We start from the raw sequence: 56454 nt of genomic DNA, 5'->3' as shown, positions 1-56454 counted from the left end.
ATGGTGAGGGGGAGGGAAATATGGCAGTTATCCACAAGTGGAAGATCCCAGCCATTTCGCAGCAAGTTCGAGGCATTTGTGAGCAAGGCATTCAGTGCCTGAGAGGCCTCAAAGTGTAAAGGGGAGAGATTTATGGTCGGTAAAGGGGAGAGATTTATGGCTGGACGTTGTTGGTGATCCCATCAGTTTCCGTACGGAAATTTCCCGATAATGATGGTTGTCCGACAGGTTAGCGTGGTCTCTGCCCTCCCCTGCCCCTGTGTTGGTATAGACTGGTCTGAGCGCCTGTCCGGTATTCATCAATTCATTCAATGCGGAATTTGTCTGTCGCGTGAGTTCAGAAACCAATAACCGCCCTGCCCTGAGCAAGCTACGAGTGCCCTTTGGTGAAAAGGATGGCCGCTTGTACCGTCCAGAGACTGTGGACCGGGGCAAGAAGTGCGGCTGCCATTGTCCTGAGTGCAAGGTTCCATTGATTGCCAAATGCAGTGTGGCTGGTCGCTTCTATTTTGCTCACCATCGCGGCGCCGAGTGCCCTGGTGGGTACGAAACCGCCCTGCACAAGATGGCCAAGCAGATCCTCTTGGATGCCGGTCGAGTGTGGTTGCCGGAGCGGGATGTGTTGCTCTCCTTTCCCCTGGTGTTCGGCGAAACACTATCGGAAACACTGCACTTCGACTCGCGTGAGGTCCATTTCGTATCGGCCGTCTCTGAGAAACGGTTGGACAATGGTCTGACGCCTGACGTGACTGCCCTTCTGAAGAACGATGCTGAGTTGCATATTGAGATCCTGGTTACGCATGCCGTCGAGGATAATAAGAGCCTGGCAATTGATAACGTCATGGAGATTGATCTGAGCTGGTTGTCAGAGGAAACCGTGCTGGATCCGGTCGCGCTTGAGGCTGAGGTACTGAAATCTGCGCCCCGTTGGTGGCATCGGTGCTCTTTGATTGACGAGCTACCGAAGGTTCATGCCGTACGGAAAGCGCTGGAGGCCAGGGTACCGATCGAGATCAAACGCCTCGAACGGCAACGCGAACGGGAGGAAGCGGCCAAACGTAAGAAGGAGCGTGCGACACAGCAGAAGGAGGAGCGCAGACAGGCCCTGATTCGTAAGAAAGCAGAAGCCCGAGAGCCGTTTGAGATTGCGTTAAGAAACCTGGAGCAAGTGGAATCCATGGGCTGGCTGACTCTGGGAGACCGGTTGGCAGAACGTGCAAAGCCCCGGCTGGAAGAGATTGCACGGCGCTTGAGATTCGAGCCAGAGAAGTGGCCGACGTTCATGGATGTCAGTGTTCAACGGGAGTGGGTGTTCAAAGAAGATCGGCGACTTTGGCAAAGCGCGGTGTTTGAGTCTCTGATTCTGGATAAGGAACCGGGCTATATTTTCTCGGTGGCCCATGCGCTGGCCTATGCCGAAAAAGCCGCCGGCGTTCGTGAATGGGCCTTGAAGCTGAGCCAACTCAAGCAGGCCCATCTGAAGCAGCCTTACAACCAACGCAAAGATTACGAGTTACGTGGGGTGTGGTTTTTGACCCCTGCCGAGAATAATGCCATCCGGTCGCCGTACGCGGTGGTTCTATCGTATCTCAAGGAACTGTGTAAGCGTGGCGTGCTTGCCGAAGAGCGTCCGGCCAAGACATTTCGGGTTTTGGCTTCCGGACCGGATATCTGGACGGCTCACGAAAAGGAGCAAAGACAGGTCAAGGCCAAGGCTGTCCGGGCGGAAAGAGGACGAGCGACTTTGCAGGCGTTGCTGGGAGATATATTCCCGGAAGATGAAAAGTATCAGAAGGTTGAGCAGGAATGGCGGGCGCGCAGGGAAGACGTCACTCAGCGGCTCGATTACTCCGTCAACGATGCCAATGCCATTGCCGCTGCCGGTCATGAGACTGCGTTGTTCTGTCTGAGCTGCAAACGGCACCAGTTGCCGACACCCATAAACGAGTGTCCTGTTTGTTACAGTCATCGAGTTCGGGTGGTCGAGCTTACGGAGGATTATCTTCGCACCTTGCTGCACCGCCTCAAGTGCATGCCCTGAAAAGCTCTGTCAGAAGTTGGGCTCGGGGTTGAACCTGGATGTTGCCTCCCGGTGTTTGAGAAGGTTGTGGATTTGGATATTCAGTGCGATCCCTACGGGCCGGGCTGCTCCGGGTTCGCTATTCGCTCATCCCGCCGTTGGCGGGACTGACGCCCTCCGTATCCCTATCGTTCTCGCCGTCCCGGCGACCAGGGCTGTGCTCTGAACCCTCTACCTGTTCGGCAACAGACTCTTCACCGCCGGTTGTCACCGGCACTTACGAGACTGTTTAACGCCTCTCTGTTCGCGGTCGTGAGCCTTCCAGGCCGTTGGCCCTCCAGGTTCACCACCGCAGTAGGATCCCCGCGCAGCGGGGCCCCGGGTGTGGTCAACAGACGCTGGCGCGACTGTTAAGACGACCACACGAAGGCCAAGTGGCGCAGCCACCTGGCCGGAGGGGGTTCAGCTCCCGCAGTTCGATCCCGACCTTCCTTCATCCGTTATGCACCCTCAGCCACCGGACCAGCCCTGGCAAGGTCTACTCGCTGCGCTGCGTTCCACCTTGCCAGGGCCGGCCCGGCGTCTGCTTCGACGGGTGCGGATGAAGGGCGGTCGGGATCTACCAGGCAGGCGGGGGTCTGGTCGCATCACCAATAAGGCGCGGGCCGTTGGCCCGGCTGGTGTTTATGCCGGGCGCTGCCCGGACCCGGCGGAATCCGGACATTCAGGATCAGGGGTGAGGAGTCAATAAAATTGGGAAATTTCCGTACGGAAACTTTTGCTCAAAATCGGGTACATCCCTTGATAATAACACCGTAACGGTGTTATTATATGTGGGTCGGTTAGGGAATCCACCACCACATTTTCCCGCCGATTTACCTTCGACTAGACAAGAGAGAGTAAGTTATGAGATCCGTTTCCCTTACTGACGCCCTGACCACCCGTGAAGCTTGGCTTCAGGCTTTCGAAGATCGCGAGGTCTATGTGAAGAATACCTTTGCCCATGTGCAGCGGTTCGGTATTCACGAGCACGATTTTAACCTGGCGATCACAGATCTCGGCTACGCCATGAAACGCGGCAAGGAGTGTCGGCGTTGGATTATCCATGGTCATAAATCCGCAGTGATCAGCATGCTGGCTATTGCCAACTGGAGTCTCCTGAAGCTTTTTGAAGTTCTGAGTGCGCTGGAGCTTGAAAGGGCAGAGTACCGGAAGCTACAGCCTCACCTGTCGGTTTCGGTGTATCACTTTCCGTCGAAGGAGATTTTCTCCCCAATGGCTTTGTCGGCCATGAATCCACTTGCAGGCTGGCCCCAAAAGTGGACTGTGCCTCACCTGGTTCGGTTGCTGGCTCGTGACCAGTCCTTGCGCGTTGTTTGCGAAGGTCAGACCACCGATGACTCGTTTCTGGACTCTGAGCGCAATTTCAACCGAGGCGAAGAGGTAGACCGGCTTGCGTTCATTCGTGACCTGGTCGAGGACGCCAAATCCTGGAGTGTCCGCCCAACAGCGGGAGGCCTGTCGGTCAGCCAGGGTTATCACGTGAGTTACTTTGTGGCGCTGTCCCATGTGACCGACGGGGCCTGTGCGTGAGGTTTTCTTGCCAGGCCCCGGGCTTGGCCGATTAATCCTGAAAATTTCCGTACGGAAATTCTCGCAGATACCGGTTCCAACAATGGAGAAAACGCCGGTTTGGCGTTGAGACAAACAAGTCGGCAAGGGATTCCACCACCACATTTTCCCTGCCGATTTGCCTTCGACTACAGGGAGATTTGCTATGTGTGTATCCAATCCAGTGATTGAGGTAACGGTTGTTGGTGATGATGAGCGCCTGGACACCTTGCCCACCTATTTTGGTGATCGGTTCCTTGAGGCTGAGAATGCGATTTTTGTGTACATGCGTCATCTTTGCGAAAACTACAGCGGCGGCTACTGGACGTTTTATGAAACCACGAACGGTGCCTTTTTCATGGCGCCGGATATTGAGGGCACGGTAAGGGTAAGTAATCCTGGCAATGGGGCGGAAGCTGAGGTGAGTTGGCAAGCGGCGGGGTTGATCGCCTGTGTTTTTGCCGTTAATCACTGTGTTTGGACCTATCGCACTGACCAATTTGGTGAGCAGTACGACCGGTTGATGGCGTACGTCTACGATCATCCGGAATCCTGGGACATCTTGCTGTTGATTGATTAACCTGGAACGAGCATCGGCGCTGAGGGGCCCGAATTTCCGTACGGAAATTTCAGGAACTGCGCTCTTGGCAGGTACAGTTTACGCGTTCAGAGATATCGTTATGGTTACGTTTCAGGGAATGTCGCTTGCGCTCTTGTTCCTGATCCGTGGGGGAGGGGAGAGGTGGCCCTGCAAGCCACCACGCTCAACAGGGCCGGTGTCCCTTCGACTAGAAAGAGAACGAAATCATTATGACGGTATCGCCCGGGAGGCACAAGTGAGTGAAAACGCGAAGAAACGGTGGGGACGGGGAGCCCCGGTGCACCCCACCGACGCCAACATTGTGTCGACGTGGCGGCGGCTGATGACTGACGGAGGAACTTTGCCATTGTCAGATGCTTTGAAAAGCTTGAACCAGGACCTTGGCACGAACTACAGACATGATCGGATCACCGCCTGGGAGCAAGCGCTTGGCGGCAGAAAGCCGAATGTCCAGGTATACGAGTACATGTTGTCTGTCGTGATACCGCTTTTGCTTGAGCAGTGGAAGCGCGGGGAAATCAATGAAGGGGATATAGTCGCAGCGGTGGCTTTGCCGCGCACTGATTCAGAGGTAGCGGGAGAATGATGGAAGCAATGGAGTTGCCGGATCTGTTCGATGTTTCAGAGGAACAACCTGAACGTTTAGCGCATATTGTTGAACACTACGCGGCGCTTCTGGATGTGGGCAACCGGGATGGCTACCAGGTGTGCGCCGAGTTTTTGAGGGCGGTCGAAAGGGTAGGGTATACCTTCTCTTACGGACTTGATGGTGTACCTTATGGCTTGAGATTGCTCTGATCCGGAAGGACAGAGGTTGTGCTTCCACCCAAAACAGGAGAGTCGACTATGGCAACAACAATGTTCTTTGAAGAAACCATTCGAGACCAGGGCGACAAGGAAACGATGGATGTTGAGCTGGGCCGTTCTTCCTTCTACGACGAAGACAGCATTTACCTGAAGGTCGATGGCAAGACGGTCATTATGGATCGAGCAACTGCAAAACGCTTTGTGGACGCCGTGGTGGGTGTTGGGCTTTACCATGGGTTCGTGGACTAAAGTTGGAAGAATCATAGACATCGAGCGACTGGGCCTGTGTTTAGTTACGGCTCTTTCTCGTTAAGGGGTGGTGTAGTGGGAAAAGTTTGCCTGAAGTGTGACTACGAGCGTAAGCCGGAGGACCGAGCGCCGGACTGGCAGTGTCCGAATTGTGAGGCGGTTTACAGCAAGATCGAGGAGGCGGTTAAGAAGGGGATTGATGTCAAGAAACCCCAGTTGACGCCCAAGCGGGAGCTCTCTGAAAGGTTGTCGACGATGATTGTCACGACCACGCCGACACTTCCAGGAGCCGAGGTAGACAAGGTGCTCGGAATTGTCGCAGGCGATAGCACCTATGCGTTCAGTTCAATTAATGAATTCTTTGGAAGCATTGGACGAGCGGTTGCCGGCTCCGGGCAGAGTTATGGCACCGAGTCTCACCTGGTTCGCTGTCGGGAAGAGGCTTTGAAACGACTGCGGTTTAATGCAGCAAATCTGGGCGCTGATGCCGTGATCGGTGTTTCAGTTAACGTTGTCGAGTTCAGTGGTGCTACGGATAACGGGGTTGTGGTGATATCCGCCACGGGCACGGCTGTTACGGTTGTAGGCTGAGCCAATCGTTTTTGATAGTTTCCGTACGGAAATTTCGATATCTGGTGTTCAAATTTGTGGGGTCAGACGATCCCTGCGGGCCGGGCTGCTCCGGGTTCGCTAATCGCTCATCCCGCCATTGGCGGGACTGACGCCCTACGTATCCCTATCGCTTCCGACCTCCGGCCGGGCAGGCCGCTGCGCGGCCCGCAGTAGGATCCCCGCGCAGCGGGGCCCCGGGTGTGGTCAACAGACGCTGGCGCGACTGTTAAGACGACCACACGAAAGCCAAGTGGCGCAGCCACCTGGCCGGAGGGGGTTCAGCTCCCGCAGTTCGATCCCGACCTTCCTTCATCCGTTATGCACCCTCAGCCACCGGACCAGCCCTGGCAAGGTCTACTCGCTGCGCTGCGTTCCACCTTGCCAGGGCCGGCCCGGCGTCTGCTTCGACGGGTGCGGATGAAGGGCGGTCGGGATCTACCAGGCAGGCGGGGGTCTGGTCGCATCACCAATAAGGCGCGGGCCGTTGGCCCGGCTGGTGTTTATGCCGGGCGCTGCCCGGACCCGGCGGAATCCGGACATTCAGGATCAGGGGTGGGAAATCAAGCCTTTGGTGTTTAAAAAAGAGCCTTATTTATTTTCTTAAATGTTTACCCAAATGTTTATTTATGCTATTATTTACAGGTGGTTAGCGGAAGTTGTTAGCCGCCACGCTCGCCGGTGATTCGAGGCGATTTAGGAGTAATAACAATGGAAAAATCCAAGCTGCAACTGATCGCAAAATATGCCAAGTGGATTGCTGGCATTTTGCTGTTTGCGATTGCTATGGGTGCCGATGTGGATTTTCGCTTTGCGTCCGCGGATTGGACGATAGAGCTTCACATTAAGTAACCCTGCCGGGGAGGTTCTGCCTCCCCGTTTTTCTTGGAACAAGGAGCGCAAAATGAAAGCAGGACTGATGTGGTTTTGCATGGTGTTATTCGGGGTTCTCGGCTTGTCAAAGCTGGATATTAGGGTGTCCCTTGGCGATCCCTCTAACTATTTTCACATGGAGTTTCCCCGTGCCCTGGAGCGGCCCTGGCTGGTCTTGGATATTGGGCAGAAACCAGGTGATGAGGTGGTCACAGAATGCGTTGAATTTCCCGTTTAAATGTATACCCAAATGTTTACATTATGACGGGATATTGATACTATAAACATGCGGTCAACGGAGGTTGGCCGTCACGTTCGCCGGTGCTTCGAGGCGAGTTAGAAGGACATTCAGATGGTAGATACCCTCTCTCCGGTCGTGACAGCGACCAAGCTCTCCGGCCACAGCCGTATGTGTGCCATTCCTCGTTATTTTTCTGCCTATATGGGAGCCGTAGAACCGGCCATTTACTCGGTCATGGGTGAATGGTGTGGCGATTACACCGGCGCTTACTGGCATTTCTTCAAGCTCTCCAATGGAGGCTTTTTCATGGCTCCAGACCTGCAAGAGCCCATCGAGCTTCAGAACGTTCAGAACTATGCCTCCGAGAAGGTAAGCCAAGAGGCAGCCGGAATTGCGCTGTGTCTGGTGGCATACAACCGTTTGGTCTGGAAGTACCGAGATCCTGTTTTCGATTCGGCGTTTCACAAGCTGCGGGAATACGCACTTGAGCACCGGGAAATGGAAAGCATTTTCAGGCTGATCGACTGACAGGCGCGACCGGCGGCGTTGCCGCCGGTTTCTCAGGACTCCAGAGGATACGGTTATGCAGATTCAGGGAAGCGAATACGAAATCCGGCATTTTCACTTTTGCTGTGGCTTGGGTGGCGGTGCCAAGGGCATGAACGAGGCGCGGCCCACGGTTGGTCGCTTGCAGGGGCGCTTTCGCTGCCTTGGGGGTATCGATATCGATGCAGGCGCTCTGAAGGACTTTGAGCGGCTGGCAGGGGCTAAAGGAACGCTGATGGATCTATTCAGCCGGGACCAGTACGAGGACTTTCACGGTCGCACTCCTCCTGCTGATTGGGATGAGGCGACACCGTTTGACATCCAGCGGGCAGCTGGAGGGGAGCGGCCGCATATCGTTTTTATTTCGGCACCGTGTAAGGGGCTGTCCGGCCTGTTGTCAGAGACATTAAGCAAAACAACGAAATATCAGGCCCTTAATCGGCTCACGCTTCGCTGTGTCTGGCTGATGGCGGAAGCCTGGTCTGACGATCCCCCCGAACTGATTATTTTCGAGAACGTGCCGCGGATTGCTTCCCGGGGTAGGGCGCTGCTCGATCAGATTGTTTCGCTGCTCCGATCCTATGGCTACGCCGTGGCGGAAACCGCGCATGACTGCGGTGAAATTGGCGGCTTGGCGCAGTCGCGCAAGCGCTTTTTATTGGTCGCTCGACATCAAGTTAAGGTGCCGCCGTTCCTGTACGAGCCGACCCGGAAACGGTTACGCGGTGTTGGCGAGGTTCTGAGTCAGATGCCTGCACCGGGTGATCCCGAAGCGGGGCCGATGCACCGGGTGCCTTCCCTTCAGTGGAAAACTTGGGTGCGGTTGGCCTTCGTTGAGGCTGGTAAGGATTGGCGCTCACTCAACCGACTGGCTGTAGAGGATGGATTTTTAAAGGATTTCGCCATTGAGCGGGTGGAAGGGGAGAGATTTATGGTCGCTTCTCCCGGCTTCAGTGGCGCCAATTACAGCCAATTTGGGGTAATTGACTGGCAGGAAACGGCGGGTGTGGTGACGGGCCAGCGGTCGCCGGGGCAGGGGCGGTTTTCTGTCGCGGACCCGAGACCGATGGAACACACACGTTGGAAAGGCGGCAAATACCGCGTAACCCGGTTTGATGAGCCTGCCGGGGCGGTGATCGCCGCCAGTACCACCGGCAATGGCGCGTTTGCAGTGGCTGACCCTCGCCCTGGTTTTCGGCGCAAGGCCGGAGACAGCTACCTGACCGCAGGGCATTACGGGGTGATTGATTGGACGGCGCCAACGGGTGCTGTGTCATCGTCCGCTGGACATGACAACGGTAAGTGGTCGGTAGCAGACCCGCGTTTACCGGCAGCCTCAGACCGTTTGGTGACCTGTATTGAAGCGGAGGACGGCACTTGGCATCGACCGTTCACCACGCTGGAGCTTGCCGCATTGCAAAGCCTGATCGACCCAGAAGAGGTTATTACTTTGTCTGGGGGGGCTGATTCAGATTGGCGGGAGCGTATCGGCAACGCGGTACCGGCGCAGGCCGCAAAGGCTATCGCCGAGGTAATGGGCGAAACGCTGTTGCTGGCTTGGTCTGGCGAAACGTTTGTTCTGGGGTCAACGCCGATCTGGGTTCGCCCGGTGGCGCTGGCGTTGTCGGTCGATCAGTCAGGGGTTCCAGCCTGATCCATCTGAGGGAACCAGGGCCCGGCTAACGCCGGGCCTGATCAAGGAGGCGTCATGGATACGTTGATATATCTGGATAGCATTGAGGGCTTGGCCGACTACGAGCGATTTTCAGTCGAGCGGGATTCGCCTGTGCCGTTCTGGGTGGTGGTGGGTTGGAAACGGAAGGAACGTACCAAGCTTGCCGAGTTTATTACTTGTCGTCATGCACTGTTGTTCCGAGCGCTGTGTGAATCAACCGCAGCGTTCCGTCAGATCGCCACAGACGCCCGGAAGGGGAGGGGGTCGTTGTGTGTCGCGTAATGATAGAAAATCGTGCCACAGCACTCGTGAGGGCGTTTGAGGGCGGTCAGGCTGTGTGCCTAGGTCGGTTGTCCACTCTGGAACTTCGGCTGACGCTTTTGGCAGCCAAAAGGATCGCAATTCGGCGCCGGTTGTTGCGACATGGGGATGGACTATGAGCAGGGACAATTTACCGGTTCGCCGGATGACAGTTGAACAGCAGATTGAACATCGGCGGCGCTGCCTGGTCCTGGTGGACCAGGCATTAACCGCATTGCGCGAGGCCGATGAGTTATTTCGGGTGGCCACGGGTAATGCACATGGCTTCTTGGTGTTGTGCTCCTCTGAGCATCGCAGGCTGAGTTTTCCTGAGCGGCATTCGTCATTTCTTGAGGCGGTGACGAAACGTTTTGATCGGGACGCGTGGCTGTATTTGATGGAGGCAACCGGGCTGCGTGCATTAATGGATCATGAGGCCGTGGAGAGCTTCCGGAAAGCCCTTGAAACGGATCCTCCGGCATTGGATGGGGATGCCGTTGGGGCAACGTTCAAGCAATTCTATGGGGATCGGGAGAAGACTTTTCGTCGTGGAATCGTGAACGTGTTTAAAGGATTGGTTCGGCCCAAGTATCGGTCTCACGATTCGTTCAAAATTGGCCGGCGCGTCATTCTGACGGGAGCGCTCTCGGAGGTTAGCCGGTATGTGAAAAGGCGTTCTGAGCTTGCCGATATTGAGCGGATTTTTTACGTGGTGGATCACCAGCCCCTGCCTGACCCTCAATACGATGCGGCCGCGAGGATTCACATGGCGCAGGCGAAACATGAAACACGCTGTCAGACGGACTATTTCGAGTTGCGGTGGTTTGATAATGGCAATGTTCATGTCTGGTTTACGAGACCGGATCTGGTAGACCGTGTGAACACGCTGATTGCAGACCATTATGGGGAGAGTTTGCCAGGTCAGCGGTGATCGAGATTGAAGTTCATTGGCGATCCCTGCGGGCCGGGCTGCTCCGGGTTCGCTATTCGCTCATCCCGCCGTTGGCGGGACTGACGCCCTCCGTATCCCTATCGCTTCCGACCTCCGGTCGGGCAGGCCGCTGTGCGGCCCGCAGTAGGATCCCCGCGCAGCGGGGCCCCGGGTGTGGTCAACAGACGCTGGCGCGACTGTTAAGACGACCACACGAAGGCCAAGTGGCGCAGCCACCTGGCCGGAGGGGGTTCAGCTCCCGCAGTTCGATCCCGACCTTCCTTCATCCGTTATGCACCCTCAGCCACCGGACCAGCCCTGGCAAGGTCTACTCGCTGCGCTGCGTTCCACCTTGCCAGGGCCGGCCCGGCGTCTGCTTCGACGGGTGCGGATGAAGGGCGGTCGGGATCTACCAGGCAGGCGGGGGTCTGGTCGCATCACCAATAAGGCGCGGGCCGTTGGCCCGGCTGGTGTTTATGCCGGGCGCTGCCCGGACCCGGCGGAATCCGGACATTCAGGATCAGGGGTGGGAAATCAAGCCTTTGGTGTTTAAAAAAAGAGCCTTATTTATTTGCTTAAATGTTTACCCAGATGTTTATTTTTGCTATTATTTACTCATGGTTTAGACGTTAGGTCAGCCATCACGTTCGCCGGTGTATCGAGGCGAGTTAGGAGACTCCCATCATGAAAAAAGATCTTTACGCAGAAATCACCTCTGAGTTTTTGGTTGCTCTGAAAGAAGGCGTTAAGCCTTGGGTTTGCCCGTGGGAAAAGCGCGGGATGCTGGCGCTTCCGGTCAACATGACTACAGGGAATCCCTACAGCGGAATCAATGTGCTGTTGTTGGCGATGCGAAGCTACCAGGCCGGGTTTACCAGTAACGAGTGGGTGACCTTCAAGCAGGCTAAAGCCAGTGGCGCAACGGTTCGAAAAGGGGAGAAGGGAACGCGTTGTGTGTTCTTCAAGCCAGTAGAGAAAAACGTGGTCAATGAAAACGGCGAGACGGAAACCGAAGCCTATACAGTGATTAATTCGTTTACGGTATTCAATCGGGATCAACTGGACGGTATCGAAAAGCCGGCTGTAGAACCTACCTGGGCGCCAATCGCAGACGCGGAAGCCCTATGCGAAGCATTTGACTGTGTGACTGTTCATGGAGGTGATAGCGCCCATTACATCCCGTCAGTGGATCGTATCCACATGCCAGAACGCGAGCAGTTCGCTAAGGGCGAGGATTATTACGCCACACGTCTGCATGAGATGGCGCACGCGACCGGGCATAAATCACGACTGAATCGGGAGCTGATCGGCAAGTTCGGATCAGACGCCTATGCCTTTGAAGAACTGGTAGCCGAGTTTACGTCCTGGATGGTTTGCAGCCGTATCGGTCTGGAAGGGGAGATGCAGCACAAAAGTTACCTGGCACATTGGATTCGGATTCTGGACTTCGACAAGAAAGCGCTGTTTAAAGCCGCGTCTCTGGCTCAAAAAGCCCATAACTATATGTTGGCTCGCCTGGAGGACGCACAGCAGGACCAAGCCGCATAGATCACAGGGCCCCGCCGGGGCCCTTTTTCATGTTCGCCGGTAAACCGTGGCGAGTTAAAGGGAGCAAAGATCATGAAACATTTTGAACTTGTCTCTAGAACCAACGATATTTTTCGTAAGACCCTGGCGCGCCGCCTGGGTGTGGTAGCCATAAGCCGTAGGGTGCGAGTTTTACCCGCAGACCGGAAGAGGGAGCTGTTTAACCTGGTACGAGGGGAGCACAGTTTTTCTGTGGCGGCTGCTGTGGATTATCACGATGTCGGCGTTGTTCACCTGGACCGGGAGCAATATGTTTTCAGGATTGAATACCGGGAGAAGGGCAGTGGGGAGAGGATCCCGGTGAACCAGGTGCATCCGGATCGATGCTTTCGCGTCCTAAAAATTCTGCATACCTATGAAGCTTGACGGGTTGACCGAGGGGAGGCCGACGGCCTCCCTGGTCAACTGATTAGGCTCTTTCCATTTCCCCTGTTGCTGGTTGCCCTGTTGATGGTTGGGTGTCGCCAGAGAATTTCGGCTGCGCCCGTTTCATTTTCGAAATTTCCTTTTCACCCTTCTGCACAGCTTCTTCGATTGCGTCTCGGATGATCAGACTCAAGTCAAAACTCAGTTCCTGGTCAATTTCCTGGATTTGATCCCGCAAGTGATCTGCCCGATTTTTCAGAGAGCGGGGAACCTTGGCCGAGACGGTTACAGAGTCTTCCCTGGTTTTTGCAAACACGGATCCTTTCAAAGCCATATCTAGCCTCTTTTGTTTACCAATGGTTTACCAGATAGCGCCCCGGTCCCGAAGGAAAACGGCCAGGCCGTAAAAGCCGGCGGTTGGGGGACTGCCTGGACCTCAGCGGCCTGCTGCCGCCCGGTTTTTCTCACACCCTACGCAGCTTACGCTGCAATGCTTCAGGCCTTGTGCCACAAGGCCTGAAGCGTATGCGCTATGCAGCGCATACGGTATACACACCTCTTGCCCTCACCAATTGGCGCAAGGCCTAGCGCGCATACGGAAAACATATTATTATATGAAAACAAATAAATCTATATGGAGCGGCAAGGATGAGGGCGGTATCCATTCGAGTGTCCGAGGACACCATTACCTTTGTTAAGCAGGAAGCTCGGCGTCGGGGTATCAGCACCGAGTCTGAAATGTGGCGAATCATCATTGAGCGTGGCATTGCCGCCACGGAAGGGGCCAACGGGAAATTGGATGCCCTTCTAAAGATAGGGGTTCAGACGCTGTGCCTCTCCCAGCGCGTTGCTGGTGTTCACGAAGAATCACTTATTAATGCGGCCCGGGAGGATTCGATAGCCATCCTGGAAAAGATGGGGGTGTTGTAGATGAGCATTTTCCGGGGTTCAGGAGTAGGTAATTTCACTCGTGGTGGTCAAACCACCATCCATTATTTCCGAATGATTTGGCAGGTAGTCGTTCAGTTCTCAAGAGCCTGTCTGGTTTTATTTATTGCAGCGGTTGCGATCACTTATTGGATCAAGACGGACCCGATTGAGAGATCCATAGCGATCGGATATGCCGAGGCCTACGTCAAACACGAAGGTCTGAAACTGGAGGATTCAACTGTTTCTATTACTTACCCGGATGGGCGCGATCGGGTTATCCCGGCGGCGGGGTATCTGAGGAATTCCGGGGTACAGGAGATTGTTGGTAGGAGCTATACCGCACTGCTGTTTGGCGTGGTGACTGGTTTGGTGTCACTGGTGATCTTTAGCGCGCTGGTTTTCCGATTTCTCAACTCGACCGGTAAAGGCTTCTCAGATGAGGAGTTTGTCCGGGGAGGCAAACTGGTTGATGCAAAGGAGCTTGGTAAGACCGTGAAACGCACCACGAAAACCGCAGGGCTGAAGATGGCGGGTATACCAATTCCGAAGGATTCAGAGCCTGCTCATTTCTTGGTAGTTGGGGCTCCAGGTACCGGCAAGTCAGAGACGTATAAAGAAATGCTGAGTGAGTTCAGACGGCGCGGTGAGCGGGCGGTTGTTTATGACCCGGCGGGGGATATGGTTTCCCACTTCTTTCGTGAAGGCCAGGATGTGATTCTGAGTCCTTTTGATGCGCGTGGTCGGTCCTGGGATCTGTGGGGCGAGTGCAAAGAAGAGTATGAATTCGATCAGCTGGCTGCATCCTTCATTCCCGAGCAAAAGTCCAACGACCCGTTCTGGACGCAGGCCGCAAGACTGGTATTTTCAGCAATGGCAAGGAAGCTTGCGGATCACCCACAACGCTCTAATCGACTGTTTGTGGACAAAATCCTCAATGCTTCTCTGGAAGAGATCATTGGGTATCTTAAGGGTACCGAAGGGGCGGCCATACTCGCGGAGGGCGCTGAAAAAATGGCCGCGTCGGTAAGGGCGGTTCTGGCAACGTATGTGCGATCTCTGAAGTACCTGCAAGACTCTGACGATCCCTTTTCGATCAAAGACTGGGTAAAGAATGACGGCGTCGACCAGTGGATCTTCATTACCAGGAAAGATGACCAAAAAGAGGTTGTTCGTCCCCTGATTACGGCATGGTTGGACACGGCGTCCTCGGCCATTTTGTCAATGAAACCCTGCCGAGACAGGCGTATCTGGCTGATGATCGATGAGTTGCCCAGTTTGAACCGGCTGCCCTCGCTGACCGATACCCTGGCGCAATCCAGGAAGTTTGGCGGCTGCGGTGTTCTAGGGGTGCAGTCGTACCCTCAATTGGTTGGTATTTATGGTCGGGACGATGCCGATGCCCTGGTGGGCATGTGCTCCACCTGGGCAGTATTTCGGTTCAATGAGGACCGTTCTGCAAAGTGGGCCAGTAACGGGCTGGGGGCCACGGAGCAGCTTGAAACGAATGAAGGCATATCCTATGGCGTAAACGATATCCGAGACGGTGTATCCCTTTCGCGCCAGCGGCAGCTAAGACCCATTGTGTTGCCGACGGAAATTTTATTCCTCCCTGACCTGCATGGCTATTTGAAGTTAGGGCGAAGTTTTCCTGTGGCTAAGTTTGTGCTCAAACGAAAAGAACTGAAGCGGCGGGTGGAGGGTTTTGTTGATCGGAAACTGAACGTGGAGGAAGTGATTGTCGATGAAGATCTTCACGGCGATGCCGACGTTTCCATTGATGGAAAAACCGAGGTGGAGCAAACCCCTGATCAAATGGCGTTGAAGTACCGGGATGGAGCCATTCTATGATCAGCATCAAAGCGATTGGTAGCGCAAAGGTGGCGAGCAGCTACTACAAGGATGCGGATTACTATAGCCGCGACGAAAACGGGGAGAAAGAGTCAATTCCGACCCAGTGGTTTGGAAATGGAGCGGCCTTGATGGGCCTGAGTGGTCCCGTTGACATGAAGGTATTTGAGAATGCACTAGAAGGCCGATTGCCTACAGGGGATACCCTGGGTAGGGCTAACGGCAAAGGCGGTATTGAGCATAAGAAGGGCTGGGACTTTACGCTTTCTGCTCCCAAGTCGGTATCAATCATGGCGTTGGCCGGTGGCGACGAGCGGCTGATTAAGGCTCATCAGGAATCAGTTAAAGCAGCGCTGGGTTACCTGGAGAAGAACCTGGTGGGCGGCCGGAAAAGTGAGAATGGCGTGACGCGGTTTGTTCGCACCGAAAACATGGCTGCGGCCATGTTTACCCATTCGACTTCACGGGCATTGGACCCTCAGTTGCACACTCATAGCGTCATTCTTAATGCGACCCTCCGGGACGACGCACAGTGGCGCTCTATCGAAAGCGGTCGCATGTACGATAACTCCATGCTTATTGGTCAGATTTACCGTTCAGAACTGGCGATGAAAGCGACCGAGTTAGGTTATACCGTGGTTCCAGGTAAAAAAGGCACGTTCGAGCTTAAAGAGGTTAGCCAGGAGCTCCGGGGCTTGTTCTCGAAGCGCCGAAAAGACATTGAAGCTGCCGCAAAGGAGCGCGGGTTGGAAGGCGCTAAGGCGATGGATCGAGCGTCGTTGATGACCCGCGATAGCAAGAAAACGGCGACAAAAGAGGTTCTCTTGGAGCGCTGGTCTAGGGAGTTGAAAGAGGCCGGATTAACGCTCCCGGCTATCCCGTTGAAGCGGATTGAGCGGGACAAAGAGCACGAGAATGCTGATTCCGGCAAGTCTCAGCCAGCTCAGCCCAAAGGCAAGGATTCAACGACACCTGGTCCAGATCGGGTAAAGATTGATCCGGAAGTTCAACCACGGAGCGACACGGCGCCTGGGGGGCCAGTCGATGAGAGGGAGACAGGGCCACAGGATCGAAACTCGCCTCAAGGGGAAGGTCGCGGCGAAAAGGTGTTTAAAGGCGAGTCCGCGAGAGATGATGTGATATTTGCCTACAGGAAACTCGCGGAGAGAGAGGCCGTGTTCTCTGAGAAAGAATTGCTGAAGACGACGATGAGTACAGCAGTTGGACGGCACAGCTTTCAAGCAGTAAATAGCGCTATTTCTGGCTTGAAAGAGGCCAAGATCTTACTGCCGGCGGTGGGGGTTAATGATAAGGAGGCTGATTATCTCACGACCCCTCAGGCCTTAAAAAAGGAACGTTACATCGTAGACCTGGTGAAGACCGGGCAGGGTGAGCTGAGGCCTATTGCTGGAAAGTCGGCGATCAAGGACTTCACCGGAAAGTTGGGCATGACGAAAGGCCAGCTTGACGGAGTTCAGACGATCGTTGGGACTAGAGATCGGGTGGTTGGGGTACAAGGCTACGCTGGTACCGGCAAAACCTACATGCTCCAGGCTGTGAAAGATATTGGTGAGCACCGGGGATATAAGGTGCGAGGTTTTGCGATGACTGGGGCGGCCGCCGAAGAACTGCAAAAGGGGGCAGGCATTGAGAGCCAGACCATTGCCAGTCACCTCTACGCCCTGGCAAATGGTGAAAAAGACTCCCAAGGCGGTATCGGCAAAAATAACAAAGAGATCTGGGTGATCGATGAGGCTTCATTGATAAATTCATCTCAAATGGCAGACCTTCTTACCTTCAGCAGGAAGACCGGTGCCAGAGTGGCCCTGGTTGGGGACAAGGCGCAAATCGGAGCCATTGAGTGGGGTAAGCCATTCAATCAGCTTCAGCGAGGCGGAATGAAAACCGCCGTCATGAACGAAATTCAGCGCCAGAAGGGGAACCCGATTTTGCTCAGCGCTGTGAAGGATAGTGTGGTTGGTGATGCGGCGAAGGCGCTCAAAAAGATTGATGGCCGAGTAGTTGAAGAGGCCGATAAAGCACAGCGTTTAAATAAGATAGTCGATCAGTATGTTGCCCGATCTCAGGGCGACCGTGCAGATACCCTCTTGATGATCCCAGACAATGAAACAAGAGGTGAGGTGAACCAGAGGATCCGGGAAGGTCTGCAACAGAGGGGTGAGCTGAACGCCGATTCAGCTTCGTTTTCGGTGATGGTCAGTCGTGGACTCACAAGGGTCGAAAAAGGGAGTGTGCGAGGCTATACGGCCGGAGATTATGTTGAATTTTCTAAAGCCTTTAAGACGCTTGGAGTGGAAATAAATGAACGGGTTAAGATCCTGCGTGTAGATGGCCAGAAAGTAGTATTCGAACGAGAGAATGGCCAGGTAGTTGATTGGAGACCCGATAAAGTAGCGGGCAGGGCAAAGCACGGCGTTGAAGTTTACCGTGAGGATGAGAAGAAGCTGGCTGAGGGTGATCAGATACAGTGGCGGAAAACCGATAAAGACCTCGACTTGAAAAACGGGCTGAAAGGCGAAGTGCTTAAAATTGAGGGCGACACGGCTACGGTCCGTTTCAAGGATGGCCGCGTCATTGATTTGAACATGAAGGATCAGAGGCACTGGGATCATGGTTACGCGTCTACTATTTTCTCGGCTCAAGGTCAGACATATCGCGACGCCATTGTTCTAGCAGAGAGCTGGCGCCGGAATCTGATAAACCAGAAAACGTTTTATGTGGCGTTGTCGCGGGCAAAAGAGAACGCCTATGTGTATACCGATGACAAGTCGAAGCTCATTCGGGGGATTGAAGAGAGAACCGGAGAAAAGACCAGCGCCCTAGAGGGCCGCCGGATTAGCGTTGAGAGGCTCTTCGCGGGTGATGGCCTTATTAAAGAAACTCGGCTGGAGAAAGCGACCAATGTGGTCAAAGAAGCCGTTAACAAAGCGGTTGAGAAGATTCGGGGCGGCCCTTCTAAGGAGATGTCCCTGTAGCAGAGGGAGAGTGCTATGTATTACCTGGTAGGCGTTATGAAGTGCATCATTGCTCCGCTTTTCACAAGCATGGTGTTCGCAGGATTAATTGTATCGCCGTGGTTGCGTGATATGACTATATGGGAAGTTACCTTTATTTTTGGAGCAATCAGCATTCTGGCAGGGGTCTTTTTTGGTCTCTTTTTCCATTACACGCGTGGCTGGATTCGCGCGCTGGGGTTTGTTCTGGTGATGGCTTATATATTTGGAATGGCTGTCGTTAATGGAGATGGCCGCTGTGATTGGCCACTTCCCAATGGCGAAATCTTCTCGTTTGATGTTTTCTGGTTTCCTTTTGGATTTATATTCTTTGGTTTTGTTGCATGGGTGTGTTTATACCCAAGGGAAGTACTATCAATTGGCGGCTCTGTATTATCCGGTGTCGCTGTGGAGGCTCTGAGAGACACGGATCGAAATGGGAGATAGACAAATGGAATGTTGGTGGTCAAATACTTTGCTGGGTCTGGCATTTGTCCTGTGCGCCTCAGGTTCATGGGCCCAGCAACCGATGGAGAAAAGAAATGGCACTTACGATGTTCAAACCATCAAGGAAATAACGAGTGCTACTAAAATTGCTCAGGTTTGCCTGGAGGACATCGAGGCGGAGAATGGTGTGGTGACGCAGGAAGATTTCAGGGTCTGTGACTGTGTCATTCTTGAGCTGATGGACTTGATCTCTTACAGAGAGTATTGGGAAATAGAGCAGAATATTCTGTATGGCCGTGACTGGAAGGAAACAGAAGCCATGCGTAGTACCAGGCCCCAACTGTTTGAGGCCTGTGATTGGCCAGGGTGACTATAACCGTGGTCCTGAGTGCTGACTTAGTTGGCTCCAAATTGCTGATGTGATGGAGCTGCTTAAGGATTCTGCCACTCTAGGTAATTGGCCAAATAGTCCAGGTTTTTGGCTGTAATCCAAAGCGTGTTGAGATCCAAACTCGACTTCTAGTATTTCGTGGTAGGTAGAAAGGCCATCTACCAGACCGAGAGTTACCGCTTCTTCCCCGGTCCAATAATCCCCACTGAAGAGATCTTGATGTTTGGCTAGTTTTTCAGCGCGGCCATGCTTAACCACAGAAATAAACTGCTGGTGAATTTGATTAAGCACTGTTTGAACTTTCTTTAAATCGTCTGTGGTCGCGTCCATGAAGGGATCTAGCCGGCGTTTGTTGTCGCCAGCGACGATGGTACGTGCCGAAACACCTGCTTTGTCGGCAAGCTCTTTGATGCCGAAAGATTGCTGAAAAACTCCAATAGACCCCGTCAGGGTTGCCGGATTAACAAGGATTTTATCGGCGGCTACCGCGACCATATACGCCCCAGATGTCAGCATATCGTCTCCTAAGACCACCAATTTCTTCCCGGTCTCCTTCTTCAACTGAGTTAAGTATTGGTGAAGCTTATGGGATTGGACTGGCGTCCCTCCTGGTGAATTAATAACTAACAAGACCCCCTTCGCCTTTTCGTCATGGAAAGCCTGATAAAGATGGTTTTCGAGTTGTTGCAGCGCAGTTGGCTTCCCCGCTTCAATAGGCCCATTTAACCGAACGAGGGAGACGTAGGATTCGCCTTTTGGAATCGTGATGCCACCAACAATACCTTGCGAGTATAGGATGTTGAACACGAAAATGGTCACAATAACCAGGATTAAACCGATTGAGCGGAAATTCGCGCTGCGCCTCGTTTTTCGGGTTTCCACCATGATTGCGTCAGCGAATGCGGTTTGCTGCCTGGTGAATGCGTCGATCAGTGTTTGCTCAGTAGACTTCTTTGGGGATTCCATTTTCTTCCTCCGTGATTGATGCCAGGGCCCGGCGTACCTTGCCGATGTACCGGTTTCTTGCTTTCTCAGCGCTCGTTGATTCTCGGAAGCCCGCGTTATATGCACCGATAGCCAACCAAGGCTTGCCCTTGGCGGTTACCATGTTTTCTGCCAAGATCCAGGCCCCCACGTGAATGTTGGCGCATGGATTGTTCAATAGAACGGATTCTGAAATGTTGTAGCGCTTTAGTCGTTGTAAGTGTTGAGAGTTGATCTGCATTAAACCGTAGTCTGTAGTTCCGTTACGGTTAGCTTCATTGATTGCGCCTGATTTCTCGCCCGACTCTACGCGGGCGATGGCACGGAGAACCCGAGCAGGTATCTGGTACCTTTTCGAGGCGTCCAAATAACAATGCTCCCAATCAGAAGCCGAGGCGGGGTTAGCGATAACCGCGGCGGCCAAGAGACCGGCCATTATCGTCAGTTTCATTTTTGTCGCTTCCTGTAAAATCTTTTCCTGAGTGATCGGATAAATGGTCGTAGGTTGTCGATGACCAGTATTCGGAGTCTGCGCGAATTGCTTGTATTTTCTCTTGAAGGTATGCCGCTCCAGCCAGATATCTGTCTTGCTCGGGGTTGAGCGAGGATGCTGAAACTTCGGTGCGCTCCACGACATCGAACGCCTCATTGAGAGTTCGTTTCACCGCTTCACGATTCATGCTGGATCGCTCGTTCTCTGCTACAGAGCCTGTGGAGGTTGTTGCTCCACCAACATCAAGTGGAGTCCAGTCGGGTGCTTTAAGTCCGGCGCGGAATTCCCATCCAATGCTCTCGTCTGTGGACAGAGACTGATCGCGTACGGTATTTAGCATTGAGGTTAGAGAATTGATAAATGCCAAACGGTTACCGGCATTCGCCCCGCCCTGTAGATTCTGCATAGCCGTCGCAAGCTCTTCTTGATGGCTAGGATCATCGCTCAAGGCCCACATTGCCGCGTTCGGGAATTCTTGACGGCCACCGGTTTCGACGCGGGTTGTGTCAGTTTCGGTGTGGCTGTTATCGATATTCGTTCCGTTATTTATGGCCGTAGAGTTTCCGGAAAGAGTGGAGCTGTAGACAATTTCGCCGTTGCCATTGAGGGCAAAAGTAACTCGACTGCTATCGGCTACGGAGTCGAGCTGTTTATCTGTGAACCAACCATGATCTTCATGCGCCCTGACCATTTCGTCCTTGGTCATGGAAAACGAGCCCGCTTCAGCAAGTCGATTTCTGAGCACAGCGCCAGCCAGGTCCATTCCAGATGCATCGGCAAAAAGCTCGAATTTCGAAAGATCTGCGGCGGTCCCGCTTTGTGCCATTGTCGCGACGTTTTGAACGTAGTCCACAACACCACCGCCACGCTGTGCAGAGGCACTTATGACGGCGTTAGCGTCAGCTCCATTACGAATAGCGTGGATACTTTGAGCAATCGCCAATTGCTCAGGCGGAATATTCTGTAAAGCCATTGAAGTGCCATGGTCGTTTGCCGCTGATGCGACACCACGGGCTTGGAAAATTTCTTCAGGGGTCAGGTTATTGGCAGCCATGTAATCCAATATGCCCGTTTGTTGCTGCTGCGTTGCGGTCGCCATAAACTCGGACATTTGAACAACTTCGTCGGCATGCCATCCTGTAGCTTGCAGCTTGCCCATGAGATCGGCATTAGAGGCCATTGCTTGAACTCTCCAAGCGTCGCCCCGATCCATGTCCGGATGTGCGTCCTGGATTCTGTCAACCATTGATCCAATAGTGGCAGCATCGCCTGAACTTCTATTAATGCTCGCTGCAGTCAGGTATTCAGATTGTGAGAATACATTTCTAAAGCCCATTTCATTTGATGAGTCCTTACGCCCAGCAGCTTGTCCAAAGCGATTTTGCGTCTCAATGTTCGAAACCCCGGCATCCAGATTTTTCATTTCTTCGGGGCCATTGGTAGCACCGCTAACTGTATTTCGTGCTTCCACTCCACCGAGTGTTTGCCCAGCACGTTGTGCCCCCTTGATTGCGCCCTGGCTGGCCGGGCCTCCTCCATATCCCATGCCAGAAAGGCCATCCATTTCCATGGTGGCCTGGCTCACATCAGTTGCGCGGTTGTACTCAGTAGTGTTGGAAACGTTGTCCCAACCACTTTCCGCAATCAGATTCGAGGTAGCACGGGCACTTGCGAGATCGTCCAAGGCCTTTGCGCTGGAGACTGGGGATTGATTTTGGTCAGCGGCTGACGAGCCTTGCTGATCCACCTGACCTGACCAGTTTCCGGCTAGGCTCGTAAGACCATAGGGCGACATTTTAAAAAGCATCGCGGCGATAAAGGCCGATATCCCGATTCCCATACCGCGGGCTTTGCCGAACAGAGAGAGCGCCTGGGTTGCTGATTCAGGTGCCAGAAACATTGCAGAGAGGCCCATCTGATGGCGTTGGATCTCCCGGATAGCGTCATATGCTTGGTCCATTGCAATCTGCGAGATGATCACATCAAGGATTCCCCAAATTGTGATCCAGCCGAGAAGCGCAATGATCAGCTTCAAGGCGGTCGGAAACATTGGGGTAACGATGAAGAGAACCAGGACGGGGATTAGGCCAAGAACGATAGCAGTTACGCTGGCTCGAATTTTTGGCATCCACTCGTTGGCCGCCACGGCAATACCCAACCCGTTAGTCATCATTGAGCGGTTGGTTAAAGCTCGAATTCCAGCGTCGGGGTTCTCATCGAGCATCACCTGTGACATTGCATTACTTATAACGACGTTTCTTAGGAGTTGGGCAGATGGGGCGCCCGGGGCCCCGAAAACGTTGGCGTTCATCGTTTGGATTTTCGTTTCACACGCTGTTTTCTGAGGCAGATTTGCTATGTCGAAGCCGCTTTTTACGCAGACAGTATCCAAGAATTCATCGTACGTGGCGGTTGCGTTGAGCTGCGGCGCTAAAAAATTGTCGTAGGCGTCATTGCAGCTCAGAACCGTGCCTCCCTTATTCGCACCGGAAGAGTAGTAGGTTGTAAACATGGATGCGGAGCGCATCTCGGCCAGAGTGGTGAGGAGGTCATCTGTGCCACTTTTTATGTCTTCCAGATCGACGTTGTAGGATGGCAATACCAGAGCGAGCTTGGAGCAATCCTTAAAATACTGACGGATTGATTTTTGGAGATAGTAGTTGCTGGAAAAGGTCCGGTCGGTGGTCGCGTTGAGGAGCAGTTCAAAACTCACGCCGCCGGCTTCATTTTCGTATGGATGTGCGGCTGAGGCATCGACGATGCGTTGGACCGCTCGCTCAGCTTTGTTCGTAACACCTGCAAGTAGAACAATCAGGTCCGGAACATCAGCGACGGCCTCATAGGCATTCCGCACAGGGTCGTAAACATGGATGGTGCCTTTTGGTGTGATCAGGGCTTTAAAGATGAGCACGCCAATGAGCGTGGTCATAAGCCAGGCCAGACTCAAGCCAGAGGCTGAGTTCTGAAAATTCATAATGCCCCTGGCGTAGGTGAACATGCCGCCGAAAAGCAGTCCGAAGACTACGGCAACGAAGAACAGGGTCGTGTATTCGTTGTTAGCGAAGACCAGGGATACCCGCTTGAAGGCGTTCACCGTCTCCGAGAAGCCGTCGTAGGTATAGAAATCCATATCCAAGGCGAATGCCTGAGCTGGCAGGGTCAAAAGCAAGAGGAATGCAACGACCCAATTCAAGGGCCTCATTGGGTCATATCCTCTGAGTTGCGTTTCAATACCTCTTTTTGTCTCTCTGACTGAGCCTTGGTGAATGCTATATGAGCCAGCTGCTCCTCGGTTTTCTTCAGGTAGCTGTCTCGCGCAGCCATTCGGAACTGATAGGCATCCCGCTTGATAGCATCCAGGTGCGCATAGGCTTCTGCAAAAACGCTGCGGTCGCAGGTAGGTCCGGGAGCCATCGTATTGCTCATTACCGCAGAGGTTTCCCTGAGCATGTTGTCGGCCGTGTTATAAAGGTCGTCGATCATGTAGAAGGCGTAGGCGTACGCCACCACCTCTTCGGTAAGAGCAATCGCCATGTCCTTGTCACCAAGCGCGATTGAATCGACGAGGATAGGCAGCACAGGGACCGGTGAGGCCTCAAGGAATGCCTCTTCCGCCGGGGTGAGAGCGGATTTCGTTTCGAGTTTGTTGGCAATGCCAGTCATCTGAGCATTTACCAATCCAAGGAGGCCATTGGGCGTTGCCGAATCCTGGATGCAGTTGGTACCTGCGGCCACCTGAACTTTTTTCATGGCAGTGCCATGCACAAAGTCTTCAATGCTGGATTCATCGTTCTCCGGGCAGGAGCTCACCGGTTCTATGATGGGTGCTTTAACCCCAGGCCCTGCGTTGATGAAAACATCCCCCAAGAAGCCTCGCATGGTATCGACGTATTGAAACCCGAACTCGTCAGCGGCGTTCTGCAACAATGACCCGCTGGTAAAGATGTTTTTGAACTGTGTGGGGCAGTCCGCGACAAGCTGCTTAACATCTTCGGTGGGCTCATTGTTCGCGGCGCTCTGATTTTCCTTGGATTCCTGCCAGCTATCCGTTGACCCCGTTAGGGCAGCCACTTTGGAATCGAGGTAACCTAAATGGGGAGCCGCTGCTTGCCCAATTGCATTGCCAATCGGGGCGCCTAGCTTCTTCGCAAACTGACAGTCATTGATTTGCAGCCCATTCAACTCGTTAATGATCTGCTCGAAGGACTTCATTGTTTCAGACAGCTCTTTTGACATCACTTTCATGGCTGTGTCGAAGGCAATGGCCGGGGCGGCAGCAATCATGTTCTGCATTTTGTCCACCAGGTAGTCAGCATCGAGCATTGAGACACCACCCAGGAACAGATCTACGCCGCCGCAACCGGCCTCAATGCGCGGGGGTGCAATCGTTACAAGTGGATCCGTAGACACGTTCAAACGGGCTGAATAGGAACCGGCAGAGTAGAAGCCTCGCTGCTGGTTTTTGTAACTGGATGCGCCAGATGAAGTGCTCGATGCAAACCAGTCGTCCGTCCAATCTGCATGGGCGAAGGGAGTCGTAAGGTTCAAGCATATCGCGCTGAGGAAAAGGGCTCTTTTCATGGGATCCATCCTTGATTAAATGCGCGGATCGAAGAAGCCACCTTCACGGTGTCTTGGAGTAAGGAATTGCTCGGGCGAGATCTCGCCTCGTAAGTAGCGAATCGCCCGGTAGGTGTTCGTTTGTATTTTTGAGGCGCTCTCAACCCCTACTGAAATCGGCATCCAGCGTTCGCTATTACGCTCGATGAGGATGATCGCCGGCGTAACCTGAACATCGAATCGTGCCTGAGCATCGGGGTTTCGAGTGATATCTACTTCCGTAACTTCTAATCCTGTTTTGTCTGCAACCAATTTCAGGATGTTGCGCTGGGGCGAGCAGTATGGACATTGTGGGGTGGAGAACATCGCCAGGGCATATTTGCCGCGATATTGACCCAGATAGTCACTCTGATCGGCAGCCCGCTGTTGAAGCTCAGCCTTTCGCCCAGGATTGTTTGTCGGGTATTGGGACGCCCCGTTCAGTTTCGGGTTTTGGAGCATTACCATCTGGCTAACGGCTGTGAAGCCAGCGGCCTTCCGCCTGACAACATCCTGAATCTGGTAATAAGCCAGGACGCTTTCAGGCGTCCGGAGCCAAACGGCCTCTTTCAGATAGGTTTCCAACATCGCCTTAAGATCGTCCGGGTGCATATCCAGCATTTCTTCGGCCGGCGGAGGGGGTGGCAAGGGTTGGCGCTCTTGTTTCTCAGACTCCTTAGAGGGTTTCACGGGCTCTTCATACCAGTGGTACCCAAAGGTCTGTTTGTCGGTGTCTTGAGCGGCAAAGGCGCAAGCGGTAGCGATACACAGGCAAAGCGACAGGATTAATTTGTTCATTTAGATCCCCTAGAAGATTGCTTCAAGCCGTTTGGCAGTGGCAATTTCCACAAACCCCCAGTAACGACTATCGAAGGAGTCGGGGTGGCTTCCAAAGGCAAATGCTTTGCCTTCAGGTATCGGACCGCTGAATGAAAAGAGGGGGAGGGGCTTGCCAGTCAGGGTTTTGGTTTTGGCTCGACCCAAGTAATGACCTCCGCACCAAAAATCGCGGCCTTCGACTTTCAGTGTTTCGCCGGGCCAGCACTTGAGCTGTTTACTAATAAGGACTGGTTCGGGACCGGCTAACGGGTGTGATAATTCGAACGTTGCGTAGTCGCCCGGCCCTGGTACCTCATCCGTCATCCAGAACACTCGATGATCGAGGGACTGCGACGTCGTGATGTTGACGTGCTTGTAGAAGTGGCTGACTCCCCAGGCCGCGGGGAGCCCGACCACGAAGGTCAGGATTATGTTCTTGAGTTTGTCCTTAGTCATTGGGCATCTCCATTGCAGCGAGCAGTGCCTTTGCCGATGTGCCATCGCTCATATTGGTAAGAGAGTTAAGAAGACTTCTCAGGCTGGCATCCCCGTAAACCACCGGGCGTGGGGTGGTCATTTCGTTGGCGCCATTCTCGCAATAGCTCTGGAAATCAAATGAAGGCTCTACGACCAAAGCTGGCACCTGTTGGATTCCATGCTTTTGAAACTGAATTGGGTCGACCACCACCTCTATGTCGCGGAGAGCGCATTTTGGTCCCTCACAGAGAGGGTTTTTCTTTAGCAGCCCGGCAACGAACTTCATGGTTGCCTGAGTCGTTTCCATGCCCCCAATCATTCCGCGCAGGACCAGTACACCCTTTACCTTTTCAAGGTCCCGGGCGTAGTTCCTCAGGGTGATTTCGGGCATTGAAGAAGAAATGAAAAGTAACGGGCGGGCACGGGTGGAGGGTGTTTTACTCTGCTCCTCTTCGGGGATGCCGTGTTGATTTTTGATCGCAGCCAGGAACTGGTTTTTTTGCCGTTGCCAGGCCTCGCTATTTACTTGCTCCATCACGGCAGCGGCCCGCGCCTGAATGTCGGGTTTCACGGTAGCAGCGGTCTTAGCCCTATGCGCAGCTTCCATGATTTCAGAAGGGATCCTGACCTGGTCCTGGAGTGTCGGGATGTCCTCAGGAGATTCACCCATGGCCTTGCCCGAGAGCAGGGCCAGCACAATCGTAATTGAAGTACAGAATTTAATAGGAGACACAGCAGTTCAACCTCCTGAAAACCATCCATGAAAAGTTATCGCCGCCAACGGGGGGATGTTTGTAATGGCTCCAAAGCAATCCAGTCTGCCCAATGGGGCGGCAACTGTTGTCGCGAACAGGCTTCATGAGTTGCAGCTTGTACTTGTCCTTGGACCAAATCGGAACTGGAGCGGTGTAACAGCCGTCAGAGGACGATTCTTTGAGCAAGCCGAGGCGGGCCATGAAGTAGATGCCCCGGGCGGCAATGCCTGCATTTGCGGTTACGTAGTCAGTGCCTGTAATTGATCCGGCAAGTGGGTAAGCATTCCCCCAAGATCCCATACACCAAAAGAGGGAATTGACAGGACGTCCTGCCAAAGCGCCGGCAGAATCGGCTGCACAAGCAAGGTTCGCAACGGGATTGGCGAAAAGAAGAGCCTCGGGATTAATGACGAGGGCCAGGATTTCGTTGTTCCAGGTAGGCACTATCTCTGTCAGCATTGCTACGTCGAATTGGCGTTCAGCTATGCAAGGAATGTCGTAGAAGAATCCCAGAATGCTGAATGCTGGGAACATGTAATAGTGCATTTGCTGGAAGGTTTTGGCTTGCCCATCGTTTCGGAAGTGGGAGCCCCCAAGTTTTCCACCGGTATTCATGAGTTTCACGCCAAGAGGCATGATGCAGTAAGGGTCTGACACTGTGTCGATTATCCGGGCGGGCTCCCACATTGAGATACCCAATCCATACCGATTTATCGCGCCGGTGTTACAGCTACAAACAGTGTCAGGCGTGTCTGCACCAGGATCCGGCATGCCGCTGTCCCCCTTACCAATGGACAGGCCGCCGATCCGAATTGGGAAAATGCATTGCCAGGAAATGTCTGAAATGGGGTTGATAACCCCGCTATCGCATTTGGAGGCATGGGCGGTTGGGATCGTAAAGAGCCCAACCAAAGCGCAGATTTTCAGGAGTAGCAGTAGTTTCATTGGTGGCCAGACCCGATTTGTTCAGTAATCAAAGTCTAGCCTAGTTATATATGAATGTATATAAAATTATAGCCTTCTCTGGTGCTCCTCAATGCGAAGCGTTGGGCCTTCTTGGGTCACGATAGCGGGTACTGATTGCAGAGCCATTCGATCGCGAACTTCTTCGGTAAGGATGAAAACAGGACGTTCGAGCTCGACTGCTATTTCCCGGTAGTCGCCGCTGGTGATCATCACCATATCCGTTGTATTGAGGTGGTTTTTTGCCCAGGGCACGTCTTGTTCGGCAATAAATACCAATCGTTGTGGAAGCCGGACATGTTCTAGGGGGTTGAAGCGGTATCCTTTGGGGTAGATAACCTCGCCAGTTTGATCCTTTACGTCAAATTCTGCCGTGTACCAGGGAATGTGGTAGCGACTGCGATTCTCTTTTGCGCCGGGCAGGGGTACCGGTTGGGCTGCTGTGTTGCGCTCGACCCCTTCAGACATCACTTTTTGCCAATCAATCTGGCTAACGCGAGACTGAATCTCCTGCAATGCATCGGGTTCCGCGATGTCGTATACCCGGCCTATCACATGGCTTTCGGCCGCCAATAATGGCATGGCGAGCAAACTACTGAGCGCTATTAAAAAAGTCCGTAATCCCATCATTCACCTTATCCGTCATTTGTGCTTGAGTGTCCGGTACCAGGTCGCCGTAGTACTCAGAAAAGTCTATCTTTGAAAAATCGATGGATTGGAACTCCTCCGGCGTCAAACCACGGCAATCGGGATTTTCGGGAGAACCGAAGCCGCCGATAGTATTGAGCTGAGATCGGCCCTGTTGATGGATGATCCGAGCCATTTTGCTATTGAAGCAGCAGTAGGATTTTGATTTCTGAACACAGCCAACAAACTCCCATTTCTCTCGGCAGTATTCGCCGATTTCGTAGCAAAACCCGGAGCCGTTGAGAACGCCTGTTTCGGTGCTGGTCTGATCACAGGACTGAGTGAAGTAATCAACAACAGCGCCTGCCATGGCCACAGGGTTCATAACCGCACCGTAGTCGCCCATGACGTCAGTCGCTTTGTTAGCGGCAAGGTTGCTGGCTACCAGTGTTGGTGCGCCGGCGGCAAGTGCGGCTTCATACTCGGATTTGCCCTGTGTCAGAGCGTCAAATAGTTGTGTAATCGCCTGGGTGGGGCTGCCTGAGTCGCCTGTATCGTCGGCAAGAACCTTTCCTGTATTTTTGCAGCAGTTTTGAAAGGCGGTCGACACTCCAGCCTTATCGCATCTCATAGAACGGCCACTAAATATGAGCATTTGACCAAGGCAGGTGCCGTCAGAGGCGCGAGCGCCATCATCCTGGAACATGTCGGTGTTGATGTCTTCCGTAACCGGTGGCTGCGAGTCAAGATCGACACAAGTGTTCGGGCTGCATTGCTGGGTACCGGAACTGTTTTCCATGCAGCTGTAACCGCCTCCTAACGGGCACCCATATTCGGTTGTCAGGGAACACGTTTCTTGTGTGGTAGCAAACTCGAAACTTCCAGAAACCTGATAGCCACCAACGACCGAGCCGGAGTTGTCTTCCAGCCTCACGATACCCTGTAAGTTGTTAGAGCAACTGGGCGCTTGGACCACAACGCGATTCACATTAGTTGACGGAGATTGCGTAAAAGAAGGGGCATCCCAGATCTGGGCCAAGGAGAATGCGACAGGATGCCCATTGGTGCAGATCGCGTCATAGTCCAGTGTTGGCACAGATCCAGCAACGCCGCTTTGAGCAGTACTGAAGGTGCCTGCGACCAGATCGAAGGAGACCTCCGTATTGCCCGGTCCCAGTCGGGAAAAATTCACGGAGAAGTTGAGGGGCATGGCGCTCCCGGGCTCACAGGCCATTACCTGATTACTGGTGCAGCTAACCGCAGAAACGGGGCAAAGCTGGCCTCCGGTTGGAGACTCGAAGCAAGTTCCGGTTTCTCCCCATGCGGATATTTCTCCGTCGCCATTGATGTCCTGTCCACATGCCCAATTAGCCGCCCAAGAGGGCTGAACGGTGGCCAAGAACAGACCAAGAATTACAGCGGAGCCTTTGCGCCAGTTGTGCATATCGTGTCCCTCGATGCTTGGCGGATGGCTTGAACGGTGGCGGCAGCGTCACCGAATTCATTTAGGCAGTCGCAGGCTTCGACAATGGTTTCTCCCGCCTCTAAAGGACAAACATTGCTGCTGCATTCTCTATAGAAATAATCGTAGGTATCCGGGTCGGTGCGGTTTTCCAGTACCACGCCGGATTGAGTGGCGTCGGTTGCTCGCCGTGGCTTGCGTGTCTTACAGGCCTGGGTGCAGGCTGGTACTGCGACCTCGGACAGGGTGGTCAAGGATCCTGTTGGTGTGGTGATAGAGCCGTTCGATTGTTTTAGATAGTCTTCATAGCCGGTACCGGTGGTAGTGGTTTGCACATGGTCGGCGCGAGCCAGAGCGTCATCAAAGTTGTAGGTGGTGTTGGTCTCGCAAAGATAGGTGCGCTTCTTTTCCCACCAATCCCGGGTAACCGGAATGTTGCAGTAACTTCCGGTGATCGGCTGCACGGTTGGTAAGGGGGTGAGGCTAGTAGGTACGTAATTGGTCATAGTTGTTACGCCGTCTACATCCTCTTCCTTCAGGACACAGGACGTATCGTTTCGATAGGCGTTGCAGCCATCGTATATGGCATCACTTGAAAGGGTGCATTCGACTTTCTGGGTTTTGAAGCGGAAGCGGCCACCAAGCCAGTATTTGGCATTGCCGCCGCTTGTGGTGTCTTGGATCTGGACGCGGCCAACCAGATTGTTGGCACAACTTGGCTCCTGAAGTACGCGGAAATGCACTGTGGTGTCGTAATTCCCCCACATCCCGGTGGCTCCGGTCCATTGATGAAAGCTGGAGGCGGCGACAGACAGGCCATTGCCACAGATCTCACCGTGGTCAAGGGTAGGAACGATCGCCTGGACGTTACCACCATCTGTTGGACTTACTTTCCGCCAGGAGCCGTCTTTAAAGTCGAACTCGATGGTCAGGTAGACGCGTCCCTGGGCAGCTATGCGAACGTCCACAAACTGGTCTGTGACATTTTCGGCCACCGTAATCGTACGACGCATAATGCACTGCTTGATGTCTCCTGCATTGGCATTTGCGGCAGGAGAATTGGTTATCAGATCGTACGTGGGATCACTGCTGGTGGCGGCGAACGCATCGCTGGAAAGCTGACCTGGATTGCCTTTATAGGCTTTTAGGAGTGGAGAACCTGTTGCGCAGTCGCCGGCCTTTTGAGCGTAGAATTTGATCATCGGGCCACTCACGCCAACTTCAGAAATCGTTAAATATTCAGACTGCGCGGTAAGCGAGCCCGTGGCCCCACCACCCAGATCAGAAAGAATTTTTTCCAGATTTCCCATGACCAAGCCCGACCCACAGGAATTGTTAATGCAATAGCAGCCGCCCAGGGATTCGAGGTCGGTTGGTGCCAGGCTGAGCTCTCCGGCGGCGCTCGGGGTCCACGCCAATGCAGAGCAGTTGTTCCACGTGCCCGCGTCACAGGAAATTGCACCGTTCGCACAGACACCGGAGATCGGCAAAGAGGGGGCGTAAATATGATCAACGACGCCATCCAGGTTGGTATCCTGGGATGCTTGCAGGGTAGTGATATCGCCCGAGGCTGAGGGTGCAATAAACATCTCCAGGAATTGCTGGCTGGAGTTGCAGCCCAGTTTTGCTGAGAACTGAGTGCCATCAAAGGTTTTCATGGCGTCGTCGGACATAAGTGGTGCTGTTAGGTTTTCCTTGATCGCATCGGCTGAGCCATAATTGGCCATCGCACCCTGGACAGTAGACTCCGCAGTTGCAACCGAGGCGGGGTCCGCCTGAAGGGTGCAGGGGAGCAGTGCAACAAGGATCGTGATGAAATACCTCAAATCGGCACCCCTGATAGCTTGGATATGGCCTCAACAGGCGGTATGCCCTGTTTGATCAGGGCATTGAAAGCAGCTACATCCTCGTGGCTGGAGGTGGCCACCCAATGGTTCCATGGGTCGACTGCAAGCCGCCCCACGCCTTTCCCCAAAGGCGTTTCGAAAAAGATCTCGGAGTATTTAGGCTTATTGGCACGGATGGAGGTCAGCAGGTCGACGGCAAGGCCCTGGTAGTCCAGAACGCCTTGATCCACTGCTTTTTTGTAGTCCTCACATTCGAGGAAAAACTTGAACGCTGCGTTGTTCTTGATGACGGTACCGACCGGGCCGAACTTCAGAAGATCGAGGGGCGATTGGGTGACAATTCCAAACGAGCCGCCGTATTTTCGGGCCCGCCGGTACCCCTCTTCAATCAGGGCTCCCAGTCGATTCCCTGTGCCGGAGGTGTCCGAGAAATACTGCCACGCTTCTTCGAATAGAATGAACCTTTCCTGAGAGCGGTCTGACAAGTAAAGGTCCTGTGTCACGGAGTTCATCACCTGCATGATGACAACGTTGAACAGCTCCTTCTGGGAGTTGAGTTTTTCCAGCTCCAGCACGACAAAATCATCATTCGCAATGTTGAAGGTGCTTTTGCCATTGAAGTATTGCCCGAAGTTACCTTTGGAAGTGAAGTCATATAGGTTGAACGCGAGCTCGTGTGCCTTGTCGATCGCCCCGGAAAACTCCGGCTTATCGACGGCATCTTCCGGATAGCGGCGCAGGTACCGTTGAACAGTATCAATGCCGTTTTCAACATCGCCAGTCTCAGCTGCCCATCTCACGGCCTCTTTGATCAGGGTCCATTCTGTCTCGTGTAGCGGCTGACGGGAGGCAGAGTAGGCCATTTCCGCGATGATGTTGGCCGTGGCCACCAGGTCAGAGGCTAGATCATCCGCGTCCTTGGATTGGGAAGTAAAAGGGTTGATTACCACCCTTTCTTTTCCAAAATCCATGAATCGGCCTCCCACCGTGCGCGCGAGTTTTTCGAACGAATAGCCAATATCAACCACTCGAACCAGGGAGCCGGCTGAGTAGTAGTTAGAGCAGATATTGTTGAGGCTGTATGACTTCCCAGCGCCAGAACCCGCCGCAATCAGAAAGTTATGATTGTGGGCCCGTTTGTCATACACATCGATTCCAACCGCCTGCCCTTTTCTTCCTACAAAGGCCAAAACAGGCCGCGAAGCCCCCTGAAAGTCACCTTGAACGGGAAGGAACCGAGCTACCGTCGATTGGGGGGCATAGAAATGGCGGTCGAGGAGTTGGATGTTCTTATCAATATCGTAAAGTCCGAATGGCAATGACGCGATCAACATCGGCTTTTCGAGTGTGGACTCCTCCTGCATCTGAAATTCTTTCGATTCCCATATCCGCCGGGCCCGCGACACGTTATCGATGGTGTCCTCCTCCGTGTCACCAAACACAACCAGGCTCGGGATAATGGTCATGAAGCGCTCTTGTTCGAGTTGATCCAAGGCCCAAGAGAACTCTTCGGTGCGGCGCTGAATTGCTTTGGCAAAGGATCCGGTGGCCTTCTGAGCCATGGTTGCGGAGGCCTTTTGGTGAATGCTCGTTTTGATGTCCTCGTAGACGATATTGAGTGACAAAAGAAAGGGGGAGGTTATTTGGTCATTGTCTTCAGACGGCCCCATTACCCCGCCAATGAGCGTGTTTGAGGTGAATGCATCGATGGTTTTAGCATTGACCTTGGGAGTCAGGACTCGACCGTAACGACGACCCAATTCAAAAGGTCCGTTATGGCCATGGAATTCGATTTTCGTTTCAGCATTGATGATCTGTTTGCGAAGCGGGATCAGGCTGTCACAGCGCCCATTTGGTGGCGCATACGGGTCGTTGAAAAACTGGCGAGCCCAAGCCACAAGGTCGCCCTGACCCCATCGGCGAGGGGCCAAATGCGCCCCCTGCAATGTCTCTTCGGCAATCGATATTACGTCATCGGGTAAAGGTTCTTTTGTTTTTATGCAGAGAAAGCCCCGGAAGTTCCTGACCGGGATCCCGTGGAAGGCCTTTACCCCCTTCGTACCTTCTTTCAGGAATTTTGCGTATTCCTGAACACTTTTCTGGCTCAGCGGATCCTTGCGCGTTTTCGTGTTTTTGTAGTCTTCGAGGAAGCCATCAATATTATGGTCCGGATACAGGATGAATTGCATGATGGTCCGTTTCGGCCAGGCAATCGATAGAAACGTCTCAAGTTGCTTCAGGTCGCGACCTCCCAGGAAGGTCAGAGGGGTTATCTCCCAAATGTAACCGTGCTTGTTATCCAGCGTCTGGAAAGCCTGACGATCCTGGTCAAAAGATACCCACGGGAGATAATCGGACATTTTCACCCGCACCAGCTCAGACTCCAGGTCTTTGTGGGTGACGCCTCCACCGTCACCGAGGAGGATCTGGCGCATTTTGGCGAGAGGTCCCAATGGCTTCTCGAGAGCTGTCATTCCTTGTTCTCCCGGACGCTGTCAATTAGGGACTCCGTTAGCTCAGGTTTCCGGTAGAGGTATTGCCCCATCACGAAACGCGGCTCATCAACAATTGAGTAAATGAAGCGCGGCATGTAGAGCCGATCCTTCTTCAGCTCACTGGAATAGGGCAGGATCATGGTGCGTACCGCCCTTGGAGGTTTAATCATGGGCGTCCGAGGCTGGGCCACCAATGAGCCTAGTTGGTCATAAACCGCATCACGGTAACCGCTGTATGCAGATGGTTCGGGGGCTATGACTTGGACGGCAGTTTCTGGGGTCTTAGTTGTTTGGCGGGCGCCAATCGGCTGCTCTTTCACTCGAGAGGATCCACTAACGGCCCGCTCATCCCGGGCCTGACGATTGCGTTCCGAGGCCTTTTGCATGTGGGGGTACTGTTCAACACCCGTTACGGCCTCTTCGTAGGCGCTTTCGACGTTGATGCACTTGCCGTAGTTGTCTTCAAGCTGGCACGAAAACTCGTTCTCATAAGGCACCAAGGAGCAACCGGAGACCATTAGTGTAACGATGCAGAGGTTCAGTTTTTTCATTTAGTTCTCCCTAATTTCCAGTGATACGCCCTTCTGAATGACCACCGTGAGCTTTTTGGCGGCACCAACTTCAATGACGGGAGTGGTTTGTTTCGCGAGGTCCAGAAACAGCTTTTGGACGGCTTGGGCCCCAGACTTCAGGCCTTGTCCGCCTGCCGACTGCAACATGCTGTCAGTATCGATTACCTGAGTTGTTCCGAGCGGGGATGTTGAGGTGGTGGAGGCTGCGGCCGATATTCCGTTACCGGCGCCCTCAAAAAGTCCAGCAACAATGGTGCGTGCGACGTGGGCACCCATCTTCGTGACAACTATCCCTGTCAGCCCGCGTTTTCCGTCTGCATCGGCGACAAAGCCCTGAACTGGCTGGTCGATAACGGCATCGCCATTGAGCGACATGCAAGACAGGCTTACGAGTTGAAGGTTGACCCGTTCTTGCGCCAGGTTGCCAGTAGCGTTGGCGACCACGAAGCAGCCTTTAAGGTTGGCTTTCACAGAGTTTGGGAGAACGGCCGGAGCCTGGACCCGAAGGATAACCGGCTCCGGATTTGCATCACCTAGTTCCGAGGTAAGGGCATTCAATCCCGTCAGAAGAATTGCAGGCATGAACGACGGGGGCATGTAGATCGAAGGCTTTTTTTTTGCCGTGGTTTCTGGCGACAGCTCAGCACCTGGAGCCCTTGAAATACCGCCCATCACTTTGGCTTGAACTGGAACAGTATCAAGCGCTGCCATTTCTTCGAACTGCGGGGTATATCCCGAGGGTGGTGGTGGGTAGCTTATTTCCGCGTCATCTACTTCAGCCAACGGGTTCACTGGCTCCGGCTCTGATTCCGCCGGAACTGATTTCTGACCTTTCTCCAGGGCAGCGAGAACGGAGTCGTATTGTCTCTGCCTTCGCTCCATTTCAGCCAAAGTCTCGCCAACCTGTTTCAAGTCTCGATCAACTTTTGCCCTGATATCGTCCTCAAGAAGATCAGAGCCCAGGGAAAGGTCGGTAGTGTCGACTTCCTTCACCGGTTCTTTTTCATCTTGGCCAGAGGCGTAGTAGACAACGAGAAGCAGGGAGAGAAATCCTGCGATTAAGCCGTACTTACGATACTTGAGTTTGTTGTCAGCAGTCAGGCTACTCCACCAGTTCCCCATTAGAATCCCTCCTTACTGATCACAAAGAGACGACCAATTTGCCCGGGCTCCAGGCGCAGGGGATCCATGGTCACGGCGAAGATCGAGTCATCGATCTGTGTTGCCAGAAAATCAGTTTCCTCGAAAGTTGTGCCAGACTGGGTTTTCACCAAGAATTCCTTGAGTGTAAGGCCCATACCTTCCACCCGAATCGAACGGCGCAGCGAAAGCTTTGTGCCAGGTTTCGAGGGTGTTTTGTCGGCGTGCCAACGGTCTTGCGGTTCGTCTGTTACCGTAAAAGACTCGGGTATGTCATCACGGAGAGCTGCCAGCGTCAGGAAAATCGCACGCTCTTCGTCGGGCAACGGTGAAAGGAGCTTTTGATTCTCTTCGATCCGGACCTTCGCGCCAGTTGATAGGCGGATAGTCTGTCCGCTGATGTCTTTCGGGGTGACCATCAGCGTGTAAATGTCACCAGCGCAAACAATATAGAATTCGCTCCGGGCGGTGACGTAATCCATGCTTTGCCCGTTATCGTTGATCAGGAACTTCACGAAACTGTTGTTTCCAGAGTTTTCAACGACAATGCCCTTCTCCTGGGAGAAAAAAGCGTCATTGATCGCCCCATCAACGCAGGTCACACGGTTGATGTCACGGTTGGACATTTCAATCGGTGTCACCACATCTGGCCGAACCGTTTGCGTGTGCGCGAAGGTTGGCATGATGGCGGTCGCCATGGCCAAGCCGATAAATAGGTTACGCATCGTCGGAAACCTCCTTGATTCCTTGCAGCCAGAACCGCCCTTGCGTTATGGCGTATGTGATTTCGTATGTGACATTCTCAGTCCTGGTAACTGAGTCCCCGACGATCCTTCGTTTCGTCGTAGCTATCCGCAGGGTGTTTTCTCCGATCTTTTTTATGTCCCGGTTTCCTTTCCAATTCACGACATAAGACACCGTGGGGTATTTCTCGATACCGGTGGCCAGTTTGGTAAACAGATCCCGGTACTCTGAATACTTGTCGGGGTGGACAAGCACTAATAATTCGTTGAGTTGACGTCGCGCGCTTGCAGCGGAAAGGTTGCCGGCCATGTGCACGATGTAACGGGCCATTGAGCGCAAATAATCATCAGAGGCTGTGGAGCCGGAAATTACGAAATCCCCCTGACCACCAATCGGCACGATATGGGTTTGCTGTTTTTCAAGTGCCCCATGGATGGAGAAGGCCTGGAAGGCAGAGAAAAGCACCATGCAAATGAAACCGAGCTTGAGCAACCGGTTTTCCGCGAACACGTTGCTGCTGTCCTGGACAAAGAGATTGGAAAAGAGGCTTTTCATACAGTCACTCGTTGAATTTGGTTGCTGTTGGGAGGGGGTAGCCCTTCAGCTCAAAAAATCCGTTGGCGTAGGCGAGGTGACCGAACCAACCACGGGCTTGCCTGCGTTTCATTGGAATAAGGAGGGCCGGACCGAGGAACAGGGTTATGTAGGCGATACCTCCGAAGATTGTTGCGCCTAGATAAAAAATCACGATGATCGCCATCTCATGCGCGTCAAACCACAAAACCTGAAGCGGCTGATGAAGGTAGATCGGTAATCTTGACTGGTCCACGACGGCCCTCCTTTACCTATCTTTTCTTAGAGCACCATGCCCAGAGAGGTGGTGATGCTGTCCGCCTTGATCATGGCGGTACCACCGAGCACGCCACCGGCAGCCAGCATCCAGTTCTTGGTGATCTGGACGGCTGACAGGACGATGGCTGCCAGGCCGCCCACAAAGCCGACCGGCCCTTTCAGCATGTCGTTCACCGCTACGTCGTAAAGATCGTAGGCGAACGTGCCGGTCGCGGGTGCTGTGATCGCGCTTGCAGACATTGACCCCAATACAAGCAGCGGAACAGCAGCTACGGGAGCCGCTTCACGGAACGACCCGAAACGCGCTTTGGCAATTGCGGACAGGCGCTGAAGTTCTGAGTGAGCGACTTCTGAGGCACTTTTCATTTGGTTCATTTCAAACTCTCCTTAGATTTATTAGCGAGGAAGTTAGCCACTACCTCTTTCCTGAAGCCCGTTACCGGGCTGCCATCAAGCACCAATGTTGGTGTGCCATTCACACGCCATTGGGTTGATATCGTGTCGTGTACTTCCAGTCTCTCCACAGCTTCCGGACACCGCTCGGTTGCGCTGGCTCGCTTGAGGTACACATCGTCAAATGCCTTGGCCGGATCGGCAGAGCACAGAATGTGCTGTGCTTTGGCCGGGGCAGTGTTGGGGTGAATCCGCGTCATGAAGAAGATGACCCTCTTCACAGGCACCTCCGAGTTGCGGATAAATTCGTCATAGCGCAGGCAGTAAGGGCAATCGGGATCTGTGAATTCAATGATCGGAATGCCATCTTCTGGCCCAAGGATTAACGCTTGATCATAGGGGAGATCGTCAATCCGAAGCTGATTTGCGCGGGCCACCGCTTCCGCTGTCAGTGATCGACCATCACGCGAGTAGATTTCCCCGAAGATCAGGACATCATCCTCAGGCGCAAAATAGATAACCTGTGCTCCGTCCAGGGTCACTTCGTAAAGCCCTTCAATGGGCGCTTTGCGGAAATCTTGAATCTTGGAGTTAGTAAAGCTCTGTTGGAGCGATTTCAGCGCTTGCTCAGAAGTCATGGCGGAAGTGACGAATGGCATCAAGCAGAGAGCAACAAGTGCAGAGATGCGAGAAATGTTCTGGCGCATTAGCGGTCCTTTTTCTTAGCGGTGGTTTGTAGTTCACGGAGCAATCGGGGATCGATGTGGATGCCCTTGGCGATTTGCTCGACTTTCGGTTGTGGGAGGCGGTGATGATCAACGATGTGGAATCCGCCACGGTCGAAGACGATCGTGGACAGAGGGCTGGCCTTAGCTTGACCTGCGACGAGAGCTAGAATTGTGGCTGCTATATGAATATATGTACGCATATAAAATTAGCCTGCACCAGAGCCTTTGAACGTTCTGGAGAGTATAGGCTAAAAATTATATGAATGTATACATTTTTATATGTTTGTTTCGGTGTGTGCGGCAAGGTAGCGGACGAGGCTCGTGTAGATCACTCGATTTTCCGGGATGTTGTCTGACGAGGCTCGGGATTTGACCTGAGCAATGGTGCGGGTGGGGAGCCAGATAGACGTATACTGACCGGTGCGAGGTGAACAAAGGTAGTCCCAATCGGCCGAGGAAGAACCTTCAGTGAGGAACCAGTCGATAGCATCGCGATAGAGTTGCTTCAGGAAGATGCCCTGGTGGGCAGCGAACTCTTTTAAAGCGGTCCGGGTTTCGTGGCTGAGCTTTAGTTGTTTTAGGTGTTCGGTCGCGTCCACTTGGTGCTTCCTGTAAGTTTGCTGGCTCGCCGTCCCTGGTCCGCGACAACCAATTTAGAAAGCAGTATACAATTTTATATGTTTGTGTCTATTTTTTTAGGCCGGACCTTCGCTCTTGCAGTAGTGCACAATCGCGGTATATACGACGCGATTCATAGGAACCTGGTCGCGCTCTGCCAGAGCTTTCGCCTTTTGGTGGACATCATCGGCAAGCCAGAGAGACTTGGCCTTGCCGTTCTTTGGGGATGCCAGGTATTGAAGGTCGGTGAATTTTCGAGCGTTGAGCAGGGCGGTTACTGCTTCGTCGTAGATGTCGTTCATGAAAGTGTTCTTCTGCACCGCCATCATTTTGATGGTTTTATGGAGGTCGTCGGACATCTTGACTTGCTGGAGCGTCCGTTCGGCTTTTACTGTCACGGGCATACCCTGTTGGATCGGTGAGTGTCTGCGGGTGGGCCTGAGCGAACCCGCGAGATCTAATTTTGTATGTTGCTATATTATCTTATGTTAGCTCACTCTTCCGCCGAAAGTTTCTTTATGTAATCTCAGGCCAAAAGGCTATTGTCGATCCGTTGTGTCGGCCACCAGCCAATATCACTTTTTAATCGGACCACTTCTGGATTACTGTTTCAAATACAGCCACGAGTTCTAAGTTTCAGTTATGTGCGGACGATTCGTCATTCATACTCCTCTGAGCGTCATCGCCAGAGACTATTTTGGGGTACAGGTTTCGGTGGGGGACACGCTCGCCAACTACAATGTGGCGCCCGGGCAGCAGATTGCAGCCATTCGTATGGGCAGTGGTGGCGATGATGGTGAAGGGTTGATTTTTGACCGGTCATATTGGGGGTTCAGGCCGAAGGGCGCTGGAGAGGATGCGCCTTTAAGTATTAACGCTCGTGCTGAAACCGTGGCCAGTTCGCGTTACTTCTCTCATTCCTTTCTTAACCGCCGATGTTTGATCCCGGCCAATGGCTGGTATGAATGGCAAAAAACTGCCTCTGGGAAACAGCCTTTTTACGTCACGCCCGGAGAGGACGTGTCGAACCCTCTACTTTTCTTTGCAGGCATCTGGACGCCTACAGGGCAGGGGGTAAGCACCTGTTGCGCAATTATTACAGAACCGGCCGCCAAGGAATTCGATGAGGTCCACCACCGGCAGCCGGTGATACTGGATGCCCAGACCATCCAAAGCTGGATCAGTCCTGAGATTCAGGACCGCAACAGCATAAAGGCCCTTGTACGGAGACGGCCTATTGACCAGCTGACTTGGTTCCCGGTATCGACCGATGTTAATAAACCCACGAACAACAATGAAAGCCTTATCATCCCGGCTGATCGTTTCTGAGGGTATAAGCAATGTCAGGGTATTATGTTTTTGCCACTACTGAGGATAGGGTCAGGTGGTACAAGTACGATAGCAGCAAGATTGAACCTGGTGCGTTTGAGGTTGTGGATGTATTAGATTTGTCTGTTATTCCAACCTGTGTAGATAAACCTCACGCGAAGCAAGTGGCAAAGCAGCTGGGACTAAAAAGCTGGCGATACGTCAAGATTGGTTAAAAATGGCGCTGCGCCCAAAATTGGACCACTTATGACGTTGCCTGCTTATCCTTTGTGGACGCAGGGTTGGTCGTTAAGAGCTGATCCGGAGCTGCTGATAGCGTTATTTCGAATGCGGCACCCTTATGGCTTGGAACCAAACGGATCTGACCTCCCATTTGCGTAACCATCGTTTGGCAAATAGACAAGCCAATACCGAGCCCCGAGCTATCGGGGCCTGGGTTGAACGGCTCAAAGAGCGTTGGTATTAAGTGGCCGAGTAGTCCAGGTCCATTGTCCAAAATCTGAAGGCGGCTCACCGGGCCTCCCGGGCCGGTATCTCGACTGGCGATAATGCTGATCTGAGGATTTTGTGATTTGAAGCGATCAAAAGCGTCGAGGGAATTCCCTATCAGATTGCCGATGGTTTGGATCAGGGCATTCTTGTTTCCAAAGACCAGCGTGTCATGCAGCCCTTCTTCTGTGATTGTTATCTTGGCTAGGCGCTCAGCATGGAGGGTTTTCGCTTGGGCGACGGCACGATGCAGCGGCACTGACTCCACGACAGGCGTATTCTCTGGGGTCAAGAAGTCTTTGAGATCCCCAACAAGATTGCCGATTCGTTCGAGGCCGATTTGAGCCTCTTCCAAAGCTTCGTTCCGGATATCTAGATTTTTGTGTTTACTCGCAATCCTCACGGCGCTTAAAGCCACATTGAGGGGGTTGCCAATCTCGTGGATCAGAGCTCCTGATAAATGCGATATCGATCGCCACCTCTCGGATTGAATCAGTTGCGCTTCTGATCGGCGTAGATCATCCATTGCGCGGCTCAGTTCCTGGTTTCGTTCGCTAAGGGCTTTTTCCAGATCAGACCGCCGTACCAGATTACTCACGCGGGCTTTGAGCTCTACCCAGCTGAAAGGCTTGGCAATAAATTCGTCAATGCCCAGATCTAAGGCATCCTGCTTGAGCGTGTCCCTGGCATTAGCGGTAATCAATAGAATTGGAATTGTAGATGTCGCTGGGTCCTGCTTAAGCTTTCGAGCGACTTCCAAGCCATCTTTCCCCGGGAGCATGTGGTCGAGGAGGATGGCGTGCGGAAGATGGGATGCTATGTGTTCATCGGCTGTAGACCCTTCGTTCAGCCACACCAGGTCATAGTCGGCTTTCAGCGCATCCAGCATCATCGAAGCAATGTCGGGCTCATCCTCTACAAGAATGATCAACGGTTTTCCCGGTGATCGATAGGCTTTACCGGTGGTTTCTGGAGCCGAGCATGTATCAAAATTGAGCAGGTAATCGCTTTCGGCCTCCCTACGAAGGTCCTTATTCTCCGTTGGCTGTTGGGCAGGGGCGCCGGCTTGATTTTCTGTCAAGGGAAGCCGAAGAGTAAATGTGGCGCCGTCGCCAGGCTGGCTAAGCACGGAAACGGTGCCCAAGTGGGCCTCTACAATTTCCTTTACCAGGGCAAGCCCTATGCCTGTGCCTTGGGACTGTCTGGAAGTTGAACCGTCGGCCTGCCGATATCGCTGGAAAATAATCTCGTGGTGCTCAGTGCCAATTCCTACGCCATTATCCTCAACTCTCAGGACGGCCTGGTCATTCTCTACGAAGAGTTCAACGTTTATTCGGCCATCGTCTGGGTCGGTAAATTTGTAGGCGTTCTGGATCAGGTTGAAGCAAACTCGTTCTAACTGACTTTCGTTGCCTTCCACCCAGACAGGATATGAGGGCCAACTGGTCGATAATTGACGGTGGTTGTCGCGGCCAAAAAGCGGTGCAAGCTGATCGGTACAAACCTTGAGAACCTCAGCTAGATCGAGGCGGGTGTAGCTTACGGTTGTTTGGGAGGTATTTTCTAACACCATTAGTTCGAGTAGGTCATTGACCAGCTTGGTCAGCCGCCCTCCATTGCGAACGATTTGTTCCACGACTTTCCTTGCGGGTGCGGGGAGTAGGTTCGCCTGCTGCTCCAAAAGGTGTTTGGCCGGGCCTACAATGACGGCCACGGGTGTTCGCAATTCATGGGAAACGTTAGCAATAAACTCTGATTTTCTGCGGTCCATTTCCTGGAGCGCTTCGTTGGATTTCTGTAGCTGCATTTCTTGTGCGTAGGAATAGAAACGAACCCGATAAGAAAAGTAGGCTGCAAGAATCGCAATCACGCCGGTGAGGAAAATGAAGTAACCGTTGTTTATAACAATCCGCCAAGCATCGTCGGGAATGCCCGCCAAAACGCTGACGAATAGATAGGCCATCACCGAAAACGTGGTGTAAAAAACCGCCTCTCGAAAGGTCAGACCCATGATGAAACCAATACCGATCATCACCAGGTTGATACCCGCATAGTAGGGTGAGACGGCTCCCTCAGTGACATAAATAATCACACACACCGTGGCGATGACTGATCCAGTAAAGATGGCAGTAATTCTGAAGAGGTGAGGGCGCATCGAGGGGAGGGTTGTTAGACCGAACATCAAAGCGAGGAACCCGACCTCGAAAAGCCGGAGGGCTGTAAATTGCGCAAAATGATCAGGGTAAACAATGTAGTCGAGCGGGATGCCCAGTGTCACGATGACAATGCTCACTAGGCATCCGATCTGGTTCAGATACGCCCGATCCGCCCAGTTTTTTTCACGAAATCCTGCGCGATATTCATCCAGATGTCCAAGATCTCGAAAGGCAGGACTGAATCGTCCGAGCTTAGCGTGCAGTTTCTTCAACATCGGCCTTGCTCGATACTCGATCCATAAAAGACGTCATGGCTGCGTGATACAGAGGCCAGTTCTCAAACATTGGCAAGTGGCCTGATCTGTCGATCAGAGTCATTTTGCTATTGGTGAGGGACGCATGGAGGGCTTCAGTATTGGGGATAGGAACGTAGGGGTCCTGGTTGCCCGACATAACAAGCACTGGAGCTGTAACCTTTGGCATATAGGGTCTCAGGTCAAGACTTGCCAAGTCGCGGAAGTAACTTGCCATCGAAAGACCGGATATGGCCTTCAACGCGGGGAAATAGTAGCTAACGTAATGGTTGGCATCGGTGTCCTCGAAAAACCGATCTGGCTCAGCGACAACATCCCGCATGAAGATCTTATGGACTCCCAAAGAGACCGCATTAACTTTCAGGCCGAGAGCAATTAATGAGCGTCCTGGGAGACCAAATTTAGCCAGCCGTTGGAACGCTGCGTAGATCCCTCCTTCTTCTTTTCCCGACAAAGATCCGCCGATAGAAACGACACCCTCTACTTTTTCAGGGCGGGCTGCCGCTGCCAGCAAAGCCGCATGTGCTCCGGTAGAATGCCCCACCAGAACGCACCTACGTTGACCAATGAGAGCTTCGATCTGGGAGAACACTGCCTCCACCAGTCGACCTGGAGTAATCTGTTCTCCCGATTTCAGGGCTGGTGCGGGATAGTGTCCCGGTAGCGCAATAGAGTAAACCGGACGGTCTCCGAAAACACTAAGATGCTTGGGATACCAGAAGTAGATTGAACAGAGCAGACCATGAATCAATACGACCGGCGTGCCTGGTGCTTGCTCGTTGAACGCCAGGCAGGTTAATCCATCTACATTCACTGTTCGCGGGATGCCATGATTGGCAAACGCATGATTCATGACCGAGATTCCTTTCACTAAACGATCCTAGATGGCCATACTACCGCTTGTAGATAGCCAAGGTCGTGCTCAAGGGCAGATTTTTGGACACGGATCACCTTTTCACATATCGCGTTAATGCACACTTAAGAGCACTCGAAGTATTTGGCACTGAGGCCACCTTATTCTTGCAAGGATTAGCATGACCGACTGGAAAACCCGCATTGTGTTTGCGGGGCCTGATGGACAATTCCCTGCTCCGGAGCTCTCCGGACTCGGCGATGTTATTCACATCTCTTTCGCGGAGACGCGCCTGCCGACTTACGATCTTTTAGTCTTGGTCGATCCGCCGCTTGACTGGCTGGAGCGCATTCACCTTGAAAGGGTTACAGGTACGGTCTCACTATTGGCGATGTCTTCGCCAACTGCCCAGCATATCCGGGTTGGCCTAAATCGCCTCGGCGTGGACGCAATTTGTGATATCGACGCGATTTACATCGAAGTGGAGCGGCTGCGAAGTCAGCTTTGGACTGCCAGGGCCAAGCAGGCCTTATTGTCGCTGGAGCAAGAAAGCCAATGACGCCAACTCGAGTTGGACTGATCGACGATGAAGCTCAGGCGCTGAAAATGTTTCAGTGGGAGTTCGGTGAACAGTTCGAGGTTTATACGTTTATCAGTGGTGAGGACGCCTTGGCCGCGCTTGCTGACGGTCTTGTAATTGATGTCCTTATTTCAGACCAGCGAATGCCGAAAATGCCAGGGGATTCGGTTTTAGTGGCGATTCGTCAACGATTTCCGAACATCCAATTATTGATTACAACGGCCTTCGCAGACGTTGAGCCCCTGCGGCGATGCGTAAACGAAGCGGGTGTTTACGGTTACATTGAGAAGCCATGGAAGCCCGAATTGATCGTAAAAATGGTCGAAGAGGCGCGGGCAAAGCAGCTTCAGAAGGAATCGGAAAACGCTCGCACTCAAGCGCATATCAAAGCCTGGGAGGAAAAGACTCGCGGACGACGTATGGGAGATATCCGGTCAGTTTGTAATGTCTTGGAGCTTCCGGAGACCGTTGCTGACAAATACCTCGATGTTGTTACCAGGGTTGCGTCCACGCACACATCCCACTGGACAGACGTTGGGTTGCTGTCGGAATCCGATGATGACCGCATTGCCTTGGATTTTCTGCGAGCTTGCCAATTGATTTGCGCTGAGGAGCCCCGCCACTCGAATGCTCGCCACACAGACAGCATTCCACTGGTCCGCTCCATGGAGCTCATGACTCGGTGCAGTGGCCAGCCTGGCCCGTCATTCGATGTTACGAAAGAGGAAGGCCGGCTGACTGTAAACTTTGATGCCTGTGGCGCATTTGGAGATTCGTATTTAGACCCTCTATCTGCCAGGGATCAGGAAACGCTTTTCCGGAATGCACTCTTGCTTTTGGCGTTGGCGGAAATGGAAAGGGTTGGGTGGAGCCTGACGGTGGATCCAAGGGAGGATCGTCTCATGGGCTCTGTGACATTCCCAACGTAGTGGGTAGTAAGGAGTGCGGTATGGATACCGATATTCTGGTGATACACCAGCACCGGTTAATCTTGGATATGTTAGAGCTTGGTTTACAAAACCAACTGCCTGATCTGGAGGTGGAGACTCAGCTGACAGTGCTGGGATCCGATCAGATTAAGCTGAAGCCCAAGATTATCATTATAGAAGTAGAACAATTGAGTCGGGTCGCATTCAGGAACCTGGAGCCATTACGTAAACGGTATCCAGGCACTCGAATTGTGGTGTTGGGCTCTCATCCTCGGCCGCAGGTTCTTCTGGCTCGTGGCGTTCATACCTTCATTGACCTAAACCAGTCGCTTGATGGAATAACACAACGAGTTCGAGAAATAGTACAGGGTCGGGGAAGCGGGTTGATGGTCCGGCCAACTGAGGACGGTCAGCCAAACTCTGTCTTTGATCGCCTATCGGAGCGGGAGCGGGAGGTTTTGCGAGGGTTGTGCGACGGCCTGAAATCGGTCGACATAGCCTCAAAACTAGAGATTAGTCCACAAACGGTGCACTCCTATGTCAGTCGGATCTGCGAGAAGCTTGAGGTCGAAACCCGGCAAGAAAGCGTCTTCTTGGCGATGAGGCACCAGGATGAGTTGCATGTATTGTAATTTTTACATTTGTCTTATTTTTCCTACAGACGCTTATTTTACCCGGACTTAAACTAGCACGTATATAATCTTATATAGGAATTTGGGGTATGGATACCGCAGTATTTCAGGGTTCAGAGTTTGTTTGTGTTCGCCAGAATGGACGGTTGAAGACAAATTTCCCGCAGCTCGTGTGGTTGGAGGCTTCATTGGCCTGGGATCGGTGCGCCAATGATGAAGACCTACTATCCTCCCTTGCAGTGAATATGCTTCAGCATCTGTTCCCTGGTAGCGAATGGCCTATGGCACAGGGTCAGTGTTCGCATTATGCGAAGCTGCTGTATCCGGCGTTTGTTGCTGAGATCCTATCCTCAATGCCCGAAAATGGCGGAAACCTACCAGTAGAAGTGGTTCGTGAATGGGCGTACGAGAGACTTTCCTGTAATCAGATTCCAGAATTGAATCAATGCGCTAGTTGATCAAGTGTAGCGGACTCGGCGACGTTCTTGCGCAGTGTTGCCTGTGCCGCTACACTGCGATAGTCAGTCGTAGGGGTTCAGCCATGAAAAAATTTAAGCCAGAACATCCAGGTAAGTTTTTAGAGCGGGAATTAAAGCGATTCCAGCTGCCTAAAAAACCGACTGCTGAGAACCTTCAGATCGCTCGAACGACACTGTATCGCATCATCGATGGCGAGCTGGACGTTACGGTAGAGCTGGCTTTGAAGCTTGAGGCGGCCTTTGGATACCCGGCCGATCACTGGTTGAGCCTGCAACTCGAATACGACCTATGGAAAGCCCGCAAGAGTGCCAACGTCACAGGCATTCGGCGGATGGTTCCCGAACAAATTCAAGCGGAGTTCGCCATGCTGTAATTAATCGGCATAAAAAAAGGCCCGTCTGGTAAACGGGCCTTTTTTCGAAATATTTGGCACCAAGCTGCAACTTGAGTGCCGTAGAAGGTGGGCGCTACGCACACACAACTCCTCAACAGTTGTAAGTGTAGCGCGACCCACCCCTGTGTTCAACTTTTGGGGTCAAAAAATGGCGCTACAGTGGAGCCACGCCCCCTCGAAGGATCGAGGATCAGAGCGTGGCAAAGAAGAATAACAACGCCTCTAACAGTTCGTGGGTCTCGTGCCGCCGGCTCGGTCTACCAACTGGAAACCATACGTCTACATCCGGTCGTGTCCCTCGGGGTATCGATAACCTCCTGAAAGAATGGGAGGTTATGCATGGCTGAGCGGATAGCACGGACGTACACGCCCCCCTATCAATATCGAAATCAGCGATCTCCTCTTTCCCGTGTAATTGAGGAAATGCCATATCTGGCGCGCTGTTCGGACAACAAAACCGCTGGATTGGTTCGGCCCAGGGAATTCGCGGTCAAACATCCCTACATCCAGGTAAACCGAGCTAACGTGGTTTCATGGCTGATCTTTGACCTTGATCATGCGAACGCCACAATCTGGCAAGACCAGGATCTGCCCCCTCCGAACCTGGTTGTGAGGAATCGTCGAAACGGTAAGGCTCATCTGTTCTACGCAATAGAGCCGGTTTTGACTGGAGAGAATGCTCGCGCCAAACCCATTGCTTTCATGAATGCGGTCTACGATGCCTTCCGAATGCGGCTGGATGCTGATGCGGCTTATAGCGGGCCCGTAGCGAAAACGCCTGGCCATCGGTGGTGGGAGACTACCGAATTCCATGACCACGTTTATGACCTTGCTGAACTTGCAGAACACGTAGAGCTGACTGTAAAGCCTTACTGGAGCAAGGAACCCAATTTAGATTCTGTCGCTCATTCTCGCCACTGTACCTTATTCGAAAAGCTACGTTTTTTTGCCTATTCCATTGTGGGGGAAGAGCGCGATAAAGGCTCCTATCAATCGTTTTGCCGGAAGCTTCGACAGTTTGCCAATCAGCAGAATTGTTTCAGTTTGCGAGGGCACACGGAGAACCTTCGACAAAGCCAGGTGAGGGCAACTGTTAAAAGCGTGGGACGATGGACCTGGACGAGGTACACCGGCCGGTCCGACTGTCACCGAGGCGTCATGGCTCTCAATGGGGACCTCCCGCTTGATGAAAAGCAGCGGTTGGCCGCAAAACGGACGCACCAGGTTCGACGAACAGTTACGGAACGAACGATCAGGCAGGCTTGCGAAAAGTTAAAACGTGATGGCCAGCCATTGACGATGGTGGGAGTGGCAAAAGTTGCCGGGGTTTCACGGCAGACCATCGCTCGATATAGGCACGTTCTAAACGAATCGCCTCAACGCACTCAATCGGATGACTCAAAAGTACTCCATTTGCCGTTGCGGTCCCTGAAACCTGTGTTTGTTAGTTATGGTGTCTATCAGATATCTGCACTGCGTTTGAGGGTTGCCTTATTAGGGGATGAGGTTGGAATAGTGGACTGGTTGAATTGGGTTCGGCGCCAATTTGAGCCTGAACGTGGTTCGGGTTAGGGATATTCGATGGTTAGTGCTTACGATGGTGGATCTTTTACAGACCTGTTATGGCGTGCTTTCGAAGTGCCGGCGTGGAGGAGTCAGGATGTAGTGTGGCTCGGATCGGCTTCAGTTTCGGTTACGGTTGACCTGGAGACAAACTTATAACCATGCCTCTTTCGTAGCTTTGATGCTTCACGGATGGTTGCTTTCACCTCTGAGACATCGCTACAACGAATGAGCTTGTAATTACCGTGTTTGCTGTTCCGGCTACCCCAGATACAAAGTACGGCGAGATCCCCGAATAAGTCCTTCTGAATTTTAATTCGGTAGTAGCGGGTAGGAGTTTGCCAGGTGAGTGCAGTCATCTTTTCAGGTGTCTATAAAGCGTAGTGCGGTCTACATCGAAGTGTTTGGCTACTGATGAAAGGCTCTCGCCTCCGTCAATTAGGATGCGGGCCTGCCTGACCTGGTCTTTTGTCAGTTTTGGTGGTCGGCCGCCTACTCTCCCTCGCTTTCTTGCAGCTTTTAGCCCTGCTTTTACTCGCTCTTGAACCAAGCGGCGTTCGAATTCTGAAAGCGCTCCAAAAATTTGAAATACCAGGTTGCCCGTGGCGGAGGTTGTATCAATAGGATCATGTAGCGATCGAACCCCGACACCGCGGGTTTTTAGGTCTTCAACAATCTCGATTAGATCCCGAAGCGATCGTGCAAGGCGGTCCAGTCTCCAAATAATAAGGGTGTCCCCTTCACGAAGGGCTTTCAAGCAGGCAATCAGTTCTGGACGATCTCTGGTCGATCCGCTGAACTTGTCTTGGTAGATCTGCTGACACCCTGACTCTTGAAGCTCATCAATCTGAAGTTCTGGATTTTGGTCAGTTGTACTGACTCGGGCATAGCCTATGAGCATGGTGCACCTTTAGCCACATGGTTTTTGCATCATATGTTTTGCAATAGGGTTTCGCAACATTTAATGGCGAATTTCCCGCGACTTCATAGGTTTTTTCTGAGTGTTGCGAAAACAACTGTTTATGCAACGTAATTAGGCAGTCAGCAGTCAGGTTTGAGTGAAGCTTGGTAGACCTTCCAATTGACATCCGGATTCGACTGGCCGATAGTACATGTACGGTGAATTGCCGTACGTGCTAACATTGTTAGTTGTCAGTCAAACAGCAAAAACCGAAAACACTAAAACAGAGGGTTTGGTCGATTGGCCAGCCCGTTGAAAGAGGGATACCGCATGTCAAAGACAAGCGCGCGGCTGGATTTAAGAATTGATCCAGCGATCAAAGAATTGGCGGCGCGCGCTTCAGCTCTGACCGGGAGTCACAGTCTGTCGGAGTTTGTCATCCAGGCAATCCGAGAGAAGTCGGCTCGCGTGATCGAGGAGGCCGAAGTGTATCGGCTGAATAGTCAGTCGTTTGATGCTTTTGTAGCAGCCTGCGAGGCAGCTCCAGCACCGAACGAGGCTTTGCTGAGCGCGAAACGTCGCCGTAACAAAAGGATAGAAAACGGTGACCTTGAGGTTAGAACCACTAGATAAGAAGTCCCATGACAGGAAATCGTTCGATTGTGGATTGGAGCGGGTAAATGAGTTCCTTTTGCGAGAAGCACGCAATCAGATGGACAAAAAAATTAATCGTACCTGGGTGTTGGTGGATGATGAGCCCGCAAATGTGTTGCCGGCGCCGGTCCTGGGCTATTTCACCCTCACCAGTGCGACCGTGGTGCGTGACGAGCTACCAGATCAGGAGACCCGTAGTCGGTATCCTGCCTATCCTATTCCAGTGATCAAGCTGGCGTGGTTAGGTGTTGATAGCAGGCTACACAGCTCAGAGCGCCGACTCGGTGAAACGATTCTTCTTGAAGCTCTGGAAGAGGCGTACCGGATTGTTCAGTACAGTGGTATGGGAATAGCGGTTGTAACGGATCCTCTAACGGTGGAAAGCGATCGCTTCTTCAAGCGGTACGGCTTTATTTCAATGAAGCGATCTTTCGGGAGTTTGGATTCATTGTACTTGCCCATGAAAACAATCGGACGACTATTGAACGAAACCTAGCGAAAGGATTTTCTCAAAATAATCTTGGGATTAGTGAGTAGGCCTCAGACTGTTACGTGGACACTGCCCTGGAATCTCAGGTACTCTTTTTGATGAGCTTTCATCAAGTATTAAGGGCCTAGAGGGATTTTGAGTGCGCGTTAAATCAATTAAGCTGATTAATTTCAAAAAATTCCGTGACGATCTTATTGACTTCAATGACGATGTTAATATTTTCGTTGGCGATAATAACTCTGGTAAAAGCACAATACTCGAGGCCTTGGAGATTGTTCTTAATTTCAACCACCGTGGTCGATCGTTCAATGGTGAGTTTGCCCCAGATATTTTCAATCAAGAAGCAGTCAATCAGTTTCTATCTTCTGACAAAAAATCAAAACATCTTCCCAATCTTATCATAGAGGCTTACATAGAAGGCGTTCCTGAATATCGAGGCTCGAACAACACTCTTGAGGCTGACGCACAAGGTCTTATAGTTTGTGCATGTTTCGATAAATCTCTCGAGTCGGTTTATGAGGATTATCTAAAAACAGATCCCTCAATATCCAGTATACCAATCGAGTTTTATAAGTTGGAGTGGCTGGATTTCGGTTGGAACCCAATTAAACCAATAGCAAAGAAATTCAAAGCACTCTACATTGATCCCTCACGTCTACACCCGACCGTTGGTAAGAATCAGTACATTTCAAGCATCCTCAATACAACGCTAGATAGGGAAGAGCTGGCCAAACTGACTCTAAATTACCGAGAGAATCAACAGATGTTTAATGAGTCAGGAGAGGTCAGGGCGGTTAATGATAATCTTGATGCAGATCACCTCATCACAGAAAAGAAGCTCTCCATTGCAGCTAATACTTTACCTTCAGGTTCCATTCAAACGGGCCTTCAGCTTGAAATCGATGATGTGCCCTTTCGTTTCATCGGAAAGGGTGAGCAAAGTAATGTGCAAATTAAGTTAGCTATCCAGAATCGATCTCATGACATAGATCTTGTTATGATGGAAGAGCCTGAAAATCACTTGTCGCACACTAATCTTAACAAGCTTGTCCATTATATCGAAAAACAACGGGGAGATAAGCAGTTATTTTTAACTACACACAGTTCCTTTGTGTTAAATAAACTAAGCATTGATAAGATTTGTCTTTTGCACTCAGGATATAAAAGGCTACATAATTTAAATCCAACAGTGGTAAAGACTCTCAAACGGCTTCCTGGTTACGACACCCTCCGTGTCGCACTTTCAGAAAAGGTTATCCTGGTTGAAGGGCCTTCAGATGAATTGGTATTAAAGAAAATCTATCTTCGTACTCATGGATGTCTTCCTGAACAACATGGTATAGATATCATTGTTGTTCGTGGTGTTGGCTTTAAAACCTTTATTGAGGTCGGTAAAGAGATAGGTACCAAAATTCACATTTTAAGAGATAACGATGGTTACTATTTAACCAATATTTTAGAAGAACAAGAGAGATTTTCTGATTTTCCTAATGTAAAAATATTTTCTCCAGTTAGTGATGAAGAATTTTCTATTGAACCAGCATTGATTTATGCCAATGCAATTGACATAAAAAACCTTGATGCCTTCTCAAAAGAAGTGTTGTCAAGTAAAACCTACAAAATTTATGATACACAGGATACGCTAGAAGATAGAATAAATTATCTCATCCAATGGTTTATGAGTGTTAAGGGGAACGGGAAGGGAGCCCGAAAGGTCGATTCGGCCATTAGACTTTTCGATAGTAATTTCGACTTTAGATACCCTGCGTTTCTCGATGAGGTATTCGATTTTGGCTAATGAGCTCTGGGTTGCCGGCGCCGGGTCTGGTAAAACAAACAAAATAATATTGGATGCGATTGAGACGATTGAAGAGGGCGGCCGAGTTTTGGTGGTTACATATACCATTAACAATCAGGCGGAGTTACGTGCTCGATTTATTAAGATGTATGGTGATAGTAGTGAATCCTTTGTTGTTAAAGGGCTTTTCTCTTTTTATCTAGAAGACATGATTCGACCTTACCAAAGAGTACTTTTTAAAGATCGGATCACCTCGCACCATTTCACGGAGCACAACCCCCATATAATACCAGGCACAAAATTTTACAAGAAGAATCGCGGTGAAAAGCTGAAGGACGGATCGATTAATCCAGATTATTACCTCACTCCTTGTAAGACTAAGGCCTACTCCGGATTGTTGGCCAAGCTCGCAACTGTTATTGCTCAACGGTCGAAAGACGCACCAGCGAAGCGACTTCAAGATATATATCAGAAAGTCTTTTTTGATGAAGTTCAAGACCTAGTTGGTTGGGATTACAGCGTTATCAAATCGATTAGCAAAGTTATGGTCGATTCGATCTGCTGTGTGGGTGACTTCAGACAGACAATTTACAGCACAACGTTCGGTCACAAGGCTCCGAAATCGCCCGAGCAGAAGATCGACTACTTCGTCAAAAAGATGAAGTTTCAAATAAACCATATGGCAAAGAATCACAGGTGCATCCAACCAATCTGTGACATCTCCGACACGATCCATGCAGGGCTATACGGCGAGACGGTATCGGGAGTTCAAACAATCCCAGTGGAGATAGGTAATCACTATGGTGTCTTCATTGTTAAGCAGTCCGAAGTTGTTGAGTATATAGACGCCTTTCATCCTCAGGTACTTCGTTGGTCAGCTGCTGCTGGTGGTAAGTACCTTCCCGCCGAGCTCAACTCCTACACATTTGGCTCCAGTAAGGGCCTTGGTTTTGATCGCGTGCTTGTCATTCTCCCTGATAAGCACGTGCAGTTCATTGGAGGAAATAGAGGGGTTTTTGAAAAAGATAAAACAGAAGAATCACGTAACAAGCTGTATGTTGCTATTACACGCGCTCGGTTCAGTTTGACATTCGTAGTAAAGGACAAATTGGCTGAAAATCTGAATTATCCTATCTGGAAGCCTTACTAAGTCTTAAAGAAGTTGGTTGGTGGGATGTCGAAAGATCAGAGAACATTTGTCATTGAATCAGCTGTTAAGCCCAATGGAAATCAGGAGTCAGTGTGTCAAAGTACGAAATATTAAGCGTTTTCTTAGGTTGCATCGCGACCATTATTAGCTTGATCGTTTGGGCTGGACAACGAAAGATGCAGAGAGAAGCAAACGACCTTCAACGTGCAACGTCCGAGCTTGCAAATAAACAGCTGGAGATATTGCTACGTGAAGAAAGAGGGGGAAATGCTGCTCGATTATCATTCGATATTTTAAAAGACGGTAAAACTTACCGTTTTCGCATAACGAATATCAGTGACGTTGACGCTAAAAATGTGGACCTGCGTCTTTTGGTAAAGCCGGAAGATAGCCCGATCGTGAAGAATGATTACGAAGCAAAGTTCCCGGTGCCAAAGCTCCAACCAGGGAGCTCTGTTACGCTTATTGCAGCGATCCACTTGGGAAGTCCTACTGCGTACAATGCCGTCCTTACGTGGGTTAATCCGGATGGCTCCGAGGTCTCGGAAGAGACTTATGCAGCACTGTAGGCATAATAATCGGCTGCATAGCGACCGATTTTCCGTCGCTTCGCGGCTCCAAACCGGGGTGCGAGCCTGGCGTTGTATCAAAGGGAGGTTTCATGCCTAATGATGACCTGGAGAGATTGATTCACGAATCTCTTGAGCAACTTGGGTGGTCGGCTGATGCCTCGCAAGTTGCTCAACGAGTGAAACGGCTTGATCTAGGCCTCCCGCTAGAAGATGAGTTCAGTGTCGTTTGTGGGTGGCTTGGCAACTGCAAGTTGATACACAAATTGGATCAAAGCCAGTACCCTCAAGAGTCTGCGGCTTTAATCCAGGCACCCGACCTTTTGGCAATTTTTGAGTGTAACGGAAAAGATGTTCCGGTCTTAATTGAAGTTAAGTCTAGTTGGAAGAATACCCTGTCTTTTAGGCCGGACTACAAAGAACGGCTCCAGAAATACGCTGACACGCTAAAGCTTCCACTATTGGTAGCTTGGAGGACGAGATGGGATATTTGGGCTCTTTTTCCTCTTTCAAACCTGAGAAAAGCGCAAAAGAATTACAATATAAATTTCGAAAATGCCTTGTGTAATAGCTTGCTTGGAATGCTTGCCGGTGATTTTTCATACACGGTCAAATCTGGGGCAGGAGTGCATATAAACTGTAAGAAGCAACGATTTGTGGAATCTGAGCGAGGCGATGAGTCACAACACTGGGAAGTAGTCATTGATGATGTCTATTATACGAATGGTAACGGCGATATCGTGAGAGATCTATCACCTATAGCGCAGAGCATATTCTACTCTTGGAGCCTAGAAGAATCCCAGGAGGATATCGGTAGTCATTTTCTCATTCACTCGGTTGCCAAAGAAACATCTGCACTCTTTGCACACATGGCAATTACTCGGCTATTGAAATTTAAACTTTCTATCGGTAAAGAAAGCATTCATTGGCGCTCTTTCGTATCTGGGAAAGACAGTGTGTCAGAATTCAAGGAGTTCCGGTCTGGAGTTCTGGAGAATATGCGACATGGGATTGTATCGTACGTACTTGATCCACAGCCCGAGAATGTGCCGGATTTTTTTAGTTAATATATCAAAACGCACAAGGCAGACAGTACTTTCAATGTGTCAATTGCGCGTTGCTAGACGAAACATGAATCAACTATTGGCCTGCGCATAATAGAAAATGACGAGTCTCGGTGACATTGGCAGAAGAGCGCGCAGTTAGTGGGCTAGGCTTCAATTACTCAAAATCTCATGAACCTTTCGGTACACTGCATGTGCTTTAACTTATGCGCAGTGTTGTTGTTCATCGAACTAGCCAGCCTCAATAACTCTCTCTGAAACAATGGTCTGGTTGGCCAGCGGCTTGGCCTGGTTCACCAGATACTTCATACAGCATGAAAATCGTGCTTCTCATGAACCTCCTCGGCCCGCTGAGCTTTGGTTGCTGCTAAACAAAAGCGGACATTAGTCAGCGCTTTCTAAAGATCCGCTCTTCCATTGGGAAAGGGGCCTTTTCATGAAGAGATTGGCTTTGCATTAAACGGCCGGGGTAAGTACAGACTCTTTTTAGGAATG

At 52.0% G+C, this 56454-nt stretch carries 58 protein-coding genes; 33 read left to right on the top strand and 25 right to left on the bottom strand.

The window, feature by feature from the left end; all coding sequences use genetic code 11:
- Positions 1 to 331 precede the first annotated feature (331 nt).
- The 15 genes from ACUN9X_RS18530 to ACUN9X_RS18460 all read left to right on the top strand — a co-directional run bounded on the left by ACUN9X_RS18530 (position 332) and on the right by ACUN9X_RS18460 (position 12416).
- On the top strand, positions 332 to 2041 hold the full coding sequence (locus tag ACUN9X_RS18530; protein ID WP_445473994.1) for a hypothetical protein: 1710 nt from the start codon (positions 332 to 334) through the stop codon (positions 2039 to 2041).
- Between the two features lie 885 nt (positions 2042 to 2926).
- Complete coding sequence (locus ACUN9X_RS18525) at positions 2927 to 3613, top strand: hypothetical protein (protein ID WP_062787278.1); 687 nt, start codon at positions 2927 to 2929, stop codon at positions 3611 to 3613.
- Positions 3614 to 3797: 184 nt separating this feature from the next.
- On the top strand, positions 3798 to 4211 hold the full coding sequence (locus ACUN9X_RS18520) for an antirestriction protein (RefSeq protein ID WP_445473993.1): 414 nt from the start codon (positions 3798 to 3800) through the stop codon (positions 4209 to 4211).
- Between the two features lie 256 nt (positions 4212 to 4467).
- Positions 4468 to 4818, top strand: a complete 351-nt coding sequence (locus tag ACUN9X_RS18515; RefSeq protein WP_445473992.1) for a hypothetical protein — start codon at positions 4468 to 4470, stop codon at positions 4816 to 4818.
- The gene (locus ACUN9X_RS18510; protein ID WP_445473991.1) at positions 4815 to 5030 is read left to right on the top strand and encodes a hypothetical protein; all 216 of its coding nucleotides are present in this window, start codon (positions 4815 to 4817) and stop codon (positions 5028 to 5030) included. The genes ACUN9X_RS18515 and ACUN9X_RS18510 overlap by 4 nt, the downstream gene beginning before the upstream one ends.
- A gap of 48 nt (positions 5031 to 5078) precedes the next feature.
- On the top strand, positions 5079 to 5288 hold the full coding sequence (locus tag ACUN9X_RS18505; RefSeq protein ID WP_222535034.1) for a hypothetical protein: 210 nt from the start codon (positions 5079 to 5081) through the stop codon (positions 5286 to 5288).
- A gap of 75 nt (positions 5289 to 5363) precedes the next feature.
- Positions 5364 to 5879 carry a heavy metal-binding domain-containing protein gene (locus ACUN9X_RS18500; RefSeq protein ID WP_445473990.1) on the top strand — a complete coding sequence of 172 codons (516 nt, stop codon included), beginning with the start codon at positions 5364 to 5366 and terminating at the stop codon, positions 5877 to 5879.
- A gap of 729 nt (positions 5880 to 6608) precedes the next feature.
- Complete coding sequence (locus ACUN9X_RS18495) at positions 6609 to 6749, top strand: hypothetical protein (RefSeq protein ID WP_445473988.1); 141 nt, start codon at positions 6609 to 6611, stop codon at positions 6747 to 6749.
- Positions 6750 to 6801: 52 nt separating this feature from the next.
- Entirely contained in the window at positions 6802 to 7008 is a 207-nt protein-coding gene (locus ACUN9X_RS18490) for a hypothetical protein (RefSeq protein ID WP_445473987.1), read from the top strand.
- 114 nt (positions 7009 to 7122) lie between these two features.
- Complete coding sequence (locus tag ACUN9X_RS18485) at positions 7123 to 7539, top strand: antirestriction protein (RefSeq protein WP_445473986.1); 417 nt, start codon at positions 7123 to 7125, stop codon at positions 7537 to 7539.
- A gap of 55 nt (positions 7540 to 7594) precedes the next feature.
- On the top strand, positions 7595 to 9211 hold the full coding sequence (locus tag ACUN9X_RS18480) for a DNA cytosine methyltransferase (protein WP_445473985.1): 1617 nt from the start codon (positions 7595 to 7597) through the stop codon (positions 9209 to 9211).
- A gap of 54 nt (positions 9212 to 9265) precedes the next feature.
- On the top strand, positions 9266 to 9514 hold the full coding sequence (locus ACUN9X_RS18475) for a hypothetical protein (protein WP_445473984.1): 249 nt from the start codon (positions 9266 to 9268) through the stop codon (positions 9512 to 9514).
- 184 nt (positions 9515 to 9698) lie between these two features.
- Positions 9699 to 10463: a DUF4942 domain-containing protein gene (locus tag ACUN9X_RS18470; RefSeq protein WP_445473983.1), complete on the top strand. Its 765-nt coding sequence runs from the start codon at positions 9699 to 9701 to the stop codon at positions 10461 to 10463.
- 684 nt (positions 10464 to 11147) lie between these two features.
- A complete protein-coding gene (locus ACUN9X_RS18465; protein ID WP_062786997.1) occupies positions 11148 to 12011 on the top strand; it encodes an ArdC family protein in 864 nt (287 codons plus the stop codon).
- Positions 12012 to 12083: 72 nt separating this feature from the next.
- Entirely contained in the window at positions 12084 to 12416 is a 333-nt protein-coding gene (locus ACUN9X_RS18460; RefSeq protein ID WP_445473982.1) for a DUF3768 domain-containing protein, read from the top strand.
- A 43-nt stretch (positions 12417 to 12459) separates the two neighbouring features.
- Here ACUN9X_RS18460 and ACUN9X_RS18455 read toward each other — a convergent pair whose 3' ends face one another.
- Positions 12460 to 12750 carry a hypothetical protein gene (locus ACUN9X_RS18455; protein WP_445473981.1) on the bottom strand — a complete coding sequence of 97 codons (291 nt, stop codon included), beginning with the start codon at positions 12748 to 12750 and terminating at the stop codon, positions 12460 to 12462.
- Positions 12751 to 13064: 314 nt separating this feature from the next.
- Between ACUN9X_RS18455 and ACUN9X_RS18450 the strand changes: the two genes are divergently transcribed.
- The 5 genes from ACUN9X_RS18450 to ACUN9X_RS18430 are packed head-to-tail and all read left to right on the top strand — an operon-like array spanning position 13065 to position 19025.
- A complete protein-coding gene (locus ACUN9X_RS18450) occupies positions 13065 to 13346 on the top strand; it encodes a hypothetical protein (RefSeq protein WP_062786988.1) in 282 nt (93 codons plus the stop codon).
- Entirely contained in the window at positions 13347 to 15194 is a 1848-nt protein-coding gene (gene traD, locus ACUN9X_RS18445; RefSeq protein ID WP_445473980.1) for a type IV conjugative transfer system coupling protein TraD, read from the top strand.
- Complete coding sequence (mobF, locus tag ACUN9X_RS18440) at positions 15191 to 18190, top strand: MobF family relaxase (RefSeq protein WP_445473979.1); 3000 nt, start codon at positions 15191 to 15193, stop codon at positions 18188 to 18190. Before traD ends, mobF begins: the two co-directional genes overlap by 4 nt.
- 15 nt (positions 18191 to 18205) lie before the next feature.
- Complete coding sequence (locus tag ACUN9X_RS18435) at positions 18206 to 18655, top strand: hypothetical protein (RefSeq protein WP_445473978.1); 450 nt, start codon at positions 18206 to 18208, stop codon at positions 18653 to 18655.
- The gene (locus ACUN9X_RS18430; protein WP_445473977.1) at positions 18645 to 19025 is read left to right on the top strand and encodes a hypothetical protein; all 381 of its coding nucleotides are present in this window, start codon (positions 18645 to 18647) and stop codon (positions 19023 to 19025) included. Before ACUN9X_RS18435 ends, ACUN9X_RS18430 begins: the two co-directional genes overlap by 11 nt.
- Here ACUN9X_RS18430 and ACUN9X_RS18425 read toward each other — a convergent pair whose 3' ends face one another.
- From ACUN9X_RS18425 to ACUN9X_RS18325, 21 genes are all read right to left on the bottom strand, one after another.
- Positions 19026 to 20012 (bottom strand): S49 family peptidase, encoded by a 987-nt coding sequence (locus tag ACUN9X_RS18425; RefSeq protein ID WP_445473976.1) that lies wholly within the window; start codon positions 20010 to 20012, stop codon positions 19026 to 19028.
- Positions 19987 to 20481, bottom strand: a complete 495-nt coding sequence (locus ACUN9X_RS18420) for a lytic transglycosylase domain-containing protein (RefSeq protein ID WP_445473975.1) — start codon at positions 20479 to 20481, stop codon at positions 19987 to 19989. The genes ACUN9X_RS18425 and ACUN9X_RS18420 overlap by 26 nt, the downstream gene beginning before the upstream one ends.
- A complete protein-coding gene (locus ACUN9X_RS18415) occupies positions 20432 to 23716 on the bottom strand; it encodes a conjugal transfer protein TraG N-terminal domain-containing protein (protein WP_445473974.1) in 3285 nt (1094 codons plus the stop codon). The genes ACUN9X_RS18420 and ACUN9X_RS18415 overlap by 50 nt, the downstream gene beginning before the upstream one ends.
- A gap of 5 nt (positions 23717 to 23721) precedes the next feature.
- Positions 23722 to 25113: a conjugal transfer protein TraH gene (locus ACUN9X_RS18410; RefSeq protein ID WP_445473973.1), complete on the bottom strand. Its 1392-nt coding sequence runs from the start codon at positions 25111 to 25113 to the stop codon at positions 23722 to 23724.
- 6 nt (positions 25114 to 25119) lie between these two features.
- Entirely contained in the window at positions 25120 to 25920 is an 801-nt protein-coding gene (locus ACUN9X_RS18405) for a conjugal transfer protein TraF (RefSeq protein ID WP_222534958.1), read from the bottom strand.
- A gap of 9 nt (positions 25921 to 25929) precedes the next feature.
- Positions 25930 to 26397, bottom strand: a complete 468-nt coding sequence (locus tag ACUN9X_RS18400) for a S26 family signal peptidase (RefSeq protein WP_445473972.1) — start codon at positions 26395 to 26397, stop codon at positions 25930 to 25932.
- Positions 26390 to 27151, bottom strand: a complete 762-nt coding sequence (locus ACUN9X_RS18395; RefSeq protein ID WP_445473971.1) for a type-F conjugative transfer system pilin assembly protein TrbC — start codon at positions 27149 to 27151, stop codon at positions 26390 to 26392. The genes ACUN9X_RS18400 and ACUN9X_RS18395 overlap by 8 nt, the downstream gene beginning before the upstream one ends.
- Positions 27138 to 28118: a TraU family protein gene (locus ACUN9X_RS18390; protein ID WP_197476602.1), complete on the bottom strand. Its 981-nt coding sequence runs from the start codon at positions 28116 to 28118 to the stop codon at positions 27138 to 27140. The genes ACUN9X_RS18395 and ACUN9X_RS18390 overlap by 14 nt, the downstream gene beginning before the upstream one ends.
- A gap of 66 nt (positions 28119 to 28184) precedes the next feature.
- Positions 28185 to 28718 (bottom strand): hypothetical protein, encoded by a 534-nt coding sequence (locus tag ACUN9X_RS18385; RefSeq protein ID WP_445473970.1) that lies wholly within the window; start codon positions 28716 to 28718, stop codon positions 28185 to 28187.
- A gap of 10 nt (positions 28719 to 28728) precedes the next feature.
- Positions 28729 to 30207: a conjugal transfer protein TraN gene (gene traN, locus ACUN9X_RS18380; protein WP_445473969.1), complete on the bottom strand. Its 1479-nt coding sequence runs from the start codon at positions 30205 to 30207 to the stop codon at positions 28729 to 28731.
- Complete coding sequence (locus ACUN9X_RS18375) at positions 30177 to 32051, bottom strand: hypothetical protein (RefSeq protein WP_445473968.1); 1875 nt, start codon at positions 32049 to 32051, stop codon at positions 30177 to 30179. The genes traN and ACUN9X_RS18375 overlap by 31 nt, the downstream gene beginning before the upstream one ends.
- Positions 32048 to 34546, bottom strand: a complete 2499-nt coding sequence (locus ACUN9X_RS18370; RefSeq protein WP_445473967.1) for a TraC family protein — start codon at positions 34544 to 34546, stop codon at positions 32048 to 32050. Before ACUN9X_RS18370 ends, ACUN9X_RS18375 begins: the two co-directional genes overlap by 4 nt.
- Complete coding sequence (locus tag ACUN9X_RS18365; protein ID WP_062786949.1) at positions 34543 to 35118, bottom strand: TraV family lipoprotein; 576 nt, start codon at positions 35116 to 35118, stop codon at positions 34543 to 34545. The genes ACUN9X_RS18370 and ACUN9X_RS18365 overlap by 4 nt, the downstream gene beginning before the upstream one ends.
- Positions 35119 to 36261 carry a TraB/VirB10 family protein gene (locus tag ACUN9X_RS18360; RefSeq protein ID WP_062786946.1) on the bottom strand — a complete coding sequence of 381 codons (1143 nt, stop codon included), beginning with the start codon at positions 36259 to 36261 and terminating at the stop codon, positions 35119 to 35121.
- Positions 36261 to 36977, bottom strand: a complete 717-nt coding sequence (locus ACUN9X_RS18355; protein ID WP_445473966.1) for a TraK domain-containing protein — start codon at positions 36975 to 36977, stop codon at positions 36261 to 36263. The genes ACUN9X_RS18360 and ACUN9X_RS18355 overlap by 1 nt, the downstream gene beginning before the upstream one ends.
- Positions 36978 to 36996: 19 nt before the next feature.
- The gene (locus ACUN9X_RS18350) at positions 36997 to 37578 is read right to left on the bottom strand and encodes a TraE/TraK family type IV conjugative transfer system protein (protein ID WP_108019776.1); all 582 of its coding nucleotides are present in this window, start codon (positions 37576 to 37578) and stop codon (positions 36997 to 36999) included.
- Positions 37579 to 37582: 4 nt separating this feature from the next.
- Positions 37583 to 37852, bottom strand: coding sequence for a hypothetical protein (locus tag ACUN9X_RS18345; protein WP_445473965.1), 270 nt, complete (start codon positions 37850 to 37852; stop codon positions 37583 to 37585).
- Between the two features lie 26 nt (positions 37853 to 37878).
- The gene (locus ACUN9X_RS18340) at positions 37879 to 38250 is read right to left on the bottom strand and encodes a hypothetical protein (protein ID WP_445473964.1); all 372 of its coding nucleotides are present in this window, start codon (positions 38248 to 38250) and stop codon (positions 37879 to 37881) included.
- Entirely contained in the window at positions 38247 to 38975 is a 729-nt protein-coding gene (locus ACUN9X_RS18335) for a DsbC family protein (RefSeq protein ID WP_445473963.1), read from the bottom strand. The genes ACUN9X_RS18340 and ACUN9X_RS18335 overlap by 4 nt, the downstream gene beginning before the upstream one ends.
- Before the next feature lie 296 nt (positions 38976 to 39271).
- Entirely contained in the window at positions 39272 to 39595 is a 324-nt protein-coding gene (locus ACUN9X_RS18330; protein ID WP_445473962.1) for a hypothetical protein, read from the bottom strand.
- Between the two features lie 96 nt (positions 39596 to 39691).
- Positions 39692 to 40012: a hypothetical protein gene (locus ACUN9X_RS18325; RefSeq protein WP_108019771.1), complete on the bottom strand. Its 321-nt coding sequence runs from the start codon at positions 40010 to 40012 to the stop codon at positions 39692 to 39694.
- Between the two features lie 244 nt (positions 40013 to 40256).
- On the opposite strand from ACUN9X_RS18325, the gene ACUN9X_RS18320 reads away from it, so the two are divergent.
- On the top strand, positions 40257 to 40943 hold the full coding sequence (locus tag ACUN9X_RS18320; RefSeq protein WP_445473961.1) for an SOS response-associated peptidase: 687 nt from the start codon (positions 40257 to 40259) through the stop codon (positions 40941 to 40943).
- A gap of 244 nt (positions 40944 to 41187) precedes the next feature.
- On the opposite strand, the gene ACUN9X_RS18315 is transcribed toward ACUN9X_RS18320, so the two are convergent.
- On the bottom strand, positions 41188 to 43863 hold the full coding sequence (locus tag ACUN9X_RS18315) for an ATP-binding protein (RefSeq protein ID WP_445473960.1): 2676 nt from the start codon (positions 43861 to 43863) through the stop codon (positions 41188 to 41190).
- Positions 43841 to 44755, bottom strand: coding sequence for an alpha/beta fold hydrolase (locus tag ACUN9X_RS18310; RefSeq protein ID WP_445473959.1), 915 nt, complete (start codon positions 44753 to 44755; stop codon positions 43841 to 43843). The genes ACUN9X_RS18315 and ACUN9X_RS18310 overlap by 23 nt, the downstream gene beginning before the upstream one ends.
- Positions 44756 to 44936: 181 nt before the next feature.
- On the opposite strand from ACUN9X_RS18310, the gene ACUN9X_RS18305 reads away from it, so the two are divergent.
- From ACUN9X_RS18305 to ACUN9X_RS18280, 6 genes are all read left to right on the top strand, one after another.
- A complete protein-coding gene (locus ACUN9X_RS18305; RefSeq protein WP_445473958.1) occupies positions 44937 to 45314 on the top strand; it encodes a hypothetical protein in 378 nt (125 codons plus the stop codon).
- Positions 45311 to 46264 (top strand): response regulator, encoded by a 954-nt coding sequence (locus ACUN9X_RS18300; protein ID WP_445473957.1) that lies wholly within the window; start codon positions 45311 to 45313, stop codon positions 46262 to 46264. Before ACUN9X_RS18305 ends, ACUN9X_RS18300 begins: the two co-directional genes overlap by 4 nt.
- Before the next feature lie 20 nt (positions 46265 to 46284).
- Positions 46285 to 46896: a LuxR C-terminal-related transcriptional regulator gene (locus ACUN9X_RS18295; protein ID WP_062786902.1), complete on the top strand. Its 612-nt coding sequence runs from the start codon at positions 46285 to 46287 to the stop codon at positions 46894 to 46896.
- 89 nt (positions 46897 to 46985) lie between these two features.
- Positions 46986 to 47354: a hypothetical protein gene (locus ACUN9X_RS18290; protein WP_062786899.1), complete on the top strand. Its 369-nt coding sequence runs from the start codon at positions 46986 to 46988 to the stop codon at positions 47352 to 47354.
- Positions 47355 to 47437: 83 nt separating this feature from the next.
- Positions 47438 to 47749 carry a HigA family addiction module antitoxin gene (locus ACUN9X_RS18285; RefSeq protein WP_062786896.1) on the top strand — a complete coding sequence of 104 codons (312 nt, stop codon included), beginning with the start codon at positions 47438 to 47440 and terminating at the stop codon, positions 47747 to 47749.
- 360 nt (positions 47750 to 48109) lie between these two features.
- A complete protein-coding gene (locus tag ACUN9X_RS18280) occupies positions 48110 to 49342 on the top strand; it encodes a replication initiation protein (protein ID WP_445473956.1) in 1233 nt (410 codons plus the stop codon).
- Between the two features lie 346 nt (positions 49343 to 49688).
- Here the strand turns inward: ACUN9X_RS18280 and ACUN9X_RS18275 are convergent, their stop codons facing one another.
- Positions 49689 to 50234 carry a recombinase family protein gene (locus ACUN9X_RS18275; protein WP_062786891.1) on the bottom strand — a complete coding sequence of 182 codons (546 nt, stop codon included), beginning with the start codon at positions 50232 to 50234 and terminating at the stop codon, positions 49689 to 49691.
- Between the two features lie 330 nt (positions 50235 to 50564).
- Here ACUN9X_RS18275 and ACUN9X_RS18270 point away from each other — a divergent pair, with 330 nt between their 5' ends.
- The 6 genes from ACUN9X_RS18270 (at position 50565) to ACUN9X_RS18245 (ending at position 55962) form a co-directional block, all read left to right on the top strand.
- Positions 50565 to 50867 carry a type II toxin-antitoxin system TacA family antitoxin gene (locus ACUN9X_RS18270; protein WP_445473955.1) on the top strand — a complete coding sequence of 101 codons (303 nt, stop codon included), beginning with the start codon at positions 50565 to 50567 and terminating at the stop codon, positions 50865 to 50867.
- A 79-nt stretch (positions 50868 to 50946) separates the two neighbouring features.
- Positions 50947 to 51384, top strand: coding sequence for an acetyltransferase (locus ACUN9X_RS18265; RefSeq protein WP_445473954.1), 438 nt, complete (start codon positions 50947 to 50949; stop codon positions 51382 to 51384).
- A gap of 133 nt (positions 51385 to 51517) precedes the next feature.
- The gene (locus ACUN9X_RS18260) at positions 51518 to 53176 is read left to right on the top strand and encodes an ATP-dependent nuclease (protein ID WP_445473953.1); all 1659 of its coding nucleotides are present in this window, start codon (positions 51518 to 51520) and stop codon (positions 53174 to 53176) included.
- Entirely contained in the window at positions 53169 to 54326 is a 1158-nt protein-coding gene (locus tag ACUN9X_RS18255) for a UvrD-helicase domain-containing protein (RefSeq protein WP_445473952.1), read from the top strand. The genes ACUN9X_RS18260 and ACUN9X_RS18255 overlap by 8 nt, the downstream gene beginning before the upstream one ends.
- Before the next feature lie 92 nt (positions 54327 to 54418).
- Positions 54419 to 54895 carry a hypothetical protein gene (locus ACUN9X_RS18250; protein ID WP_445473951.1) on the top strand — a complete coding sequence of 159 codons (477 nt, stop codon included), beginning with the start codon at positions 54419 to 54421 and terminating at the stop codon, positions 54893 to 54895.
- Between the two features lie 92 nt (positions 54896 to 54987).
- Complete coding sequence (locus ACUN9X_RS18245) at positions 54988 to 55962, top strand: hypothetical protein (protein ID WP_445473950.1); 975 nt, start codon at positions 54988 to 54990, stop codon at positions 55960 to 55962.
- Positions 55963 to 56454 lie beyond the last annotated feature (492 nt).

It is taken from the genome of Marinobacter sp. V032 (assembly GCF_052645435.1).
Note: the sequence above shows the minus strand (reverse complement) of the source record. Positions and strands in the feature narration are given on the sequence as shown.

What these genes read in the sequence shown, in the direction of transcription:
- ACUN9X_RS18385 (WP_445473970.1), bottom strand. Translation starts at nt 28,718, where the DNA reads ATGCCATTATTGGCGGCCGAAAGCCATGTGATAGGCCGGGTATACGAC.
- ACUN9X_RS18305 (WP_445473958.1), top strand. Translation starts at nt 44,937, where the DNA reads ATGACCGACTGGAAAACCCGCATTGTGTTTGCGGGGCCTGATGGACAA.
- ACUN9X_RS18510 (WP_445473991.1), top strand. Translation starts at nt 4,815, where the DNA reads ATGATGGAAGCAATGGAGTTGCCGGATCTGTTCGATGTTTCAGAGGAA.
- ACUN9X_RS18290 (WP_062786899.1), top strand. Translation starts at nt 46,986, where the DNA reads ATGGATACCGCAGTATTTCAGGGTTCAGAGTTTGTTTGTGTTCGCCAG.
- ACUN9X_RS18455 (WP_445473981.1), bottom strand. Translation starts at nt 12,750, where the DNA reads ATGGCTTTGAAAGGATCCGTGTTTGCAAAAACCAGGGAAGACTCTGTA.
- ACUN9X_RS18245 (WP_445473950.1), top strand. Translation starts at nt 54,988, where the DNA reads ATGCCTAATGATGACCTGGAGAGATTGATTCACGAATCTCTTGAGCAA.
- ACUN9X_RS18280 (WP_445473956.1), top strand. Translation starts at nt 48,110, where the DNA reads ATGGCTGAGCGGATAGCACGGACGTACACGCCCCCCTATCAATATCGA.
- mobF (WP_445473979.1), top strand. Translation starts at nt 15,191, where the DNA reads ATGATCAGCATCAAAGCGATTGGTAGCGCAAAGGTGGCGAGCAGCTAC.
- traN (WP_445473969.1), bottom strand. Translation starts at nt 30,207, where the DNA reads ATGCACAACTGGCGCAAAGGCTCCGCTGTAATTCTTGGTCTGTTCTTG.
- ACUN9X_RS18360 (WP_062786946.1), bottom strand. Translation starts at nt 36,261, where the DNA reads ATGGGGAACTGGTGGAGTAGCCTGACTGCTGACAACAAACTCAAGTAT.
- ACUN9X_RS18465 (WP_062786997.1), top strand. Translation starts at nt 11,148, where the DNA reads ATGAAAAAAGATCTTTACGCAGAAATCACCTCTGAGTTTTTGGTTGCT.
- ACUN9X_RS18520 (WP_445473993.1), top strand. Translation starts at nt 3,798, where the DNA reads ATGTGTGTATCCAATCCAGTGATTGAGGTAACGGTTGTTGGTGATGAT.
- ACUN9X_RS18505 (WP_222535034.1), top strand. Translation starts at nt 5,079, where the DNA reads ATGGCAACAACAATGTTCTTTGAAGAAACCATTCGAGACCAGGGCGAC.
- ACUN9X_RS18430 (WP_445473977.1), top strand. Translation starts at nt 18,645, where the DNA reads ATGGGAGATAGACAAATGGAATGTTGGTGGTCAAATACTTTGCTGGGT.
- ACUN9X_RS18365 (WP_062786949.1), bottom strand. Translation starts at nt 35,118, where the DNA reads ATGAAAAAACTGAACCTCTGCATCGTTACACTAATGGTCTCCGGTTGC.
- ACUN9X_RS18525 (WP_062787278.1), top strand. Translation starts at nt 2,927, where the DNA reads ATGAGATCCGTTTCCCTTACTGACGCCCTGACCACCCGTGAAGCTTGG.
- ACUN9X_RS18400 (WP_445473972.1), bottom strand. Translation starts at nt 26,397, where the DNA reads ATGACTAAGGACAAACTCAAGAACATAATCCTGACCTTCGTGGTCGGG.
- ACUN9X_RS18495 (WP_445473988.1), top strand. Translation starts at nt 6,609, where the DNA reads ATGGAAAAATCCAAGCTGCAACTGATCGCAAAATATGCCAAGTGGATT.
- ACUN9X_RS18285 (WP_062786896.1), top strand. Translation starts at nt 47,438, where the DNA reads ATGAAAAAATTTAAGCCAGAACATCCAGGTAAGTTTTTAGAGCGGGAA.
- ACUN9X_RS18300 (WP_445473957.1), top strand. Translation starts at nt 45,311, where the DNA reads ATGACGCCAACTCGAGTTGGACTGATCGACGATGAAGCTCAGGCGCTG.
- ACUN9X_RS18425 (WP_445473976.1), bottom strand. Translation starts at nt 20,012, where the DNA reads ATGGAATCCCCAAAGAAGTCTACTGAGCAAACACTGATCGACGCATTC.
- ACUN9X_RS18475 (WP_445473984.1), top strand. Translation starts at nt 9,266, where the DNA reads ATGGATACGTTGATATATCTGGATAGCATTGAGGGCTTGGCCGACTAC.
- ACUN9X_RS18335 (WP_445473963.1), bottom strand. Translation starts at nt 38,975, where the DNA reads ATGCGCCAGAACATTTCTCGCATCTCTGCACTTGTTGCTCTCTGCTTG.
- ACUN9X_RS18480 (WP_445473985.1), top strand. Translation starts at nt 7,595, where the DNA reads ATGCAGATTCAGGGAAGCGAATACGAAATCCGGCATTTTCACTTTTGC.
- ACUN9X_RS18490 (WP_445473987.1), top strand. Translation starts at nt 6,802, where the DNA reads ATGAAAGCAGGACTGATGTGGTTTTGCATGGTGTTATTCGGGGTTCTC.
- ACUN9X_RS18460 (WP_445473982.1), top strand. Translation starts at nt 12,084, where the DNA reads ATGAAACATTTTGAACTTGTCTCTAGAACCAACGATATTTTTCGTAAG.
- ACUN9X_RS18410 (WP_445473973.1), bottom strand. Translation starts at nt 25,113, where the DNA reads ATGGATCCCATGAAAAGAGCCCTTTTCCTCAGCGCGATATGCTTGAAC.
- ACUN9X_RS18355 (WP_445473966.1), bottom strand. Translation starts at nt 36,977, where the DNA reads ATGGCGACCGCCATCATGCCAACCTTCGCGCACACGCAAACGGTTCGG.
- ACUN9X_RS18405 (WP_222534958.1), bottom strand. Translation starts at nt 25,920, where the DNA reads ATGAACAAATTAATCCTGTCGCTTTGCCTGTGTATCGCTACCGCTTGC.
- ACUN9X_RS18310 (WP_445473959.1), bottom strand. Translation starts at nt 44,755, where the DNA reads ATGAATCATGCGTTTGCCAATCATGGCATCCCGCGAACAGTGAATGTA.
- ACUN9X_RS18485 (WP_445473986.1), top strand. Translation starts at nt 7,123, where the DNA reads ATGGTAGATACCCTCTCTCCGGTCGTGACAGCGACCAAGCTCTCCGGC.
- ACUN9X_RS18265 (WP_445473954.1), top strand. Translation starts at nt 50,947, where the DNA reads ATGGACAAAAAAATTAATCGTACCTGGGTGTTGGTGGATGATGAGCCC.
- traD (WP_445473980.1), top strand. Translation starts at nt 13,347, where the DNA reads ATGAGCATTTTCCGGGGTTCAGGAGTAGGTAATTTCACTCGTGGTGGT.
- ACUN9X_RS18370 (WP_445473967.1), bottom strand. Translation starts at nt 34,546, where the DNA reads ATGACAGCTCTCGAGAAGCCATTGGGACCTCTCGCCAAAATGCGCCAG.
- ACUN9X_RS18450 (WP_062786988.1), top strand. Translation starts at nt 13,065, where the DNA reads ATGAGGGCGGTATCCATTCGAGTGTCCGAGGACACCATTACCTTTGTT.
- ACUN9X_RS18420 (WP_445473975.1), bottom strand. Translation starts at nt 20,481, where the DNA reads ATGAAACTGACGATAATGGCCGGTCTCTTGGCCGCCGCGGTTATCGCT.
- ACUN9X_RS18270 (WP_445473955.1), top strand. Translation starts at nt 50,565, where the DNA reads ATGTCAAAGACAAGCGCGCGGCTGGATTTAAGAATTGATCCAGCGATC.
- ACUN9X_RS18435 (WP_445473978.1), top strand. Translation starts at nt 18,206, where the DNA reads ATGTATTACCTGGTAGGCGTTATGAAGTGCATCATTGCTCCGCTTTTC.
- ACUN9X_RS18275 (WP_062786891.1), bottom strand. Translation starts at nt 50,234, where the DNA reads ATGCTCATAGGCTATGCCCGAGTCAGTACAACTGACCAAAATCCAGAA.
- ACUN9X_RS18315 (WP_445473960.1), bottom strand. Translation starts at nt 43,863, where the DNA reads ATGTTGAAGAAACTGCACGCTAAGCTCGGACGATTCAGTCCTGCCTTT.
- ACUN9X_RS18295 (WP_062786902.1), top strand. Translation starts at nt 46,285, where the DNA reads ATGGATACCGATATTCTGGTGATACACCAGCACCGGTTAATCTTGGAT.
- ACUN9X_RS18470 (WP_445473983.1), top strand. Translation starts at nt 9,699, where the DNA reads ATGACAGTTGAACAGCAGATTGAACATCGGCGGCGCTGCCTGGTCCTG.
- ACUN9X_RS18320 (WP_445473961.1), top strand. Translation starts at nt 40,257, where the DNA reads ATGTGCGGACGATTCGTCATTCATACTCCTCTGAGCGTCATCGCCAGA.
- ACUN9X_RS18350 (WP_108019776.1), bottom strand. Translation starts at nt 37,578, where the DNA reads ATGAAAAGCCTCTTTTCCAATCTCTTTGTCCAGGACAGCAGCAACGTG.
- ACUN9X_RS18390 (WP_197476602.1), bottom strand. Translation starts at nt 28,118, where the DNA reads ATGAAACTACTGCTACTCCTGAAAATCTGCGCTTTGGTTGGGCTCTTT.
- ACUN9X_RS18340 (WP_445473964.1), bottom strand. Translation starts at nt 38,250, where the DNA reads ATGAACCAAATGAAAAGTGCCTCAGAAGTCGCTCACTCAGAACTTCAG.